Origin of the sequence: Streptomyces sp. BK239 (assembly GCF_004217285.1) — a bacterium.
Taxonomy (GTDB): domain Bacteria; phylum Actinomycetota; class Actinomycetes; order Streptomycetales; family Streptomycetaceae; genus Streptomyces.
The window spans coordinates 455,821-503,098 of sequence record NZ_SHKS01000001.1 but is presented as its reverse complement, the minus strand read 5'-3'; the positions used below and the strand labels follow the sequence as shown (position 1 = coordinate 503,098).

Sequence of the window (47,278 nt, the reverse complement as noted above, 5' to 3'; positions counted from 1 at the left end):
CGACCAGCACAGCCCCGCCCAGCCTCAGAAGCCCAGCTTGCGCAGCTGCTTGGGGTCGCGCTGCCAGTCCTTGGCGACCTTGACGTGCAGGTCCAGGAAGACGGGCGTTCCGAGCAGCGCCTCGATCTGCTTGCGGGACTTGATGCCCACGTCCTTCAGGCGGCGTCCCTTCGGGCCGATGATGATGCCCTTCTGGCTGGGCCGCTCGATGTAGATGTTCGCGTGGATGTCGAGGAGCGGCCGGTCGGCGGGCCGGTCCTCGCGCGGCAGCATCTCCTCGACGACGACGGCGATGGAGTGCGGAAGCTCGTCCCGCACGCCCTCCAGGGCGGCCTCGCGGATCAGCTCCGCCACCATCACCTGCTCGGGCTCGTCGGTGAGGTCGCCCTCCGGGTACAGCGGCGGGCTCTCCGGCAGCATCGGCACGAGCAGGTCCGCCAGCAGCTCGACCTGCTGGTCCCCGACCGCCGAGACCGGCACGATCTGGGCCCACTCGATGCCCAGCTCCTTGCCGAGCTGGTCGATCGCGATCAGCTGCTCGGCGAGCGTCTTGGAGTCGACGAGGTCGGTCTTCGTCACGACGGCGACCTTCGGCGTCCGCTTGATCCCGGCCAGCTCCTTGGCGATGAACCGGTCGCCGGGACCCAGCTTCTCGTTGGCCGGGAGGCAGAACCCGATCACGTCCACCTCGGCCCACGTCGTGCGCACGACGTCGTTCAGCCGCTCCCCCAGCAGCGTGCGCGGCTTGTGCAGCCCCGGGGTGTCGACCAGGATCAGCTGGGCCTCGGGGCGGTGCACGATGCCCCGGACCGTGTGCCGGGTGGTCTGCGGACGGTTGGAGGTGATCGCCACCTTCTTCCCGACCAGAGCGTTCGTGAGGGTGGACTTGCCGGCGTTGGGGCGGCCCACGAAGCAGGCGAAACCGGCCCGGTGCGCGGCCTCGGCCGACTGTTCGGATGACTGGGTGCGAACGCTCATGGCGACCATTGTCCCTGATCCACGCGGCCCCGCCGACACGTGAGCTTCCCGAAACCCGCACGCAACGAAACGTCACGGAAACACACCCGTACGCAACCGGTAACGCACTGCCGTGACCCTCTGACGAGCCCCCACACCGTTGGAGACGACCGTGATCCTTGCCGCCGCCGCGCAGGTGGACACCGGCGACACCGCCTGGCTGCTCGCCGCCACCGCACTGGTCCTGTTGATGACCCCGGGCCTGGCCCTCTTCTACGGCGGCATGGTCCGCACGAAGAGCGTCCTCAACATGCTGATGATGAGCTTCGTGTCCATCGCCCTGGTCACGGTGGTGTGGCTGGCCGCGGGCTACTCCCTCGCCTTCGGCGACGACGCAGGCGGCGGCCTGATCGGCGTCCTGGACCACGCCGGGATGTCCGGCGTCGGCCCCGACAGCGTCCACGGCACGGTCCCCACCGTCCTGTTCGCCACCTTCCAGCTCACCTTCGCGATCATCACGGCGGCCCTGGTGAGCGGCGCGATCGCGGACCGCGCGAAGTTCGCGGCGTGGCTGGTCTTCGTCCCCCTCTGGGCGCTCCTCGTATACGTTCCCGTCGCCCACTGGGTGTGGGGGCCCGGCGGCTGGATCCTGGACGGGCTCGGCGCGCTCGACTTCGCGGGCGGACTCCCGGTCGAGATCACCTCCGGCGCGTCCGGTCTGGCGCTCTGCCTGGTCCTCGGTCCGCGTCTGGGCTTCAAGAAGGACGCGATGCGTCCGCACAACCTCCCCATGGTCGTGCTGGGCGCCGGACTGCTGTGGTTCGGCTGGTTCGGCTTCAACGCGGGCTCCGCGCTCGGCGCGAACGGCCTCGCGGCCGCCGTCTTCCTCAACACCCTCGCCGCCGGCTGCACCGGCCTGCTCGGCTGGCTCTTCGTCGAGCAGAAGCGCGACGGCCACCCCACCACCCTGGGCGCGGCCTCCGGCGCGGTGGCCGGTCTGGTCGCGATCACCCCGTCCTGCGGCTCGGTCTCCCTGCTCGGCGCGCTGGTCGTCGGCCTCGCCGCCGGCGTCGTCTGCTCGTACGCGGTGAGCTGGAAGTTCAAGCTGAACTACGACGACTCGCTCGACGTCGTCGGCGTCCACCTGGTCGGCGGTGTCATCGGCACCCTCCTGATCGGCGTGTTCGCCGTCGAGTCTATGACCGGCGGCCCCGAGGGCCTCGCGCACGGCGGCGGCCTCGCCCTGCTGGGCAAGCAGCTGGTGGCCGTCGTCGCCGTCGGGGCGTACGCCTTCCTCGTGACGTACGGCATCGGCAAGCTGCTGGACCGCGCGATCGGCTTCCGCGCGGACGAGGAGCACGAGCAGACCGGCCTGGACCTTACGGTGCACGCCGAGAGCGCATACGATCACGGCGTCCTGGGCCATGGCGCCCCGGTCGGCTCCTCCTCCCTCTCCTCCGTCCAGAAGGCCACCCCCCAGGCATGAAGCTCATCACCGCGATCGTCAAGCCGTACCGCCTCGACGAGGTCAAGAACGCCCTGCAGGAGCTCGGCGTGCACGGCCTCACGGTCACCGAGGCCAGCGGCTACGGCCGGCAGCGCGGCCACACCGAGGTGTACCGCGGCGCCGAGTACCAGGTCGACCTGGTGCCCAAGGTCCGTATCGAGGTCGTCGTCGAGGACGCGGTGGCGGACGACGTCATCGACGCGATCGTGCGCGCCGCGCAGACCGGGAAGATCGGGGACGGGAAGGTGTGGGCCCTGCCGGTCGAGACGGTTGTGCGGGTGCGGACGGGCGAGCGGGGGCCGGACGCCCTTTAGGTCGCTGTAGGGGCTTTCGTCCGTGGGTCCGCTTCGGCTGGTCGCGCCCCGCGGCGGAGCCGCGTGATGTCGAAGCCCCGTGCCCCTCGAGGGTGTCGCGCCCGCCGTTTCCTGAGCAGCAGCACCAGTCCTGCGCCGATGGCCGCGCCCAGCACCAACGCCGCCGGCCACGGCACGGCGAAGAAACCCGCGCTCGCTGATTCCCGCGTCTGTCTCGCGCTCGCCGTCAGCGTGACCTTTCCCCAGTCGAGTTGGGGCGCTCCGTGCCAGGGTTCCGAGAGGTGGACGCGCTGGCCCGGGAGGAGTTCCGAGGGGATCCTCGTCAGGTCGCGGGAGAGCAGGGTGCGGCCGAACAGGCCCCGGGCCCGCAGTTCGACCTTCGGGTTCAGGGTGACGTTGCCGGTGTTGCGCAGCGTGTAGGAGATCGTCGCCTCGCTGTCGCCGAAGCCGGGGACCAGCGGCCGGCTCTGTTCGACGCGGACGTCCTCGACGGTGAGCGCGGGCAGGGTGGGGCCGCCGACCTGGAGGTAGACACGGGCGCCGACGGCGCGCCGCACGCCGAGCGCGACCCCCGCCCCGCCCTTCTCGACCCGCTCGTCGAGGGCGACGATCGCCCCGGGGTGGTCGCCGGGCTCGGCGCCCTCGGGGACGCGGATCGTGAACGGCACGGTGGCCGTGCCGCGTCCGGGCACGGTGACCCGGTCCTTCGCGGGCTTCGCCCACGCCCCCACGCCCCGCATCCGCTCCCCCGCCGTCCGCACGGCGAAACCGCCGTCGCGCTCGGTGTTGTAGGCGTCGGCGGCGTAGAGGCGGAAGGTGAGCGGCGTGTCCGTCTTGTTGGTGACGACGACCGTGTCCTCGATCGTCTGGCCGGGGTCTGCGGAGACGTAGAAGTAGGGCCGTTCGGCGACGGTCGTCGAGAGGGGGTTGACCGACCAGCTGCCGTTGTCGGCGGCCCGGGCGGGCGGCGCGAGCGGGCCGAGCAGGTCCAGTGGCAGGGGCAGCAGCGTGAGGAACGTCAGGAGGAGGGCGTACGGCTTGCGCATGGGTGCGGACCCCCGCGGGCGTCGGACACGGCGGGGTGGTCGGGCGGGTGCGGACCTGTGAGGAGGACGCCCGGCCACCGGTGGACGTGGGTCAGGTGAGCGTGAGGGTCAGGACGCCGGCGTACGTGCCCGGAGGCGTGAACGCCGGTACGTCGAGGGAGAGTCGGGCGGAGGCGGTGAACTCGCCGCCGGTGAGCGTGCCGTTCGCTGTGGACGCCAGGGTCGCCCCCGTGCCGCCCACCACTCCGGCCGAACCGGCCTGACAGGTGCTGGGGCTGCCCGCCTTGGTGCCGCACTCGGGCGTCCAGCTCAGCTTCCCCGCGCCGATCTTGCCGCCCGGTCCGCTGAAGTCGGTGACCTTGCCGGTCAGCGACCAGCCGGCCGGCCCGCCGCGGAAGTCCTTGACGGTCACCGCGTTGAGGTTGCCGGTCGAGGCGCCGCCGGTGCCGAAGTCGACCGCCGACAGCTGCACGGCGTCCCCGGCCTGGGACATCGACAGGGTGCCCGCCTTGACGGTGGTCGTCAGCTTCTGGCTCCCGGGGGGTACGGGCGTGTCGTCGACGACGACGTACGCGACGGGCCCGGCGCCCAGCTCCGCGCTCCACGCGCCGCCCTCGTACGCGACCACGCCGGTGGTGGTGCGGTCGTTGACGACGAGCGAGCCGGAGACGGCGCCCTGCGCGTTCGCGGTGACGGTCGCCTTGTCCGCGGTCTGGGCGGCCCCGGACCGTCCGGCCAGGGTGACGCTCGCGCCCGGGGTGAAGCCGCCGCCGGTGACGGTGACCGCGGCGCCCGGCGCACCGGAGGCCGAACCGAGCTGGATGGAGCGGGTGTTGGCCGGCGGGTTGTCCGTCGCGGTGACCGTCTCGGACACCGGGGCGGGCGGGTTCTTCACCGTGCAGGGGGTGTCGAGTTCGAGGATGTAGCTGGTGTGGATGTTGTAGTCGCCGGGCGAGAGGGTGATCGCGCCGGGCGAGGTGACGGTGAACGTGCCGGTCATGGAGAACGAGGGGAAGGCGCCCTTGCCGGGCACCGGGTCGTTCTTCTTCGGGCCGGTGACGGTCACGCTGCCGCTCTGCGCGCCGCCGAGGGTGACCTTGCCGGTCGGGGTCATGATGTCGGCCGGCAGGGCGAGGTCGGTGGGGTTGCTGGCGGCGGGCTTGACCACCGTGTAGGTCACGGTGACGGTGTCGCCGACCTTGGCGGACGTCTTGTCCGCGGTGATCCTCCCGGTGGTGGTGCCGTCGATGTCCGGGATGCCCGCGATGGGCGGCGGGACGCAGTGCGTGGGGTAGTCCACGTCGGTGGCGGCGCCGGCCGGGCACGCCAGCGCCCCGCTCGCGGTGACCGCGAGGGTGGTCGCCCCGAGCAGCGACGCCCAGCGCCGTCTCAGGGATCTTCGGGGTGTCGAACCCATGGTGCCCCCTCCTCAAGGGTGCGGGCGCAGCGGCTCTTTCTGCGCCGACAGGGGGCATTGAGGTGCGGATCGCGACAGAAGTCAATGGATGCGGAGAGATCGACTGATGGGCCGTCAGCTTCCTGCTGACGCGGGGAAACCGACGGCCCGTGGCGCCTCTTCGCACCGGTTCTCAGTCGAACACGAACGGTCCCGGCGACTGCGGCCCGGTCGCCGTACAGGTGACGGTGATCCCGAAGACGACCATCTTCAGGGAGCCCCGGTAGAAGTCCAGGCTGTCACCGGAGGCCACGGTCCCGCCCAGCGGGCCGACCTCGATCGGGGCGCCCGTCGGCATGGCCGGGTTCACCGTGCCGGTGAAGACCCTGGCCGAACCGGTCGAGTTCGCCATCGTGAGGGTGGAGTTGATGCTGTTGGCGCCGATCGGGATCGGAGCGGTGATCGCGGTCGACTTCAGGGTGAGGGTGGCCGAGGTGCCGCTCTGGGTGGCCGTGAGGGTGGCGGCTCCGCCGCCGAACAGACCGCAGTTCGCGGTGACGCTCGCCGTCGTCGGGGCGACGGCGAGTGCGGTGGGCGCGAAGGCCAGCCCGGTGACCGCGAGGGCCCCGGCCAGCAGTGCCGCACCTGATCCGATTCGCTTGCCTCTCATGGGGGTTCCGGCTCCTTCCCGGATGTGGGGAGACGGACGGCCGGAGCGGGACGGGTGGGTGCGGGCACCTTGTCCCGGTGGGGGGTAAATCTGACGGTCCGTCGGAAACTATGCCCATTGACCCGCGGGAGAGGGAGGACGGCAAGAGCCAAATCCGGACGACACGTTCCAGCCGCCCGGCCAGGGCGACGCGGGACCACTCTCGAAGCCCCCCCGGGGGTGCTCGGAAGGCCCGGGGCACTTTGCGGCCCCGGTGTCTCAGCCCGCGGTGACGGTCAGCCGGACGGTCCCGTCGGGGCCGGCCACCAGCACCGGCGTGCCCGCGCCGCCCAGATCGGCGACGGCGGCCCGGTCCGCCTCGGCGACGGACTCGGCGTCGGTGACCACGGCCGCCGCCTCCAGCGACTTCGCCCCGGACGCCACCGCCATCGCCACCGCCGTCCGCAGCGCGCTCAGCTCCAGCGACGGCAGCGCCACCGTCCCCGCCACGTACGTACGCCCCGTCTCGTCCCGTACGGCCGCCCCCTCGGGCACCCCGTTGCGGGCCCGGACTGAACGGGCCAGGGTGACGATCTTCCGGTCCTCGGCGTCGAGCGCGGTGCTGTCGGTCATGCCCCGAGCATACGGAGCGAGCCGCCCCCGCGAACTCTCAGGGGCGGTCCAGGCGCAGCCGCTCCGCGCGCGGCAGTCCCGCCACGACCAGGTCGTACGAGTCCTCGATCAGCTCACGGACGAGCTGACCGGGCAGCGCGCCGTCCACCGTCACCGTGTTCCAGTGCCGCTTGTTCATGTGGTAGCCGGGGGCGATCAGGCCCGGGTGGTCGGCGCGCAGACGGACCGCGTCCTCCGGGTCGCACTTGAGGTTGACCTTCAGGGGCCGCGCGTCGATCCAGCTGAGGGCGAACATCTTTCCGAGCACCTTGAAGACGGAGATCTCCGGCCGGAAGGGGAAGTCCTCCGTCGCCGCCTCGAAGGACAGGCAGAAGGCGCGCAACTCCTCGGGCGTCATACGGACGTCTCCTTCTCGGGCGTCACCCGGGCTCCCCCGGGCGTCACTCGGCCGTCTCCTCCTCCGGCTTGTCCACCGGCTCCGCCAGCACCGTGACGATCTTGTTCCGGCGCCCGGCCGCCGCCTCCGCCGTCAGCCGCAGGAGCCGGCCGTCGGGCAGGTCGACGACCGCGGAGGCCCCGGCGATCGGCACCCGGCCCAGCGCCTTGGCGAGCAGACCGCCGACGGTCTCCACGTCCTCGTCGTCGTACTCCTCCAGGCCGTACAGCTCGCCCAGGTCGGTGATGTCGAGACGGGCGGTCACCCGGTGGCGGTCCTCGCCGAGTTCCTCCACCGGCGGCAGTTCACGGTCGTACTCGTCGGTGATCTCGCCGACGATCTCCTCGAGGATGTCCTCGATGGTGACGATGCCGGCGGTGCCGCCGTACTCGTCGATGACGACGGCGACGTGGTTGCGCTGCTGCTGCATCTCCCGCAGCAGATCGCCGGCGTTCTTGGTGTCGGGTACGAACGCGGCGGGCCGCATCGCCGTCGACACCAGGTCCGACTCGGCGTCCCGGCTGATGTGGGTCTTGCGGACCAGGTCCTTCAGGTACACGATCCCGACGATGTCGTCCTCGCTCTCCCCGGTGACGGGGATCCGCGAGAACCCGGAGCGCAGCGCCAGCGTGAGGGCCTGCCGGATGGTCTTGTAGCGCTCGATGACGACGAGGTCGGTGCGCGGCACCATGACCTCCCGCACGAGGGTGTCGCCCAGCTCGAAGACGGAGTGCACCATGCGGCGCTCCTCGTCCTCGATCAGCGACTCCGCCTCGGCGAGGTCCACCATCGCCCGCAGCTCCGCCTCGGAGGCGAACGGGCCGCGGCGGAAGCCCTTGCCGGGGGTGAGCGCGTTGCCGATGAGGATCAGCAGCGACGGGACCGGGCCCATGATCCGCGCCAGCGGCAGCAGCACGTACGCGGCGGCCGTCGCCGTGTTCAGCGGGTGCTGGCGGCCGATGGTGCGCGGGGAGACCCCGACGGCGACGTACGACACGAGCACCATCACGCCGATCGCGGCGAGCAGCGCCCCGGCAGTGCCGTCGATCGTGTTCAGACAGGCGTAGGTGACGAGCGCGGCGGCGGCCATCTCGCAGGCGACGCGGACCAGCAGCGCCACGTTGAGGTAACGGGTGGGGTCGGCGGCGATCTGCGCCAGCCTGGCGCTGCCGCGCCGCCCGCTCCGTACGGCCTCCTCGGCGCGGAAGCTGGAGACGCGCGCGATGCCCGCCTCCGCGCAGGCGGCGAGCCACGCCACGACCACCAGGGCGACCGCGCCGGCGACGAGCGTCGGGCTCATGAGACGGTCGGCGCCGGCGACGGACCGGTCAGGCCCTTCTCGGCCCGCCAGCCGTCCACGATGGCCGCCTGGAGGCCGAACATCTCGGCCTTCTCGTCGGCCTCCTCGTGGTCGTAGCCCAGCAGGTGCAGCACGCCGTGGACGGTGAGCAGCTGGAGCTCCTCGTCCATGGAGTGCTGCGTCGGCGCCTCCTTGCCCTGCTTCTCGGCGACCTCGGGGCACAGCACGATGTCGCCGAGCAGCCCCTGCGGCGGCTCGTCGTCGTCCTTCGACGGCGGCCGCAGCTCGTCCATCGGGAAGGACATGACGTCCGTCGGGCCGGGCAGGTCCATCCACTGGATGTGGAGCTGCTCCATGGCGTCGGAGTCCACGACGATCACCGAGAGCTCGGAGAGCGGGTGGATGCGCATCCGCGCGAGCGCGTAGCGGGCGATGTCGAGGATCGCCTGCTCGTCGACCTCGGTTCCGGACTCGTTGTTGACGTCGATCGACATGGTGCTGGCTTGTCTACTTCCGCTTGTTGCGGCCGCCCTTGTGGGTGCCGTTCTCCGTGCCGTGGTGGCTGTCGTACTTCTCGTACGCGTCGACGATACGGCCCACCAGCTTGTGCCGTACGACGTCCTGGGACGACAGCCGCGAGAAGTGGACGTCCTGGACGCCCTCCAGGATCTCCTGCACCTGCCGCAGCCCCGACTTGGTGCCGGAGGGCAGGTCCACCTGCGTCACGTCACCCGTGATCACGATCTTCGAGTCGAAGCCGAGCCGGGTGAGGAACATCTTCATCTGCTCGGGGGAGGTGTTCTGGGCCTCGTCGAGGATGATGAAGGCGTCGTTCAGGGTCCGGCCCCTCATGTACGCCAGCGGCGCGACCTCGATCGTCCCCGCAGCCATCAGCCGGGGGATCGAGTCCGGGTCCAGCATGTCGTGCAGGGCGTCGTACAGCGGGCGCAGGTAGGGGTCGATCTTCTCGTAGAGGGTTCCGGGGAGGAAGCCGAGGCGTTCGCCGGCCTCCACCGCGGGGCGGGTCAGGATGATGCGGTTGACCTGCTTGGACTGCAGGGCCTGGACCGCCTTCGCCATCGCCAGGTACGTCTTGCCGGTGCCGGCGGGGCCGATGCCGAAGACGACGGTGTGCTTGTCGATCGCGTCGACGTAGCGCTTCTGGTTCAGGGTCTTGGGGCGGATGGTGCGGCCGCGCGAGGACAGGATGTTCTGCGTCAGTACCTCGGCCGGGGTCTCCTGGCCGTCGCTCGTCCCGTTCTCACTCGCCCGCAGCATGGCGATCGAGCGTTCCACTGCGTCCTCCGTCATCGGCTGCCCGGTGCGGAGCACCAGCATCATCTCGTCGAACAGGCGCTGGATGAGGACGACCTCGTGCGGGTCGCCGGTAGCGCTGATCTCATTGCCCCGGACGTGGATGTCGGCCGCCGGGAAGGCCGTCTCGATCACGCGCAGGAGGGAGTCTCCGGATCCCAGCACGGTCACCATGGGGTGCTGGGCGGGAACGGTGAACTGTGCTCTCGCCTTGCCCTGCGCGGGCGTCTGAGCTGTGGGTGTCTCAGTCATAGGCCGGCCCGAAGGCCTCTACGTCCTCCCGGATACGTCTCGCCTGCCACAAGGGCGGCCTGGCGTGTTCCAGGGTACGCCAGGGGGCTGACAACACCGCAGGGGTTTTCGAACAGTCGCGTCGGGAGCGGCGGGGGCGCGGCTCCCGTTCAGGCCGAGCGGCGGAAGCCGATCGTGGGGACGGCGCGGCGGCGCGGCCACGGGGTGGTCTCGCGGCCCGCCGGGAGGAGGCCGTCGAGGAACTCGTAGCGGCGCAGCGCCTCGGGGTCCTGGCCGTCGACGGACTGGACCCTGCGCCACCAGGCGGCGATCTCGGACCAGCCGGGGGCGGAGAGCGAGCCGCCGAACTCCTGGACGGAGAGGGCGGCGGTCAGTCCGGCGAAGGCGAGGCGGTCGGCGAGCGGCCAGCCGGCGAGGGCGCCGGTGACGAAGCCGGCCACGAAGACGTCCCCCGCGCCGGTGGGGTCGAGGGCCTCCACGGCGATGGCGGGGACCTCGGCGGTCTCGCCGGTGCGCCGGTCGACGGCGTACGCGCCGTCGGAGCCGAGGGTGACGACGGCGAGCGGGACGTGTTCGGTGAGGGCGTGGGCGGCGGCGCGGGGGCAGGAGGTGCCGGTGTAGCGCATCGCCTCCTCGGCGTTCGGCAGGAACGCCTCGCAGTGCTTCAGGTCGGTGAGGCCGGCCAGGTCCCAGGCGCCGGTGTCGTCCCAGCCGACGTCGGCGAAGACGCGGGTGCCGAGGCCGGCGGCGCGGGCGATCCAGGGCGCGCCGCGGCCGGGGGTGAGGGAGGCGACGGCGGCGCGGGCGTGCGGCGGGGCGGCGGGGGCGCCGTCCTGGAGGAGGACCTCCTCGGGGGGCGGTTCGTGGCCGTGGGAGACCATGGTGCGTTCGCCCTCGTAGGCCATGGAGACGGTGACCGGGGAGTGCCAGTGGGGGATGGTGCGGGAGGGGGTGAGGTCGATGCCCTCGCCCTGTTCCAGCGCGTCCCAGCAGTACTCGCCGTAGTGGTCGTCGCCGAAGGCTGCGGCCAGGGAGGTGCGCAGGCCGAGGCGGGCGAGGGCGGTGGCCATGTTGGCGACGCCGCCGGGGCTGGAGCCCATGCCGCGGGCCCAGGACTCGGTGCCGCGGACGGGCGCGGAGTCGAGGCCGGTGAAGATGATGTCCAGGAAGACGGTGCCGGTGAGGTAGACGTCCCAGGGCGGGTCGGCCGCGCCGCGCAGGCCGGCCAGCGGGTCGACCTGTGCCTCCCGGTGGTGCCGGTGGTGTCCCTCTCCGGTGGACGCGATGGACGCGGTCACTGTGCGCTCCCTGACGTGGTGCCGATCTGGCCAGTGTGCACCACGCCCCGGACGGGCGTCCGCAGCCCCGCGCGGGACCGCGGACGCGTCCGGGCTCACCAGCGGGGCACGCTCGGGGTGGTCCAGGCGGGGTCGGTGAGGCGCATCGCCGCCGCGTCGTCGCGGTCGCGCAGGGCGCCGGAGTCGTTCAGCCAGCGTTCGTGGAGGAACCTCAGTCGGTCGTGGTCGAGTTCGACGCCCAGTCCGGGCGCGTCGGACACGGTGACCTTGCCGTCGTCGAAGGTGAGGCGTTCGGTGAGGACGTCCTCGGACTGCCAGGGGTAGTGGGAGTCGCAGGCGTGGTGGAGGTCGGGGACGGTGGCCGCGACGTGGGTCATGGCGGCGAGACTGATCCCGAGGTGGGTGTTGGAGTGCATGGAGACCCCGACGCCGAACGTGCGGCAGACGGCGGCGAGTTGCTGGGTGTTGCGCAGTCCGCCCCAGTAGTGGTGGTCGGAGAGCACGACCTGCACGGCGCCCTTGGCGAACGCCTCTGCGATCTCCGCGAACGTGGTCACGCACATGTTGGTGGCGAGCGGGACGTCGGTCCGGGCGGCGACCTCGGCCATCGCGACTGTGCCGAGCGCGGGGTCCTCCAGGTACTCCAGCACGTCCCCGAGCTCCTCGGCGACCCGCAGTGAAGTCGCCACGCTCCAGGACCCGTTGGGGTCGAGCCGCAGGGGGTGCCCGGGGAACGCCTCGGCGAGGGCGCGCACGGCGGCGATCTCCTCGTCGGGGGGGAAGACGCCGCCCTTGAGCTTGAACGAGGTGAAGCCGTACCGCTCCTTGAAGCGGCGGGCCTGCTCGACCACGCCTGCCGGGTCGACGGCGGCCCCCCAGTCGTCCTTCTCGCAGGCCACGCCCTCGGGATGGCCGGCCCACTTGTAGAAGAGGTAGGCGCTGTACTCGACGGTGTCGCGCACCTTGCCGCCGAGGAGGGTGTGGACGGGCAGCCCGAGCGTCTTGCCGAGCGCGTCGAGGCAGGCGACCTCGAACGCGGAGACGACGGAGAGCCGCAGCTTGTCGGCGGTCTGCACCCCGCGCAGCCCGCCCACGTCGACCTGGCCGGAGACGCGGGAGTCGTCGACGGTCACCGCGCCCGCGAGGACGAACAGCCCGTTCAGATCACCGATCTGACGGCCGGTCAATCGCGCGGCGAGGGGGCGGGCCAGTTCCAGGTACTTGGTGTCGCCGTAGGTCTCCCCGACGCCCGTGACCCCGTCGGCGGTCGTGACCTCCACGATCAGCCGGGGGGTGTACGGCTGGTGGACGCCCTGCGTGTTCAGCAGCGGCGGGTCGGCGACGAGGATCGGGGTCAGCCGTACGTCCGTGATGGTGAGGTCCACGTCCCACTCCTGTCTACGTATGAAGACGAAGGATAGGTAGGTGAACGCACTCGCGTCAACGGCCGCGCGCCGCGCGGCGCCTCCGGACTACCATCGGCGCATGTCGGAGACGGGCGGCGTCCGCGAGGTGAAGTCCGCCGCGCGCACGGTGGAGCTGCTGGAACTGCTCGCGGCGCGCGGGGACCGTCCGGCACGCCTTCAGGAGCTGTCGGACGAGCTGGAAGTGCCGCGCAGTTCGATGTACGCGCTGCTCCAGACCCTGATCGGCCGCGGCTGGGTCCGCACCGACGTCACCGGCTCGCTCTACGGCATCGGCATCCACGCCCTGCTGACCGGCACGAGCTACCTCGACTCCGACCCCCGGGTCCGGCTGGTGCGCCCGTATCTCGACGAGGCGTCCGAGGCGCTGGGCGAGACGATCCACCTGGGCCGGCTGGACGGGCGGGACGTGGCCTATCTGGCGACCCGCGAGTCGCACGAGTACCTGCGCACGATCAGCAGGGTCGGCCGCCGGCTCCCCGCGCACGTGGGCGCGCTGGGCAAGGCGCTGCTGGCCGAACGCCCCGACGCGGAGCTGCCCGAGGGTCCGTACGAGGCGCTCACCCCGCGGTCGCACACGAGCCGCGCCACGCTCCTCGCCGACCTGATGGAAGTGCGGGCGCGCGGATACTCCGTGGACCGTGAGGAGGGCGTGAGCGGCATCGCCGGCTTCGGCTTCGCACTGCGCTACGACACGCCCGCGCAGGACGCGATCAGCTGCTCGGCGCCGGTGGCCCGGCTGACGCCGGCCCACGAGGCGCGGATCGTCGCGGTGATGCGGGAGACCAGGGCGCGGATCGAATCGACGGCGCCGAGGGCGACCGGGTCGGTCGACTGGCGTTAGCCGCCGACCCAAGGACCGCTAGGACGAAAGCTGTTACCCGGCCCTCGCCGCACCAAACCTGACGTGATCCACATCACCCGGCCCGGGCTACTGTTCGCAACCGCTTGCTTGATACAAATTGCCCGCGCGTTCCTGTCCGTCGACGGTCGGCGCCCCCTCCCCCTTTCGAGCCGCCCCTTTCGCACGCCCAGGAACGCCCGTGTTCGCCCCCCGCACCACTCCCTGGCCCCTCGTCGCCCTTTTCACGGCCGGGTACCTCGCCCCCTATCTGCTGCCCACCGTCGTCGGCCGGCTGGACGCGGGGCTTCCGCTGTCCGCCACCGAGGCCGGCGCCGTCGGCAGCGCCCTGCTGCTGAGTTCGGCGTCGGCCGGGTTCGCCCTCGCCTCCCGGGTGGAGCGGATCGGCGCCCGCACCCTGGCCCGGCTCGGGCTGGTGCTGGCCGTGCTCGGCTACGGCGGGGCCGCCCTCGCCGGCAGCGTGCCCGCGGTGGTCGCGGGCGCGGTCCTCGGCGGGTTCGGCTCCGGTACGGCCACGACGGTCGCCGCGACCCGGATCGCCGCCCAGCCCGACCCGCACCGGGCCTCCACGCTCGGCCTGCTCGGCGTCTCCGCCCTCGCGGGGGCCGTCTATCTGACGGTCCCGCACCTGGGCCCCGGGCACGGGCAGCCGCTGGCGGCGATCGCGCTGACCGCCCTCGCCGTGTGGCCGTCGACGAGCCGGCTCCCGGCCCGCACGGTCACCGCGCCGGCCCGGCAGGGCTCGACCGGCTCCCGGCTCCCCCATCTGCGGTCGGGGCTGGTGCTCGCCGTGGCGATGCCGTGCTGGTCGCTCGTGCAGAACTCCCTGTGGGGCGTCAGCGGGCGGATCGGCCTGACGCAGGCGCACCTCACCGAGGCCACCGTCGGCGGGGTGTTCGCGGTGGCCCTGGGGGCCGGGCTGCTGGGGGTGCTGGGTGCCGGGGCACTCGGCCCGCGGCTCGGCCGGGCCGCGCCGATCGGCGGCGGGACCGTGCTGATCGCCGGGTGCGTCGCGCTGAGCGCGTCCGCGACCGGACTGGGCAGCTTCGCGGCCGGCGAGATCGCCTGGAACGTGCTCTACCCGATCGTGCTGTCGTACCTGATCGGGCTGGCCGCCTCGCTCGACCCGCGCGGCCGCTGGGCGGTGCTCGTCGGGTCGGCGTCCTCGCTGGGGACGGCGGCCGGCCCGCTGACCGGGAGTCTGCTGTCGGCGCAGGCCGGGTTCCCCGCGATGGGGCTGGTCCTGGGCGCCGGTCTGCTGGTCGTCGCCGTCCCGCTGACCGCCGTCGCCCTGCACACGGGCGGACGCCCGCTGCTGGCGGGCGCGGTGCGCCGGCGCGGCGGCACCCCGGCGGCCGTGGTCGCCGCGGCCACCGGCGCGCCGAACGGCTCGGTGCCGCAGGTCGGCGCTCCCGAGCAGCCGGTCGTGGACATCGTGCTGGACACCCCGGTCGCGCCCGTGCGGGGCGCGTACGACACGGCCGGTCCCCGGCGGGCGGGCGCCGGGGACTGACCGGGGCCGGTCAGAAGGCGTACGCCTCCACCTCGGCCAGGTACCGGGCCCGCAGTTCCTCGTCGTCCTCCAGGAAGGAGGCGACGAAGGAGTTGCGGGCCAGCTCGCGCAGCCGCTCCTCGTCCAGGCCCAGCGTCCGCCGTACGGCGTCGAAGTTGTCGCCGGCGTAGCCGCCGAAGTAGGCCGGGTCGTCGGAGTTGACCGTGCACAGCAGCCCGGCGTCGAGCATCGCGGGCAGCGGGTGGTCGGCGAGGGTGTCGACGGCGCGCAGCCGGACGTTGGACAGCGGGCACAGCGTCAGCGGGATCCGCTCGCGCACCAGCCGCGCCACCAGGTCCGGGTCCTCCATGCAGCGCAGCCCGTGGTCGACGCGTTCGACGCCGAGCACGTCCAGCGCCTCGGTGATGTACTCGGGCGGCCCCTCCTCGCCGGCGTGCGCGACCCGGCGCAGCCCCAGCGCGGCGGCGGCCTCGTACACCTCGCGGAACTTCACCGGCGGGTGCCCCACCTCGGCCGAGTCGAGCCCGACTCCGGTGATCCGGTCCAGGTACGGCTTCGCCGCGTCCAGGGTGGCGAGGGCCGACTCGGCGGACTCGTCGCGCAGGAAGCACAGGATCAGCCGGGTGGAGACGCCGTGCCGCTCCCGGCTGCGGCCGAGGGCCCGCCACAGCCCCTCGACGACCGTGCCCATCGACACCCCCCGGTCGAGGTGCGCCTGCGGGTCGAAGAAGATCTCCGCGTGGCGCACGCCCTGCGCGGCCGCCCGCGCGAGGTAGGCGTCGGCGAGGTCCTCGAAGTCCCGCTCGGTGCGCAGAACCGCCATCAGCTCGTAGTACAGGTTCAGGAAGGACTGGAGGTCCTCGAACCGGTACGCCTCACGCAGTTCCTCGGTGTCCTTGTACGGCAGCGACACCCCGTTGCGGGCGGCCAGCTCGAAAGCCAGCTCGGGCTCCAGGGTGCCTTCGATGTGCAGGTGCAGTTCAGCTTTGGGGAGGGACATCAAAGCATCGTACGGCCGCTTCACCGCCGTTTCGGAACCGGCACTCGCAGCAGGTCGTGGGCGACGGTCAGCTCGCCGTCGAACCCGGCGGCCCTCGCCTGCCGCTCGAACTCCCCGGGGTCGGAGTAGCGCTGACTGAAGTGGGTGAGGACGAGATGCCGCACCCCGGCGTCCCGGGCGACCCGCGCCGCCTGACCTGCCGTCAGGTGACCGTGCTCGATGGCGAGTTCGACGTCGTCGTCGAGGAACGTGGACTCGATCACCAGCATGTCGCAGCCCTCGGCGAGCGCGTGCACGCCGTCGCACAGCCGGGTGTCCATGACGAACGCGAACCGCTGCCCGCGCCGCGCCTCGCTGACGTCCTCCAGGGTGACGCCGCCGATCGCGCCCTCCCGCTGGATCCGCCCCACGTCGGGCCCCCTCAGCCCGTGTGCGGCGAGCCGGTCGGGCAGCATGCGGCGGCCGTCCGGCTCGACGAGGCGGTAGCCGTAGGACTCCACCGGGTGGGACAGCCGGCGCGCCTCAAGGGTGTACGAGCCGGTCGTCACCAGCGGCCCGTCCGCGTCGACCGGGGCCTCGGTGACGCCGACGGTCTCGCGGTAGGCGGTGGCGTAGCGGAGCCGGTCGAAGAAGCGCTGCCCGGAGCGCGGGTAGTGGGCGGTGACCGGATGCGGCACCTTGTCGAGGTTGACGCGCTGGATGACCCCGGCGAGACCGAGGGAGTGGTCGCCGTGGAAGTGGGTGACGCAGATCCGGTTCAGGTCGTGGGCGGCGACGCCGGCGCGCACCATCTGGCGCTGGGTGCCCTCGCCGGGGTCGAAGAGGAGGCCCTCGCCGTCCCAGCGCAGGAAGTAGCCGTTGTGGTTGCGATGCCGGGTCGGGACCTGGCTGGCGGTGCCGAGGACGACCAACTCGCGTACGGACACGGCGGGTTATCCGGGGGGCCAGTGCAGGCCGCGGCCGCCGAGGAGGTGCGCGTGGGCGTGCCAGACGGTCTGGCCGGCGCCGCTGCCGGTGTTGAAGACGGTGCGGTAGCTGTCCAGCTTCTCCAGGTCGGCGACGGTCTGCGTCTCGCGGAGGACGTCGGCGGCGAGCTGCGGCGCTTCGGCGGCGAGGGCGGCGGCGTCCTGGTGGTGCGCCTTGGGGATCACCAGGATGTGGGTGGGGGCCTGGGGGTTGATGTCCCGGAAGGCGAGGGTGGTCTCCGTCTCGCGGACGATGGTCGCGGGGACGTGGCCCTCGACGATCTTGCAGAACAGGCAGTCGTCCTGCGGTTCCCCTGCCATACGGGTCTCCTCTTCTCGCCGGTGATCTCTGTGGGGGCATGGTATCGACCGCCGTCGGCTTGCGGGCGGAGGCGGATTTCCGCTCACCCTTCTCCCGAGCGAGTCGGGTGGTGGGTGGGCACAGGCCGGGGTCAGTCCAGTGCGGGCGGGGTCTTCGCCGGCGTCGACTCCAGTGCGGCCAGCGCCAGCGACACCGCCTCGTCCAGCTGGACGTCCCGGCCCGCCGCGTGGTCCTGGGGGCGGACGACGACCTCGACGTCGGGGTCGACGCCGTGGTTCTCCACCCCCCACCCGAAGCCCTCCAGCCAGATCGCGTACTTCGGCTGGGTGATCAGCGTCCCGTCGACCAGGCGGTACCGGCTGTCGATGCCGATCGTCCCGCCCCATGTGCGCGTGCCCACCACGGGACCGATCCCGAGCGCCTTGACCGCGGCGTTCACGATGTCCCCGTCGGAGCCGGAGAACTCGTTGGCGACGGCGACGACGGGCCCGCGCGGCGCGTCCTCCGGGTAGCTGGTGGGCCGCATCCCGCGCGGCACGTCCCAGCCGACGATGCGCCGCGCCAGCTTCTCCACCACCAGCTGGGAGGTGTGCCCGCCCCGGTTCTCCCGCACGTCGACGACGAGCCCCTCGCGGGCCACCTCGATGCGCAGGTCCCGGTGGAGCTGCGCCCAGCCGGAGCCGACCATGTCGGGGACGTGCAGATAGCCGAGCCGCCCGCCGGACTTCTCGTGCACGTAGGCCCGCCGGTCCGCGACCCACGCGTGGTAGCGCAGCGCCTCCTCGTCGTCGGTCGGCACGACCACGGCGTGCCGCGGCTCACCCCCGCCGGCCGGCGAGATCGTCAGCTCGACCGCCTTGCCGGCGGTGCCGACGAGCAGCGGTCCGGGCCCGGTGACCGGGTCGACGGGATGCCCGGCGACGGCGGCGATCGCGTCGCCGGGGCGCACGGCGACGCCGGGCGCGGCGAGCGGGGAGCGGGCGTCGGGGTCGGAGGTCTCCGCCGGCAGGATCCGGTCGATGCGCCAGCTGCCGTCCTCGTGACGGGAGATGTCGGCGCCCAGCAGGCCCTGCCGGGCGCCGCCGCCGTAGCCGCCGCGGGGCATGACGTAGGCGTGCGAGGTGCCGAGTTCGCCGTGCACCTCCCACAGCAGGTCGATCAGGTCGTCCTTGGTCGCCACCCGCTCCAGGATCGGGCGGTAGCGGTCGAGGACGCCGTCCCAGTCGACGCCGCCGAGGTCGGGCCGCCAGAAGTTGTCCCGCATGACGCGGCCGGTCTCGTCGTACATCTGCCGCCACTCGGCGGCCGGGTCGACCGTCTGGCGTACGCGGCCGAGGTCGACGGTGATGTTGGAGTCGCTGTCCTCGTCGCCGGAGGCGCGCCGGTCGCTGGGGACGACCTTGAGCTTGTGGTCGGTCCACAGCAGCAGCCGTTTGCCGTCGCCGCTGACGTCGAAGTCGTCGACGTCGGAGGCGAGATGGTCCAGGCGGCGGTGGGCGAGGTCGTAGCGCTCCAGCTCGGTGTGCGGGTCGGGGTCGTCGGGGGTGGCGCGGGAGGCGCCGAGGACGCCGCGCACCGGGTGGCGCAGCCAGAGCACGCCGTCCTTGGCGGCGCGCAGCGTGGAGTAGCGGGCGGCCTCGACGGGGAAGGGGATGATCCGGTCGGCGAGGCCTTCGAGGTCGATGCGGGTGGCCGGCGTGCCCTCGCTGTCGGGGGTCTCGTCCTTGTCGGGGGCCTCGAAGGGCCGACCGTGCCGCTGCGGGCCGAACGGGGAGGGGGTGGTGGCGGCCAGTGTGACGAGGTGCGGGCGGGCGCCGGCGACGAAGGACAGGTCGAAGGCGTGCTCGTCGTAGACGGGGTCGAAGGCGCGGGTCGACAGGAACGCGAGGTGCTTGCCGTCGAGGGTGAAGGCGGGCGCGAAGTCCCGGAAGCGCAGCGGGGTCGCCTCGGTGACCGACAGGTCGGTGGTGTTGGCGAGCTTGAGCTGGCTGAGCGGGCGCGGGCCGGGGTGCGACCAGGCGAGCCAGCCGGAGTCGGGGGAGAAGACCAGGTCGCCGACCTCGCCGTCGGCGCTGCGGTCGACCTCGCGGACCTCGCCGGTCTCCCGTTCGACGAGCAGCAGCCGCCCGTCGTGCGCGGCGACGGCGGCCCGGCTGCCGTCGGGGGACATGGCCAATTCCAGGACCCGGCCGAGGCGCCCGGCGGCGAGCCGGCGCGGGGCCGCGCCGGGGGCCGCCCCGGTGGCGGGGGCGAACTCCAAGGCGTCCTCGCCCTCGGCGTCCGTCACCCACACCACCCACTCCTCGCCCTCCACGCGGAAGGTGTGCGGCAGCCGGGCCCGCACGCCCGGCTCGGCGGCCAGCGCGCGGGCGGGCCCGTGGCGGTGGGTGACCCAGTGGATCGCGCCGCGGATCTCCACGGCGCTGCCGCGCGCGGTGTGGTCGGGCATCGCGGAGCCCATCCAGCGGGCGGCGGCGACCGGGAACGGCCGCCGGTCGGTGCGCTGTCCGCCGAGGCGGACGTCGAGCCGGCGCGGCTCGGCCCCGTCGAGGTCGTCGAGGATCCACAGCTCGCCCGCACTGACGTACACGATCCGGCTGCCGTCACCGGCGGCCTGGCGGGCGTAAAAACCGTCGAGCGGGGTGTGCCGGCGCAGGTCGGAGCCGTCGGCGAGGGAGGAGTAGAGCGCGCCGACGCCCTCGTGGTCGGAGAGGAAGGCGATCCGGTCGCCCGCCCACACGGGGTACTCGATGTTGCCGTCGAGATCCTCGTGCAGCCGGGTGAACTCCCCGGCGCCTTCTCCGTCGCCGACGGAGCGGTCGATCCACAGCTTGCCCGCGGTGCCGCCCCGGTAGCGCTTCCAGTGGGCGGCCTCGCGGCTCATGGTCGCGGACAGCAGCACGGTGTGCGGGCCGTGGGCGACGCCGCCGACGGGGCCGTACGGCAGGACCGTCGAGGGTCCGCCGTCGAGCGGGACGGCGTGCGCCCAGCTGCGGCGAAGGCTGGCCTGGCCGTGTGCGGTGAGCGCCAGGACCTGGCCCTCGGGGGTCCAGCCGTGCACCTGGGTGCGCCAACACCCCCAATACGTGAGCCTGGTGGACGGTCCGCCGTCGACGGGGGCGATGTGCGCCTCGGGGGCGCCGTCGCGGGTGGAGGTCCAGGCGACGGTCGTGCCGTCGGGCGAGACGCGCGGTGTGGAGACGGGCACGTTGTCGGCGCTGACCCGCCAGGCGCGGCCGCCGTCGAGGGGGGCGAGCCACACGTCGTCCTCGGCGGTGAAGGCCACCAGTTCGCCGTGCAGATGCGGGTATCGGATGTACGCAGCAGGCGTCGCGGACTGTGTCACCCGATCACTCTAGGCAAGGGCGCGGGCCGTGAACAGGGGCTCAGGGGTGCTCGCACTCCGAGCGTCCGATCAGGGCCACTACTTGCCCTCGACCGGTCCGCAACGGGTGTCCGACGGACACCAGATGGTCCGGGTGACGGTCACGGTGACCGTGGGCCGCGCCGGTTGGGCCGGATGCGCGGAGGGCGGCGGTTGCAGCGGTGAGGGCGTCGCGGACGCGCAGTCGCCGAGTCCGCTGACCCGGAAGACCTGTCTGCCGCCCACCTGCGCGCGGAGGTCGCCGCGTACGCAGGAGCCGTCGACGGCGCGGGTGACCGTGCCGTCGACCTCGATGTCCCGGCCGTCGTCGGTCCGGCCCCGGCACTTGACCGAGGCGACGGTCTCCTCACCCGCCGAGGCGCGGCCCTTGCCGTAGTCGGCGGTGCAGGTCAGCCACCGTACGTCCGTTTTACGGCGGGCCAGTTCGGCCGTGGCGGCCTCGTCGGTGGTGTACGCCACGGACGCGGCGCTCAGCCCGCCCGGATCGCACGCCGCGAGCCCGCCCACGGCCACGAGCGCCAGCCCCGCCACCGCGGCCGTGCGTGTCCCCGGCCGTCCTGCCCGCATGCGTCGTGAAGCCCCCATGCGGGCAGACTGCCACCGCCGCGGCGGTCGCGGTAGAGCGCGTGCCGCCCCTCACGCGCCCCGGACAGCGCCCGTCCGGGCGTCTTTCAGGACCAGCGGCCGGTGCGGCCGAGGAGCAGGGCGGTGGCGGCGGTGCCGGCGGTCGAGGTGCGCAGGACGGTGCGGCCGAGGATGTACGGCTTCGCGCCCGCCTCCCTGAACAGCGCCAACTCGTCGGAGGACACGCCCCCTTCAGGTCCGACGACCAGCACGATGTCTCCCCGGTCGGGGAGTTCGGCGGTGGCGAGGCGCTCGCTGCCCTGCTCGAAGTCCGAGTGGAGCACGGCGGCGAAGTCCGCGCCGGCGAGAAGTGCCGCCACCTGCTTGGTCGTCGCCGCCTCCGCGACCTCGGGGAAGCGCACCCGTCGGGACTGCTTGCCGGCCTCGCGGGCGGTGGCCCGCCACTTCGCCAGCGCCTTGGCGCCCCGCTCGCCCTTCCACTGCGTGATGCAGCGTGCGGCGGACCACGGGACGATGCGGTCGACGCCGGTCTCGGTCATCGTCTCGACGGCCAGCTCCCCCCGGTCGCCCTTGGGCAGCGCCTGCACGACGGTGATGCGGGGCTGTTCCTCGGGCTCCTCGTTGATGCTCTCCAGGTCCATGACGACCAGCCGGTCCTTGCCCTCGGCGGCCCTTACGACGCCCTCGGCCCAGCGCCCGCGCCCGTCGGTGAGGACGACGCCCTCGCCGGGCCGCAGCCGCTTCACGGAGACGGCGTGCCGCCCCTCCGGGCCGTCGAGGACGACCTCGCCGCCGCTGCGGTCGGGGACCTCCAGCGGATCGAGCACGAACACCGGAGCCGTCATCGCTCCGCACCTCCTTCTGCGCCGGCCGCCGACGCGGCCCACACCGCGTCCGTCTCGGCCGCCAGTACCTCCACCAGCTCACCGGCCGGCATGTCCCGGGCCATCCGGTGCCCCTGCCCTGCCCACAGAGCCATGCCCTGCGCGTCGCCCGCCGCGGCGGCCGCCTTGCGCAGCGGCGCGGTGAGGTGGTGCACCTCGGGGTAGGCGGCGGGCGCGTAGCGTCCGTGCTCGCGCAGGAAGCGGTTGACCAGGCCGCGGGCCGGCCGGCCGGTGAACGCGCGGGTCAGCCCGGTGCCCACGAACAACGGGTTCGTCAGCGCCTCCTTGTGCGCGGCGGCCGCGCCGGACTCGGGCGTGGGGACGAACGCGGTGCCGAGCTGGACGGCGCTCGCGCCCGCCGCGAGGGCGGCGGCGATCTGGCTGCCGCGCATGATGCCGCCGGCGGCGACGAGGGGCAGCGCGACCGCCTCACGGACCTGGGCGATCAGCGACAGCAGTCCGATGCCGGAGCCGTCGTTCTCGGGGACGTCCCGGTGGGTGCCCTGGTGGCCGCCGGCCTCCACGCCCTGCACGATCACCGCGTCCGCGCCGGCCCGTTCCACGGCGAGCGCCTCCTCGACGGTCGTGGCCGTGACCAGCGTGACCGTCCCGGCCCTGCGCAGCGAGGCCAGCGCCTCGGGGCTCGGCACACCGAAGTGGAAGGACACCGCCGCCACCGGGTCGTCGAGGAGCACGGCGAGCTTGGCGTCGTAGCCGTCGTCCCGCCCGCTGTCCGGGTCGCCGAGTTCCGTGCCGTACCAGGCGGCCTCGCCGGCCAGCTGGTGGGCGTACACCTCGACGGCGCCGGTCTCGGCATGCTCGGGCTGCGGCATGAAGAGGTTCACGCCGAAGGGCCGGGAGGTGAGCCCGCGCAACTGCTTGATCTCCCGGTACATCCCGTCGGCGGTCTTGTACCCGCCGGCGAGGAAACCGAGCCCGCCGGCCTCTGACACGGCGGCGGCGAGCCGGGGGACGGAGACGCCGCCCGCCATGGGGGCCTGCACGATCGGATGGCGGAGAAGACCGGCCAGCGCGAAGGACATGACCGCATGGTGTCACGTCCCGGCGCCCTGTCCCGCCGGGGGCTCCGCCCCCGCCTCACCGCCCGTTGAAGGCGTCCTTCAGCCGGGAGAACAGCCCCTGCTGGCCGGGCTGGAACTGCCCCTGGGGGCGCTCCTCCCCGCGCAGCTTCGCCAGTTCGCGCAGCAGCCGCTCCTGCTCCGGGTCCAGCTTGGTGGGCGTCTGGACCTCCACGTGCACGATGAGGTCGCCGCGACCGCCGCCGCGCAGGTGCGTCACTCCGCGCTGGTGCAGCGGAATGGACTGCCCCGACTGCGTGCCGGGCCGGATGTCGACCTCCTCCGGCCCGTCCAGCGTCTCCAGCGGCACCTTCGTGCCGAGCGCCGCCGCGGTCATCGGGAGGGTGACCGTGCAGTGCAGGTCGTCGCCGCGCCGCTGGAACATCGCGTGCGGCAGCTCGTGGATCTCGACGTAGAGGTCGCCGGCCGGGCCGCCGCCCGGTCCGACCTCGCCCTCGCCGGCGAGCTGGATGCGGGTGCCGTTGTCGACGCCGGCCGGGATCTTCACCGTCAGCGTGCGCCGCGACCGGACCCGTCCGTCGCCCGCGCACTCGGGGCACGGGGTGGGCACCACGGTGCCGAAGCCCTGGCACTGGGGGCAGGGACGCGAGGTCATGACCTGGCCCAGGAAGGACCGCGTCACCTGCGACACCTCACCGCGGCCGCGGCACATGTCGCAGGTCTGGGCGGTGGTGCCGGGCGCCGCGCCCTCGCCGCTGCACGTGGTGCAGACGATCGCGGTGTCGACCTGGATGTCCTTGGTGGTGCCGAACGCGGCCTCCTCCAGGTCCACCTCCAGCCGGATCATCGCGTCCTGACCGCGCCGCGTGCGCGACCTCGGGCCCCGCTGGGACGCCGTGCCGAAGAACGCGTCCATGATGTCGGAGAAGTTGCCGAAGCCACCGGCGCCGAAGCCGCCCGCGCCTGAGCCGCCGGCCTGCGAGAGCGGGTCGCCGCCGAGGTCGTAGACCTGCTTCTTCTGCGGGTCCGACAGCACCTCGTAAGCGGCGTTGATCTCCTTGAACCGCTCCTGGGTCTTCGGATCGGGGTTGACGTCCGGGTGCAGCTCGCGGGCGAGCCGCCGGAAGGCCTTCTTGATCTCTTCCTGCGACGCGTCGCGGCGCACGCCGAGAACGGCGTAGTAGTCCGTGGCCACTTACGACTCCGCCAGGATCTGTCCGACGTACCGTGCCACTGCGCGTACCGCTCCCATCGTTCCCGGGTAATCCATGCGGGTCGGTCCGACCACGCCGAGCTTGGCGACTGCCTCGCCGCCCGAACCGTAGCCGACCGACACCACGGAAGTGGAGTTGAGTCCCTCGTAGGCGTTCTCGTGCCCGATACGCACGATCATGCCCGAATCCCCCGCCTCGCCCAGGAGTTTGAGGAGCACGACCTGCTCCTCGAGGGCCTCCAGGACGGGCCGGATGGTGAGGGGAAAGTCATGTCCGAAGCGGGTGAGATTGGCGGTGCCGCCGATCATCAGCCGCTCCTCGTTCTCCTCGACGAGCGTCTCCAGCAGGGTGGAGAGCACCGTCGAGACCGTGCCGCGGTCCTCCGCCTCGAAGGCCTCCGGCAGATCCTCCACCAGAGGGGGCACATCGGTGAACCGGCGGCCCGCGACCCGGCTGTTGAGCCGGGCGCGCAGGTCCGCGAGCGAGGCCTCGCCGAACGGGGCGGGGCAGTCCACCAGCCGCTGCTCGACCCGCCCGGTGTCCGTGATCAGCACGAGCATGAGGCGGGCCGGGGCGAGCGAGAGCAGTTCCACGTGCCGCACCGTGGACCGGGTCAGCGACGGGTACTGCACGACGGCGACCTGGCGGGTGAGCTGCGCGAGCAGCCGGACCGTCCGCGCCACGACGTCGTCGAGGTCGACGGCGCCGTCGAGGAAGTTCTGGATGGCGCGCCGCTCGGGCGCGGTCATCGGCTTGACGCCGGCGAGCTTGTCGACGAAGAGCCGGTAGCCCTTGTCGGTGGGGATGCGTCCGGCGCTGGTGTGCGGCTGGGCGATGTAGCCCTCGTCCTCCAGGGCGGCCATGTCGTTGCGGACCGTCGCCGGGGACACGCCGAGGCTGTGGCGCTCGGTGAGCGCCTTGGAGCCGACCGGCTCCTCGGTGCCGACGTAGTCCTGGACGATGGCGCGCAGCACCTTCAGCCGTCGTTCACTCAGCATCCGCGCACACCTCCAGTGCTTCGTCCCCTTGGCGCCTTCCCTGGCACTCGTCACATCCGAGTGCCAGCGTTCCCCGGTCAGTGTACGGCCGTGGGGTGCGCGGGGGGCAAGGTCGGTCCGGTCGCATGCCGGCCGACGGGTTCGTCACGGTTAGCGTCGCGGTATGACGGTCACTTGGGAAGAGCTGGGTTGGGAGCAGGTCGCGGCGGGCGTCGGGCGGCGGCGGCTGCCGGGCTGGGACTGCACGGCGGGGCTGGTCGTGGGGACCGGGGCGGTGCTGCTGATCGACGCGGGTTCGAGCCTCGCGGAGGGCACACGGCTGCGGGCGGAGGCGGAGCGGCTCGCCGGACGCCGTGTGACTCATCTCGCGCTCACCCACCCCCATTTCGACCACGTGTTCGGGGCGGCGGCGTTCGCGGGCGCGGAGGTGTTCGCGGCGGTGGGCGCCGAGTCGGTGTTCGCGCGGGAGCGGGCCGAGCTGCACGCGGACGCGGTGCGCAACGGGCTGGACGAGGCGGCGGCGACGGAGGCCGTGGACGCCCTGGTGCGGCCCCGCCACCTGGTCTCCGGGGAGTGGACCCTGGACATGGGCGGCGGGCGTCAGGTCCTGCTGGCGAACGTGGGCCCCGGCCACACGGCGCACGACCTGGCGGTGCTGGTGCCGGGGTCGCCGGAGGCGGTGTTCTGCGGCGACCTGGTGGAGGAGTCAGGCGAGCCGCAGGCCGGGCCGGACGCCGTGCCCTCGCGGTGGCCGGCCGCCCTCGACCGCCTGCTCGCCCTCGGCGGCGCGGACGCACGGTACGTGCCCGGTCACGGGGCGGTCGTGGACGCGGCGTTCGTGCGGGCGCAGCAGGACGCCCTGGCCGCCCGTTTCGGCGTGTCGCCGTGACAGCGCCCCGGCTTCTCCTATCGTCGTCCGAATGCGCCAGTACTCCGCCGATCTGACCCCGTCCTGGAAGAAGCCGCAGCCGGTCCCCGAGGTCGCGGCGGAGCCCGGCCTGGTGGTGGAGGAGCCGGGCAGCGGATTCTGCGGCGCGGTGATCCGCTGCGAGGCGGGCACGGTCACCCTGGAGGACCGATTCGGCAAGCACCGGGTGTTCCCGCTGGAGCCGCGCGGGTTCCTGCTGGAGGGCCGCCCGGTGACCCTCGTACGACCCGCGTCGGGCGGCCCGGCGCGCCCCGCCCGCACGGCCTCGGGTTCGGTGGCCGTGCCCGGCGCACGCGCGCGTGTGGCCCGCGCCGGCCGGATCTACGTCGAGGGGCGGCACGACGCCGAGCTGGTCGAGAAGGTGTGGGGCGACGACCTGCGCGTCGAGGGCGTGGTGGTGGAGTACCTGGAGGGCGTCGACGATCTCCCGTCGGTCGTCGAGGAGTTCGCGCCGGGACCGGACGCGCGGCTGGGCGTCCTGGTGGACCATCTGGTCCCCGGCACGAAGGAGTGGCGGATCGCACAGTCGGTGACCAGCGAGCACGCGCTCGTGGTAGGCCACCCGTACATCGACGTCTGGGAGGCGGTGAAGCCGTCGGCCCTGGGCATCGAGGCATGGCCGCGCGTGCCGCACGGCCAGGACTGGAAGACGGGGGTGTGCCGGGCGCTGGGCTGGCCGTCGGACAACACCGGCGCCGTGTGGCAGGCGATCCTGGCCCGGGTGGGCTCCTACAAGGACCTGGAGCCGGAGCTGCTCGGCCGGGTGGAGGAACTGATCGACTTCGTCACCGGCTGACGGGCCGGGCGGGCGTTCAGTCCACGAGGTCCCTGACCACGGCGTCCGCAAGCAGCCGCCCGCGCAGGGTGAGGACGGCGCGGCCCTCGTCGTAGGGCCCCGGCTGCAGCAGCTCCTCCGTGAGCGCCCGGCGCGCGGCAGCGAGCCCCTTCTCCCGCAGCACGTCCAGCGGTACGCCCTCGCGCAGTCGTAGCTCCAGCAGGATGCGCTCGACCCGGCGGTCCTCGTCCGTGAGGAGTTCGCGGCCGGCGCCCGGGGAGCGGCCCGCGGCCAGCGCCGCCGCGTACGCCCCCGGGTGCTTGACGTTCCACCAGCGGACCCCGCCGACGTGGCTGTGGGCGCCCGGCCCGGCGCCCCACCAGTCGGCGCCGCGCCAGTACAGCTCGTTGTGCAGACAGCGGGCCTCCGGCGAGGTGGCCCAGTTGGACACCTCGTACCAGTGGTAGCCGGCCGCCGTGAGGGTCTCCTCGGCGATGAGGTAGCGGTCGGCGTGCGCGTCGTCATCGGTCATCGGGATCTCGCCCCGGCGGATGCGGCGGGCGAGCTGGGTGCCCTCCTCGACGATCAGGGCGTATGCGCTGACGTGGTCCGGGCCGGCGTCGAGCACGGCGTCCAGGGAGGCCCGCCAGTCGTCGTCCGACTCGCCCGGCGTGCCGTAGATCAGGTCCAGGTTCACGTGCTCGAAGCCCGCCGCCCGCGCTTCCGCCACGCAGGCCTCGGGCCGGCCGGGGGTGTGGGTGCGGTCGAGGATCCGCAGCACGTGCCGCCGGGCGCTCTGCATGCCGAGGGAGACCCGGTTGAACCCGCCCTCGCGCAGGGCCGCGAGGTACGCCGGGTCGACGGACTCCGGGTTCGCCTCCGTGGTCACCTCCGCGTCGGCCGCGAGTCCGAACTCCTCGCGGACCGCGCCCAGCATCCGCACGAGGTCGCCCGCGGCCAGCAGCGTGGGCGTGCCGCCGCCGACGAACACCGTCCGCACCTCGCGCGGATCGTCGCCCAGCACCTTGCGGGCGAGCCGGATCTCGTCGATCAGGGTGTCGGCGTAGTTGTCGCGGGAGGCGAGCACACCGCCGGTGCCGCGCAGCTCGGTGGCGGTGTAGGTGTTGAAGTCGCAGTACCCGCAACGGGTCGCGCAGTACGGCACGTGCAGGTAGAAGCCGAGGGGCCGGTCGGCCGCCCCGGCGAGCGCGGACGAGGGCAGCGCACCGTCGTCGGGAACGGGCTCACCGTCGGGGAGTGCGGAAGGCATGTGCTCCATTGTCCCGCACCCGGCGGCCCTCCCTCCCCGCCCCGGCCGCCGCTACTCGGTCTGGAGCACCAGGAGGGCCAGGTCGTCCTCCGGGGGGTCGTCGCCGAAGGCGTGGACGAGGTCGCGGACGCGTTCGGCGATCAGGTCGGCGTCGAGGCCGGCGCATCCGGCCAGCGCGACGGCCAGGCCGTCGCCGTCGTCGAACTGGCGCGGTCCCGAGCGGCGCTCGGTGACGCCGTCGGTCACGCACAGCAGGGTGTCGCCGGGCCGCAGCTCCAGGGTCTCGCTGGTGTACGTGGCGTCCTCGACGACCCCGAGGAGGGTCTGCGGGTGGGCCGCCGTGGTGACCGTCCCGTCGGGTCCGAGCAGCAGCGGCAGCGGGTGTCCGGCGGAGGCGAGGGTGCAGCGGACCCCGCCGTCGAAGGGGACGAGCTCGCCGTAGAGGAGCGAGAGGAAGCGGGTCTGCGGCCCGTCCGCCGGTCCGGCCGGGCCGACGAAGGCACGGGCCGCGGCGTCGGCGGCCTCGGTGGCGTCGTCGAGGAGCAGTTGGTTGAGGCGGTCGAGGACGTCCGGGACGCCGTACCCCTCCCGGGCCAGCAGCCGCAGCCAGGGCCGGGCGAGGCCGATGACGACGGCCGCCTCCGGACCCTTGCCCTGCACGTCGCCCACGGCGAAGCACCAGCGGCCGTGGCCCGCCGGGAACAGGTCGTAGAAGTCGCCGCTCGGGCCGCCCTGCTCGCGCGGCTCGTACACGAGGGCGCTGCGCAGTCCGGGTATCTCGGCGACCGCGCCGGGCAGCAGACCGCGCTGGAGGACGGCGCTGATGGTGACCTGGCGGGCGTACTGGCGGGCCGCGCCGACGGCGAGCGCCACACGGCGGCCGAGGTCCTCGACCAGCCCGGTGACCTCGTCGGGGAACCGCAGCAGCCCGGCCCGGCCGATGACGAGCGTGCCGAGCGGGCGGCCGCCGGCGATCAGCCGGTAGGCGAGGGCGGAGCCGCCCGGGCCGAGCGCCTCGGCGGGCCAGGGGAAGGGGGTGGGCCCGGAGCCCGCCGTGTCGGGCGGGTGCGAGGGGTGCGGCGGGTCCTTCTCCAGGGTGCGGCGCAGTTCCTCGATGTGGTGCTCGCCGCCGTGGCAGACGCGGGCCAGCCGCGGTCCGGGCCCGCCGGTGCCGTCGCCCCAGCCGCGCGCGCTGAGTTCGTCCTCCAGCCACACCGCGCACCAGTCCGCCAGCCGAGGCACGAGCAACTGGCCGGTGAGCGCCGCGACCAGGTCCTCGTCCAGCTGCCCGGCGAGCAGGTCGGAGGCCTCGGCGAGGAAGGAGAGCGCACCCCGGCCGAGCCAGTCCCGGGCGTGGGGGGTGGAGGCGGGCAAGCGGGCGGGGGCGCTCGTGCCGGCGGCGGCGTCGGGGGCGGAGTCGGTCGGGGTGCTGGTGGTACGGGCGGCAGGGGCGGCGTCGGGGCGGGCCGTGCCGGTGCCGGCGGTCGGGGCGGCTTCGGCGGGGACGGTGGCGTACGCGGTCATGGGCGCGTCGTCGCCGTACGCCTGCCCGGCGTTCGCGGTGTTCTGCGCGATCGGCCCCAGCCGGGCCCACACCGTTTTCGTGCCCCGGCGGTACGTCACGCCCCACGCCTCCGCCAGCGTCGCGACCAGTTGCAGCCCGCGGCCGTACTCCGGGGTGTCGTGGGGCGGTTCGGGCGTGCCGTCGCGCGGGGCGCGGGAAGGGTGGTGGTCGGAGACCTCCACGACGACGGCGTACGCCTCGGGCTCGTCGTCCTCCGCGAGGCACAGCCGGCACACCAGGTCGATGTCGGTGCCGGTGTGCACGACCGCGTTGGTGACCAGCTCGCTGACGACGAGCACGGCGTCCTCCGCGAGCCGCCCGGCGAGGTGCTCCCCACCGGGCAGGCCGAGGCCGCTCCACTCCGTCAGCGCGGCCTGCACGAGGTCGCGGGCGGCGCCGGGCGCGTGGGAGCCGCCGGCCAGGGTCGCGCGCGTGCGCGCCGGGAGCCCGCCCGGGCGGGCGGACGCGCCGCCGGGCCGGTACACGGTCTCCCGTTGCGTAGGAATGACCCCCATGCGCAGCTCCTCGGACGGTCGACGTTTCGAGCCTCGACCTGACGACCGGCCCTCGGTCTTCGGACGATTAAGCCTCTCCGGACGCCGTCAGAGTGACAGACTGACCACGCCCATAAGCGCCGAGTTACCGAAGTGGGCCGTCATGAGTGAGAACAGTGCTCCGCATGTGCTCGAAGACGGACGTATTGAGGGCGGGATTCGAGCATCCGAGCTGCGCCCGCTGCTCGCGGCGATGACCGCCGCCCGCGACGGCGACTTCACGAAGCTGCCGGAGACGGGCGACGGGATCACGGCCGAACTGACGTCCGTCTTCAACCAGATCCTGGACCGCAGCACGCATTTCAACGCCGAGGTCCGCCGGGTGAAGCGGGAGGTGGTGCGCCACGGCCGTCTGGACGAGCGCCTGTCGGCCAGTCCCGGCCAAGGCGGCTGGGCCACGCGGGTGGACGACGTCAACCAGTTGCTGGACGCCCTGGTCGCCCCCGCGGCCAACGCGACGCGCGTCCTGGACGCGGTGGCCGGCGGGGATCTGACCCAGCGGGTCGATCTGCACGACGGGACCAGGGAGTTGCGCGGCGATCTGCGCCGGCTGGGCCGGACCGTGAACAGGACGGTGGACCAACTGTCCCTGTTCACCGGCGAGGTGACCCGGGTCGCCCGGGAGGTCGGCACCGAGGGCCGGCTCGGCGGCCGGGCCAAGGTGCAAGGGCTGTCGGGCAGTTGGCGGGACGTGACCGAGGCGGTCAACACCATGGCGTCCCGGCTGACGGCGCAGGTGCGGGACATCGCCCTGGTGACGACGGCGGTGGCCCGCGGCGACCTGACCCGGACGGTGACGGTCGAGGCGACCGGCGAGCTGCTGGAGCTGAAGCTGACCGTCAACACGATGGTCGACCAGCTCTCCGCGTTCGCCGACGAGGTGACCCGCGTCGCCCGTGAGGTCGGCACCGAGGGTCAGTTGGGCGGCCGGGCTCAGGTGCGGGGCGTGTCGGGCGTCTGGAAGGACCTCACCGACAACGTCAACTTCATGGCGTCGAACCTGACCTCGCAGGTGCGCAACATCGCCCAGGTGACCACCGCCGTCGCCAACGGCGACCTCAGTCAGAAGATCACCGTGGACGCGCAGGGGGAGATCCTGGAGCTGAAGTCGACGATCAACACCATGGTCGACCAGCTCTCCGCCTTCGCCGACGAGGTCACCCGCGTCGCCCGCGAGGTCGGCACCGAGGGCAACCTCGGCGGCCGGGCCCAGGTGCGGGGCGTCTCCGGCGTCTGGAAGGACCTCACCGACAACGTCAACTTCATGGCGGACAACCTCACCTCGCAGGTCCGCAACATCGCGCTCGTCTCCACGGCCGTCGCGCAGGGAGATCTGGGCAAGAAGATCACGGTGGAGGCGAAGGGGGAGATCCTGGAGCTGAAGTCGACGATCAACACCATGGTCGACCAGCTCTCCGCCTTCGCCGACGAGGTCACCCGCGTCGCCCGCGAGGTCGGCACCGAGGGCAACCTCGGCGGCCAGGCGCAGGTGCGGGGCGTCTCCGGCGTCTGGAAGGACCTCACCGACAACGTCAACTTCATGGCGCTGAACCTGACCTCGCAGGTCCGCAACATCGCCCAGGTGACGACGGCGGTGGCCAACGGCGACCTGTCGAAGAAGATCACGGTGGACGCCCGGGGCGAGATCCTGGAGCTGAAGGACACCGTCAACACGATGGTGGAGCAGCTGCGGGCCTTCGCCGACGAGGTGACCAGGGTGGCCCGCGAGGTCGGCACCGACGGCCGGCTCGGCGGGCGCGCCCAGGTGCTGGGCGTCTCGGGCGTGTGGCGGGACCTGACCGACAACGTCAACTACATGGCGGACAACCTCACTTCGCAGGTCCGCAACATCGCGCAGGTGGCCACGGCGGTCGCCCAGGGCGATCTGTCGCGGAAGATCGACGTGGACGCGCGCGGTGAGATCCTGGAGCTGAAGACCACCATCAACACGATGGTCGACACCCTGTCCTCCTTCGCCTCCGAGGTCACCCGGGTGGCCCGCGAGGTGGGCTCCGAGGGCCAACTCGGCGGCCAGGCACGGGTGGAGGGCGTGTACGGCACCTGGAAGCGCCTGACGACCAACGTGAACGAGCTCGCGCTGAATCTCACCACCCAGGTCCGCGCGATCGCCGAGGTCGCCTCGGCGGTCGCCCAGGGCGACATGTCCCGCTCGATCTCCGTGGAGACGCGCGGCGAGGTGGCCGAGCTGAAGGACAACATCAACCTGATGGTGGCCAACCTGCGCGAGACGACCCGGGCGAAGGACTGGCTGGAGTCCAACCTGGCCCGGCTGGCCGCCCTGATGCAGGGGCACCGGGATCTGATGGAGGTCGCCGACCTGATCCTGCGGGAGCTGACGCCGCTGGTGAACGCGCAGTACGGGGCGTTCTACCTGGCCGACCCGGAGGGCGAGGCGGCCGTCAGGACGACCGTGCCGGCCAAGGGGCTGGCGTTCATCGCCGGTTACGGCTCGGCGGAGGGCGCGACCGTGGAGACGGGCGGGCTGCCGGTGCACGGTCTGGTGCACCAGGCGGCCCGGGAGAAGAAGCGGATCCTGGTCGAGGGAGCCCCACCGCACTACATCAAGATCAACAGTGGGCTGGGCGAGGCCTCCCCGACCACGATCGTCATCATCCCGATCCTCTTCGAGGACACGCTCCTCGGGGTGATCGAGCTGGCCTCGTTCTCCCGGTTCTCCGATGTGCACCTGGCGTTCTTCGACCAGTTCGTGAACACCATCGGCGTCGCCATCAACACCATCATCGCCAACTCCCGCACGGAGTCGCTGCTCGGCGAGTCCCAGCGCCTGGCCATGCAGCTCCAGGAGCGCTCCGACGAACTCCAGAAGCAGCAGGCCGAGTTGCAGCGCTCCAACGCGGAACTGGAGGAGAAGGCGGCCCTGCTGGCGACCAGCTCCCAGTACAAGTCGGAGTTCCTGGCCAACATGTCGCACGAGCTGCGCACGCCCCTGAACTCGCTGCTGATCCTGGCCCGGCTGCTGTCGGACAACCCCGACGGCCGTCTCTCAGAGCAGGAGGTGCAGTTCGCGACGACGATCCACCGCTCGGGCTCCGACCTCCTGCAACTGATCAACGACATCCTGGACCTGTCGAAGATCGAGGCCGGCCGGATGGACGTACGGCCCAAACGGCTCCCGCTCATCAAGCTGCTGGACTACGTCCACGCCACCTTCCGCCCGCTCACCCTGGACCGGGGGCTCGCCTTCGAGGTGGCGGTCGGGGAGGACGTGCCGCGCGAGATGTACTCGGACGAGCAGCGGCTCCAGCAGATCCTGCGCAACCTGCTCTCCAACGCGATCAAGTTCACCGCGTCGGGCCGGGTGGAGCTGCGGGTGAAGCGGGTCGTGGACCCCGACTACCGGTATGTGAAGAGCAGCGACGAGGTGATCGCCTTCACGGTCTCCGACACCGGCATCGGCATCGCGCCCGAGAAACTCCCGGTGATCTTCGAGGCGTTCCAGCAGGCCGACGGCACCACCAACCGCAAGTACGGCGGCACGGGCCTCGGGCTGTCCATCAGCCGGGAGATCGCGGGGCTGCTCGGCGGGCGGATCGTCGCCGAGAGCGAGCCCGGCCGGGGCTCCACGTTCACCCTGTACGTCCCGGTCGTCAGCCCCGGCCACACGGTCACGGAGGACCGCGGCGCGTCCGTCCTGGCCGCCGATCCCTCCTCCGGGGCGCACGAGAGCGACGACTCCTGGCCGGCCCTCACCAAGCTGGAGGCCTGGCAGGCGGGGCGGGCGGGGCAGGTCCTGCCCGGACGGCGGGTGCTGATCGTGGACGACGACATCCGCAACGTCTTCGCGCTCACCCATGTGCTGGGCCGGGTCGGCATGCCCGTGCTGTACGCGGAGAACGGCCGCGAGGGCATCGAGACGCTGGAGCGCAACCCGGACGTCGAACTCGTCCTGATGGACATCATGATGCCGGAGATGGACGGTTACGAGACCATCGCCGCCATCCGCCGCACCCCGCGCTGGGCAGGTCTGCCCATCGTCGCCCTGACCGCCAAGGCGATGCCCGGCGACCGGGAGAAGTCCATCGCACGCGGAGCCAACGACTACGTCCCCAAGCCGGTGGACGTCGACCGCCTGCTGACGGTCGTCTGCGCCCTGCTGGATCCCCGGACCCCGGCCGGGGCCGTGCCCCCCGGCGAGACCGACACAGGGGACAACGGAACCACGGAGGAGGCCGGGCTCACGGAGTGAGGTACGGGGACGCGGGGTGAGCGTGCACGTGAAGTGAGCGTGCACGCGGAGTGAGCGTGCGGCACGCGGGGCCGCGGCGCGGCACGCGGAGGCCGGACGCGGGTGCGCGGGGTGAGAGCGCGGCACGCGGAGCCGGAGCACGGCACCCGGAGTGACGGCGCGGCACCCGGGGCCGGACCGCGGAGCGCGGAGTCCTGGCGCGCGTGCGCGAGGTGGGAGCGCAGCACCCGGACCGGGAGCACGACACCCGGACTGAGGGCGCGGGACACGGGGCCGGATCGCAACACGCGGAGCCCGAGCGCGGGCGCGTGGAGTCCGGGAGCTGGTGCGTGGAGTCCGGGGGCTGGTGCGTGGGGTGGGGCGCGGGGTTGGGTCCGCGCCCCTTGCCGGCTATGCCTCGCGCGTGCCCGAGTACATCTCGTCGATCAGGTGCTTGTACTCGCGCTCCACGACCGGCCGCTTCAGCTTCAGGCTCGGCGTGATCTCCCCGTGCTCCACGTCGAGGTCCCGCGGCAGCAGCCGGAACTTCTTGATCGTCTGCCACTTCTGCAGCCCCTGGTTGAGCTGCTCGACGTACCCCTGGACCAGGGACACGGTGGCCGGCGCGGCGACGACCTCGGCGTACGACTTGCCGGCCAGCCCGTTCTCCTCGGCCCAGCCGAGGATGGACGGCTCGTCGAGGGCGATGAGGGCGGTGCAGAAGTTCCGGTCGGCCCCGTGCACGAGGATGTTCGACACGTACGGGCAGACCGCCTTGAACTGGCCCTCGACCTCGGCCGGCGCGATGTACTTGCCGCCCGACGTCTTGATCAGGTCCTTCTTGCGGTCGGTGATCCGCAGGTACCCGTCGGCCGACAGTTCGCCGATGTCGCCGGTGTGGAACCAGCCGTCCGCCTCCAGCACCTCGGCGGTCTTGTCGGGGAGACCGTGGTAGCCCTCCATGATGCCGGGGCCGCGCAGCAGGATCTCGCCGTCCTCGGCGATCCGCACCTCCGTGCCGGGCAGCGGCTTGCCGACGGTGCCGGTGCGGTAGGCCTCGCCCGGGTTCACGAAGGACGCCGCGGAGGATTCCGTGAGGCCGTACCCCTCCAGGATGTGGACCCCGGCGCCGGAGAAGAAGTAGCCGATCTCGGGCGACAGGGCCGCGCTGCCGGAGACGCAGGCGCGCAGGTTCCCGCCGAACGCCTCGCGGATCTTGGCGTAGACGAGCGCGTCGGCGACCTTGTGCTTCGCGCCGAGCCCGAAGGGCACGGAGGCCGTTCCGGTGCGGCGGAAGTTGTCCTGGGCGACCTTGGCGTACTCGCGGGCGACCTCGGCGGCCCACTGGAAGATCTTGTACTTGGCGCCGCCGCCGGCCCGGGCCTTCGTGGCGATGCCGTTGTAGACCTTCTCGAAGATGCGCGGCACGGCCGCCATGTAGGTCGGCTGCACGACCGGCAGGTTCTCGATGATCTTGTCGACGCGGCCGTCCACGGCGGTGACGTGCCCGACCTCGATCTGCCCGGAGGTCAGCACCTTGCCGAACACGTGGGCGAGCGGCAGCCACAGGTACTGCACGTCCTCGCCGCTGACCAGCCCGGTCGCGGCGATCGCCTTGGCCATGTACGACCAGTTGTCGTGCGGCAGGCGCACGCCCTTGGGGCGGCCGGTGGTGCCCGAGGTGTAGATGAGGGTGGCGAGCTGGTCCTTGGCGATCGAGCCGACCCGCTCCTTGATCAGCTCCGGCTCCTGCTCCAGCCGGGCGGCGCCGCGCTTCTCCAGCTCGTCGAGGGTGAGGATCCAGTCGCCGGTGTCCACGCTCTCCAGGCCCGCCGCGTCGACGACGACCACATGGGTGAGCTCGGGCAGCTCTGAGCGCTTCTCCACCGCCTTGGCGAGCTGGGCCGCGTCCTCGGCGATCAGCACCCGGCTCTCGGAGTCGAAGAGGATGAACGCCGACTCCTCGGCGTTGGTCTGCGGGTAGATCGTCGTGGTCGCCGCGCCGGCGCACATGATGCCGAGGTCGGCGAGGATCCACTCGATCCGGGTGGAGGAGGCGAGCGCGACGCGCTGCTCCGGCTGCACGCCCAGCTCGATCAGCCCGGCCGCGATGGCGTACACCCGCTCGGCGGTCCGCGCCCAGCTCAGCGACTTCCAGTCGTCCGGGCCCTGGCCGGACGCGGCCGGCACCGGATACCGGTAGGCCTCCGCGTCGGGCGTGGCGGACACGCGCTCCAGGAAGAGGCCCGCGACGGACGGCGGACGGTTCTCGATCAGGGTCTGTGTGTCGCTCACGACATCCTCCGGGGCCCGCGACGATGCGGCTGGCTCAGTGCGGCTGTTGTTTAACTCGCGAGTAACCATCGAGCAGGCTTCAGCGTAGAGGTCGACCGCCCGGCACGTAAGGGGTCACGTACTGTCACTTTTCACAGACCACAGGCACGGGGCCCGTCGCGCAACCGCACGACGGGCCCCTCGACAGCCGCAGCGGGCCCCTACTTCTTGCCCTTTGCCGACCCCGCGCTGTCATCACTGCTGAGCACGGCGATGAAGGCCTCTTGCGGAACCTCCACGGAACCCACCATCTTCATCCGCTTCTTGCCTTCCTTCTGCTTCTCCAGCAGCTTGCGCTTACGGGAGATGTCGCCGCCGTAGCACTTGGCGAGGACGTCCTTGCGGATGGCGCGGATGGTCTCGCGGGCGATGACCCGGGAGCCGATGGCGGCCTGCACCGGCACCTCGAAGGCCTGCCGCGGGATGAGCTCCTTGAGCTTGGCGACGAGCCGTACGCCGTACGCGTACGCCTGGTCCTTGTGGGTGATCGCGGAGAACGCGTCCACCTTGTCGCCGTGCAACAGGATGTCGACCTTCACGAGCGAGCTGGTCTGCTCGCCGGTGGGCTCGTAGTCCAGCGACGCGTACCCGCGCGTCTTCGACTTCAGCTGGTCGAAGAAGTCGAAGACGATCTCCGCGAGCGGGAGCGTGTAGCGGATCTCGACCCGGTCCTCGGAGAGGTAGTCCATGCCGAGCAGGGTGCCGCGCCGGGTCTGGCACAGCTCCATGATCGAGCCGATGAACTCGGTCGGCGCCAGGATGGTGGCGCGCACGACCGGCTCGTACACCTCGCTGATCTTGCCTTCCGGGAACTCGCTCGGGTTGGTGACGGTGTGCTCGGCGCCGTCCTCCATGACCACGCGGTAGACCACGTTCGGAGCGGTCGCGATGAGGTCGAGCCCGAACTCGCGCTCCAGCCGCTCCCGGATCACGTCCAGGTGGAGCAGGCCGAGGAAGCCGACGCGGAAGCCGAAGCCGAGGGCGGCGGAGGTCTCCGGCTCGTAGACGAGCGCGGCGTCGTTGAGCTGGAGCTTGTCCAGAGCCTCGCGCAGCTCGGGGTAGTCGGAGCCGTCCAGCGGATACAGACCCGAGAACACCATGGGCTTGGGGTCCTTGTACCCGCCGAGCGCCTCCGTCGCTCCCTTGGTCTGGCTGGTGACGGTGTCGCCGACCTTGGACTGGCGGACGTCCTTCACACCGGTGATCAGATAGCCCACCTCGCCGACGCCGAGGCCGTCGGCCGCAAGCATCTCCGGCGAGTTGGTCCCGATCTCCAGCAGCTCGTGCGTGGCGCCCGTGGACATCATCCGGATCCGCTCGCGCTTGTTGAGCTGGCCGTCGATGACACGGACGTAGGTGACCACGCCCCGGTAGGAGTCGTAGACGGAGTCGAAGATCATGGCGCGGGCGGGCGCGTCCTTGACGCCGACCGGGGCCGGCACCTCGGCGACGACCTTGTCGAGCAGCAGGTCGACGCCGACGCCGGTCTTGGCGGAGACCTTGAGCACGTCCTCCGGGTCGCAGCCGATGAGGTTGGCGAGCTCCTCGGAGAACTTCTCCGGCTGGGCGGCCGGCAGGTCGATCTTGTTCAGAACGGGGATGATCTTGAGGTCGTTCTCCATCGCCAGGTACAGGTTGGCGAGGGTCTGGGCCTCGATGCCCTGGGCGGCGTCCACGAGGAGGACGGTCCCCTCGCAGGCGGCGAGCGACCGCGAGACCTCGTAGGTGAAGTCGACGTGCCCGGGGGTGTCGATCATGTTGAGGATGTGCGTGTTGTCCTTGTCGTGGCTCGGAGCCCACGGCAGACGCACCGCCTGCGACTTGATCGTGATACCGCGCTCGCGCTCGATGTCCATGCGGTCGAGGTACTGGGCACGCATCTGCCGCTGCTCGACCACACCGGTCAGCTGGAGCATCCGGTCGGCGAGCGTGGACTTGCCGTGGTCGATGTGGGCGATGATGCAGAAGTTGCGGATCAGCGCCGGGGCGGTACGGCTCGGCTCGGGCACATTGTTAGGGATCGCGGGCACGCAGGGTCCTGTCTCTTGAGGCGCCTTATGCCTCGGTCGGATCGATACGTAGGTTCCATGGTCCCACGCGTGGGGACCTGGGAGCGGTTTGGGCCGCCCTCGGGGCCACTGGTACTCTGGGCAGCTGTGTCTCATGCCCTCTCAGCGCGAGGCACGTCATCAAGAAATCACCTGGTGCGGGATCCGCGCGACATCCGTGCGGGCCGGCGCCTGAACCTGTAAAGGCTCATTCGTGGCGAACATCAAGTCCCAGATCAAGCGGATCAAGACCAACGAGAAGGCTCGGCTGCGCAACAAGGCCGTCAAGTCCTCCCTCAAGACCGCGATCCGCAAGGCCCGCGAGGCCGCTGCCGCGGGTGACGTCGAGAAGGCCACCGAGTACCAGCGCGCTGCCGCGCGTCAGCTCGACAAGGCCGTCTCCAAGGGCGTCATCCACAAGAACCAGGCCGCCAACAAGAAGTCGGCGCTCGCTTCCAAGGTCGCGACCCTCAAGGGCTGAACCCTTCTGATCTGACCGCCGGAAGGACCCAGAGCGGGCCCTCTCTCATCCGCTCCCGTCCGGCCCCCGGAACCGCGCGCGGCCTGCGTTCGCCACGCGGGCGCGGTTCCACACAGCGTGACCCGAAGCCCCCGCACCCGCCCTTCCCCAGGACGGCGTACGGGGGCTTCCGGCTGCGAGCACGGCGCCGCCGTGGGGGGGTGGTGGCCCGACGGCGCCTCGGAATCACCGGTCGGGGCAGCGCTCTGCTCTCTGAAGGGGCGCGGGGAACTGCGCGACCAGCCACGACCCACGCGCAGCCGACCGACACACCCGCACCCCGACCCACCCGCACCGCGGCACGCGAGCGCCACCCGCAGCCCCGGCACAACACACCCCCGGGGCACCACCAGCGGAGCGCTCAGCGACCCCGCGACCGCGCAGCGAGGGCGATCGTCACCACGGCCTTCTCCAGCGCGTACTCCGGGTCGTCCCCGCCGCCCTTCACCCCGGCGTCCGCCTCGGCGACGGCCCGCAGCGCGGCGGCGACCCCGTCCGGCGTCCAGCCCCGCATCTGCTGCCGCACCCGGTCGATCTTCCACGGCGGCATGCCCAACTCCCGCGCCAGATCGGCCGGACGGCCCCCGCGCGCCGAGGACAGCTTGCCGATCGCCCGCACGCCCTGCGCGAGCGCGCTGGTGATCATCACGGGCGCGACGCCGGTCGCCAGCGACCACCGCAGCGCCTCCAGCGCCTCCGCCGCCCGCCCTTCGACGGCCCGGTCCGCGACGGTGAAGCTCGACGCCTCCGCCCGCCCGGTGTAGTACCGCCCGACGACGGCCTCGTCGACGGTGCCCTCCACATCGGCGACGAGCTGGGACACCGCGGACGCCAACTCCCGCAGATCGCTGCCGATCGCGTCCACGAGCGCCTGGCACGCCTCGGGCGTGGCCGAGCGCCCGGTCGCCCGGAACTCCTGCCGCACGAAGGCCAGCCGGTCCGCCGGCTTGGTCATCTTCGGGCAGGCCACCTCCCGCGCCCCCGCCTTGCGCGCGGCGTCCAGCAGCCCCTTGCCCTTGGCCCCGCCCGCGTGCAGCAGCACGAGCGTGATCTCCTCGGCGGGGGCCTGGAGATACGCCTTGACGTCCTTCACCGTGTCCGCCGACAGGTCCTGGGCGTTGCGTACGACCACGACCTTGCGCTCCGCGAAGAGCGAGGGACTGGTCAGCTCGGCCAGCGTGCCGGGCTGCACCTGGTCGGGGGTGAGGTCGCGCACATCGGTGTCGGCGTCGGCGGCCCGGGCGGCGGCCACCACCTCCTGCACGGCGCGGTCGAGCAGCAGGTCCTCCTGCCCCACGGCGAGCGTCACCGGGGCGAGAAGGTCTTCGTTCGCGGTCTTCCTGGCCATCCCCCACAGCATCCCACGGCCCACTGACAACCGGGCCCGGCCCGACGGCCCCTGAGCGCGGCCGCGAGGTCCGGAAGCGTCACGGCTCCTCGCGCCACCCCTCCCACTCCCCCGCGAACGCGTCCAGCCCGGCCGCGTCGAGCCGCTCCTCCTCGTCGCGCAGCACCACCAGCCACTGCGCGTCCTCCGCGTCGTCCTCACCGGCCAGGGCGTCGCGGACGACCTGCGGCTCCTCACGCACCCCGAACCGCTCCCGCAGCGCCTCGACCACCTCCTCCGCGGCGTCACGGTCGGGCAGCACCAGCACATGTCTCACGTCACTCACGCCCCCATCCTGCCCGCACCCGCGGCACCCGCTCCAACCGGATCCCGAACCGCTCCCGGTACACCGCCAGCACCTCCTCGTCCCGCGTCAACTCCCGCTCCTCGGACGCCCCGTCGGCCGTCGTCGTCTTCAACCGGCGCCCGCTCAGCGTGACCCTCCCGCCGTCCTCCGTGACCCGCGAGCAGACGAGCGACCGGGTGAAGTGCGACTCGGGGGACGTCCGGTGCCACCACGCGCCGGCCGCGAAGTCGCCCAACGCCCGCGGCCGCACCTCCAGCCGGTACTGGCGCGAGCCGTCGCGGACGACGTCCAGGTCATCGGCCGAGCGGTCCGCCCAGCCCTTCACAGCGGCCGCGTCCGCCCTGGCCTCCACGATCCTGAACACGCCCGCGGGATCCTCCTGTTCACCCCGGTGCTCCCAGCGCAGCGGAAAGTGGCTGTGCGCCCCGAAGCCCACGTCGACCAGCCACTCCCCCGCGTCCACCGTCCGCACCCGCAACGCGAGATGGTCGTACGGGATCCCGGGCCGCCCCTCCTCCCCGTACACCCGCCCGGCCAGCAGCGTCACATCGAAGCCGAGCCCCGCCAGCAGCGCCCCGAACGCGCCGTTCAGCTCGTAACAGAACCCTCCCCTGCCGCCCTCCACCACCTTCTCCACCAGCCGTCTCTCCTCCAGGACGATCTCCTCCCCGAGATGGACCGACAGGTTCTCGAAGGGCACGGTCTGCAGATGCCGCACATGCAGCTCCCGCAGCACGTCGGCGGTGGGCCACGCCGGGTACGCGACGCCGAGGCGGCGCAGATAGGCGTCCAGCAGAGGGGAGTCGAGCGGCGCGGAGGCGATCTGTGCGGAGTCCATGCCCCTCAGTCTCCCGCCACCCGCAACCCGGCGCCCGTACCCGCGACCGCGAGTGCCCCGTCCCGGTCCGTGCGCAGCACCACCGCGCCCGACGCCCGCAACGCCGCGACCGTACCGGGAGCCGGGTGACCGTACCGGTTGTCCGCCCCGCAGCTGATCAGCGCGATCCTCGGCGCCGCAGTGCGTATCAGGTCGGGGTCCTGGTAGGCCGACCCGTGGTGGGCCACCTTGAGCACGTCCACCCCGCCGGCCAGTGTCGCGCCCGCCGGCGAGCGCAGCAGCGCCCGCTGGGCCGGGGGTTCGAGGTCCCCGAGGAGCAGCATCCGCAGCCCCGCCGTGCGCACCAGCAGGGTCACGCTCGCGTCGTTCGGCCCCTCCGGCTCAGCGGCGGCGGTTGTGGCCGGCGGCCACAGCACCTCCCAGTCGAGCGCGCCGACCCGCCTGCGCTCCCCCGCCGCCGCCCGCACCAAGGGAACTCCCCGCTCCCGCGCCTCCCTCCGCACGAACTCCGCCTGGTCGGCGGGCTCCTCGAACCCCGTCGTCCCGATCGCCCCCACCGCCCGGCCCCGCAACACCCCCGGCAGCCCCGCCACATGGTCGGCGTGGAAGTGGGTCAGCACCACGAACGGCACCCGGGTGACGCCCAAGGTGCGCAGACACCGGTCGACCAGGACCGGATCGGGCCCGGCGTCCACCACCACCCCGGTGCCCGCGCCCGCCGCGAGCACCATCGCGTCGCCCTGCCCCACATCGCACATCGCCAGCCGCCAGCCCGGCGGCGGCCAGCCCGTGAGCACCCGGGTCAGCGGCGGCGGCTGCACGACCACGAGCAACAGCAACGCTCCGCAGATCCCGCACAGCCACGGACGCCTCGTCAGTCGCCGCCCGAGCGGCACCAGCGCGACCGTGACGACGGCGAGCAGCAGGGCCCCGGCCCAGCCGCCCGGCCAGTCCAGCCCCGCGCCGGGCAGTGCCGCCCCGGTCCGCGCGACCCCCGCGATCCATCCGGCCGGCCAGCCCGCGCACCACGCGAGCGCCTCGGCCACCGGCATCGCCAGCGGAGCGGTCGCCAGCGCCGCGAATCCCAGCACCGTCGCCGGGGCCACCGCGAACTCCACCAGCAGGTTGCACGGCACCGCCACCAGGCTCACCCGCGCCGACAGCACGGTCACCACCGGCGCGCACACCGCCTGCGCGGCCCCCGCCGCCGCCAACGCCTCCGCCAGCCGCGGCGGCACCCCGCGCCGGCGCAATGCCGCGCTCCAGCGCGGGGCCAGCGTCAACAACGCCCCCGTGGCCAGCACCGACAGCAGGAACCCATGACTGAGCGCCAGCCACGGGTCGTACAGCACCAGCAGCAGGACCGCCGTCGCCAGCGCCGGGATCAGCGACCGCCGGCGACCGGTCGCCAGCGCGAGCAGGACCACGGCGCCGCAGGCCGCCGCCCGCAGCACGCTCGGGTCGGGCCGGCACACCACGACGAACCCGAGGGTCAGCGCCCCGCCCAGCAGCGCCGTCGCCCGCAGGGGGATGCCGAGCCTCGGCGCCAGCCCGCGACGCTCCACGTGCTGGGCCAGGCCGGGCGGTCCGAGGAGCAGGGCCAGCATGATCGTGAGATTGCTGCCCGACACGGCGAGCGTGTGAGCGAGGTCCGTCTCCTTGAAGGCCTCGTCCAGTTCGGGCGTGATCCGCGAGGTGTCCCCCACGACCAGCCCCGGCAGCAGCGCCCGCGCGTCCGCGGGGAGCTTGTCGGTGGCCTCCCGCAGCCCCGCCCGCAGCCGCCCCGCCACACGCTGCGCCGCCGACGGCCCCCGCACCACCACCGGCCCCGCCCGGTCCCGCACCCGCAGCACCGCCGCCGTCCGGTCCCCGCCGCTCGACGCCGGCGCCAGCCGACCCGTCACCCGCACCCGCGACGAGGGCAGCAACCCGAGCCACTCCACCCTCGCCGTCCGCCCCCGGGCTCCCGGTCCCCCGGCACCCGCGACGTCGACCACCAGCAACACCGGAGTGCGTACCACCACCGCCCTGACCCGCCCACCCCACGCTCCAGCCCCCGGCTGCTCCTTCACCCAGGCCCGCCCCGTACTCGTCTCGACCCTGCGGACCTCCGCGTCGATCAGCACCGCGTCCGGGGTGCGGCGGTCTCCCGTGAAGCGGGGGCGGGCGAGCCGGGGGTCCGAGGTGAGCTCCGCCTCGGCGGTGACCGTGGCGTACTCCCCGGCCAGGGCGGGCACCGGCCCGCGTCGCAGGTCGGCCCCGTGCAGTCCGGCGGACGCGCCGGCCGCGGCCACGCAGAGCAGCACCGCGGCGACGGTCGCCCGCGACCGGCCGGCGCTCGCGTCCGAGGCGGACCGCCGCCGCCCCCGCCGTCCCGCGCCGAGGAGGACACCGGCCGCGGTCAGGCAGACGAGCACGACGGCGGTCACCAGCCCCGGCGACGCGTCCAGTGCCACCGCCGCCGTCGCCCAGGCCGCCAGCGCCGGCGGCACGAGCCGCAGATCCACCGGGCCTTCCTGCCGCGGATGCGCGTCCCCCAGCCGCCTCCCCGAGGCCGCGTGCACGGCCCGGCGCGGCCGTGCACCGGGCTGGGGCTCGGCATCGGCTGCCGTCATCGCCGGCGAGAGGTCGTCGTGGATCATGGCCGTACGAGATCCCGTAGGTCGGCGAAGCGCCGCTGACCGATGCCGTTGACCTCGCGCAGCTCGTCCACGGAGCGGAAACCGCCTTGCTGCGCGCGGTAGTCGACGATGTGCCGCGCCAGGACCGGCCCCACTCCGGGCAGCGCGTCGAGCTGCTCCACGGTGGCTGTGTTGAGCGAGACGGGAACCCCCGCCCCCGTCCCGACACCCGGCCCCGCCGCCCCGCCCGCCGCCGGGCCGCTCGCGGCACCGCCGCCGACCGCGCCACCACCGCCCACCCCCGCGCCGCCCACGACGACCTGTTCCCCGTCGATGAGGAACCGCGCCCGGTTCAGGCCGTCGGTGTTCGTGCCCGGCCGCACCCCGCCGGCCGCGTTCAGCGCGTCGACGACCCGCGAGCCCGCCGGCAGTCGATGGATCCCGGGCTCGCGCACCTTCCCGCTGACGTCCACCACGATCTCGGCCGTGCCCGCTCCCACGCCGGCGCCCGCGACACCCGCTTTGCCCCGCGCCCCCACCACGCCCGCCGCGCCACCCGCTCCAGTGGTCTCCCGCCCGCCGCCCGGCCCGCTCCGTTCGCCTTCCTCGTACGAGGCCGCCCGCACGACCTCCGGCGCCTGCACGGTCCGCGCCCCGCCGGACCAGAAGTGCTGCACGGCGAAGGCCGCGACGGCGACGACGACCACGGAGAGCGCGATCACGCTCCTCGCCTCCAGCCCGCAGCGCGCCTGCACCCATAGCGGCATCCGCTCCCGCAGAGCGAGCCCCGCCCGCGTCCGCCAGTCCGCCCCGTCCACGACTGCGGTTGCGGTTGCGGCGGCCCGCGTCTCTTCGTCCTCAGGCCGCAGCGGACGCGACCGGCCCGCGAACCCGTCGACGACCACCGCCTCCGGCTCGTCCACCGCAAGGAGCACACCGCCGGACCGCTGTGCCGGCTCCCCCGACACGCCCCCGGCCGCACGCCCACCGCCCACCGCGCCGCCGTGCCCCGGCGGCCCGCTTCCCGACGCGCCGCGCCCGCCCCGCTCAGCGGGCTCTCCTCCCGGTCCGCCGAACAACAGCTCCGCCCGTCGGCGCAGTTCCTCCGCCGGGGCAGGACCGCCGCCCACCCGGCCGCGAGCGGGGGTGCGCCGGTGTCGCAGACGCCCGTCGGAGCCGGGCCGCCGGCCGGGCCCACTGGTCGGGTTGGTCCCATGTGAACGTGATCGAAGTGCCATGCGACGAGGATCGGACACTTCGCCACATCGCGATGATCTTGCTCAATTCCCGTGGACAGCGCCCCGGTTGTGGACAACTTCGTCACCCACACGAGTGGGTCTCATCGGGAAGATCGGAGAGAAGACCGAGAGAGAGGACCGAAGGGCCGCCGATTTCCCCGCCACGTCCGTGACGCGGAGGTCACCGGTGCGAGACCACGACTCCCAGCAGTCCCGGCCCGGTGTGCGCACCGATCACCGCGCCCACCTCGCTCACATGCAGCTCCGCGAGGGCGGGCACACGGGCCCGCAGCCGGTCCGCGAGGGCCGACGCCCGCTCGGGGGCGGAGAGATGGTGCACGGCGATGTCGACCGGGGCGCCGCCCGCCCGCTCGGCCACCAGCTCCTCCAGGCGGGCGATCGCCCTCGACGCCGTCCGCACCTTCTCCAGGGGTTCGATCCGCCCTCCGTCGAGCTGGAGCAGCGGCTTCACCGCGAGCGCGGAGCCCAACAGCGCCTGGGCGGCGCCGATCCGGCCGCCGCGGCGCAGATAGTCGAGGGTGTCGACGTAGAAGTAGGCGGAGGTGGCGGCGGCCCGCTTCTCGGCGGCGGTGACCGCCTCGTCGACGCTGCCGCCGGCCTCGGCCGTCTCGGCGGCCGTGAGCGCGCAGAAGCCGAGCGCCATCGCGATCATCCCGGTGTCCACCACCCGCACCGGCACCGGCGCCTCCCGCGCCGCGACCACGGCCGCGTCGTACGTGCCGGACAGCTCGGCGGAGAGATGAAGGGAGACGATGCCGGTGGCGCCGGCCTCGGCGGCCTTGCGGTAGGTCTCGGCGAAGAGCTGGGGGCTGGGGCGCGAGGTGGTGACGGAGCGTCGTTTCTGCAGCGCCACGGCGAGGGAACGGGTGGAGATCTCGGTGCCCTCTTCGAGGGCCTGGCCGCCGACGACGACGGTCAGGGGCACCGCGGTGATGCCGTGGCGCTCCATCGTCCGCTGCGGCAGGTAGGCCGTTGAATCGGTGACGATCGCGACATGGCGGGACATGAGCTGGAGGTTACCTGCCGTAGCCCCCGGACGTCAGCCCGACCCCGTCCGGCCGGCCGTCGCCCGAGGGGCCCCGGCGCCGGGTCCATAGCCCTGCCGGACACCGCGCCGGACGCCGCGTCACGTCGTGCTCTCGGGGCGCGGCTTCTTCTGCCACGGGTACGTGGGCCGGGGTCCCGGCGGGGTGATGGCGGGCCGGGCCGGCTCCCGGGCGGTGCGCACACCGGACGTGCTCGGCCGTCCCTCCTCCGCCGGGGCGGCGGCCGGCGTCTCGGGCCACGGGGCCGAAGCGGGGCCGCCTTCCGCGGTGGTCCAGTGGCGCAGCGCGCCCGCCTCCACGTCGATCTCGGCGCTGAGGGTGTCCAG

Annotated in this window: 39 protein-coding genes (1 of these 39 cut by a window edge); 8 read left to right on the top strand and 31 right to left on the bottom strand. The window is 72.9% G+C overall.

What is annotated here, in order from left to right; all coding sequences use genetic code 11:
* Positions 1–24 precede the first annotated feature (24 nt).
* Positions 25–978 carry a GTPase Era gene (gene era, locus EV567_RS02205; protein ID WP_165430289.1) on the bottom strand — a complete coding sequence of 318 codons (954 nt, stop codon included), beginning with the start codon at positions 976–978 and terminating at the stop codon, positions 25–27.
* 154 nt (positions 979–1,132) lie between these two features.
* Here era and EV567_RS02200 point away from each other — a divergent pair, with 154 nt between their 5' ends.
* Both EV567_RS02200 and EV567_RS02195 read left to right on the top strand, forming a co-directional pair.
* Positions 1,133–2,443 carry an ammonium transporter gene (locus EV567_RS02200; protein ID WP_130437539.1) on the top strand — a complete coding sequence of 437 codons (1,311 nt, stop codon included), beginning with the start codon at positions 1,133–1,135 and terminating at the stop codon, positions 2,441–2,443.
* On the top strand, positions 2,440–2,778 hold the full coding sequence (locus EV567_RS02195; protein ID WP_130436845.1) for a P-II family nitrogen regulator: 339 nt from the start codon (positions 2,440–2,442) through the stop codon (positions 2,776–2,778). The genes EV567_RS02200 and EV567_RS02195 overlap by 4 nt, the downstream gene beginning before the upstream one ends.
* On the opposite strand, the gene EV567_RS02190 is transcribed toward EV567_RS02195, so the two are convergent.
* The 10 genes from EV567_RS02190 to EV567_RS02145 form a co-directional block, all read right to left on the bottom strand.
* Positions 2,775–3,824: a WxL protein peptidoglycan domain-containing protein gene (locus tag EV567_RS02190; RefSeq protein WP_130436844.1), complete on the bottom strand. Its 1,050-nt coding sequence runs from the start codon at positions 3,822–3,824 to the stop codon at positions 2,775–2,777. The genes EV567_RS02195 and EV567_RS02190 overlap by 4 nt on opposite strands.
* Before the next feature lie 91 nt (positions 3,825–3,915).
* Positions 3,916–5,241 (bottom strand): beta-xylosidase, encoded by a 1,326-nt coding sequence (locus EV567_RS02185; RefSeq protein ID WP_130436843.1) that lies wholly within the window; start codon positions 5,239–5,241, stop codon positions 3,916–3,918.
* A 172-nt stretch (positions 5,242–5,413) separates the two neighbouring features.
* A complete protein-coding gene (locus EV567_RS02180; RefSeq protein ID WP_130436842.1) occupies positions 5,414–5,890 on the bottom strand; it encodes a hypothetical protein in 477 nt (158 codons plus the stop codon).
* Positions 5,891–6,148: 258 nt separating this feature from the next.
* Complete coding sequence (locus EV567_RS02175) at positions 6,149–6,502, bottom strand: cytidine deaminase (RefSeq protein WP_130436841.1); 354 nt, start codon at positions 6,500–6,502, stop codon at positions 6,149–6,151.
* Positions 6,503–6,539: 37 nt separating this feature from the next.
* Positions 6,540–6,899: an MmcQ/YjbR family DNA-binding protein gene (locus EV567_RS02170; RefSeq protein WP_130436840.1), complete on the bottom strand. Its 360-nt coding sequence runs from the start codon at positions 6,897–6,899 to the stop codon at positions 6,540–6,542.
* A gap of 43 nt (positions 6,900–6,942) precedes the next feature.
* Positions 6,943–8,238 carry a hemolysin family protein gene (locus EV567_RS02165; RefSeq protein ID WP_130436839.1) on the bottom strand — a complete coding sequence of 432 codons (1,296 nt, stop codon included), beginning with the start codon at positions 8,236–8,238 and terminating at the stop codon, positions 6,943–6,945.
* Complete coding sequence (gene ybeY / locus EV567_RS02160; RefSeq protein WP_130436838.1) at positions 8,235–8,732, bottom strand: rRNA maturation RNase YbeY; 498 nt, start codon at positions 8,730–8,732, stop codon at positions 8,235–8,237. The genes EV567_RS02165 and ybeY overlap by 4 nt, the downstream gene beginning before the upstream one ends.
* A 13-nt stretch (positions 8,733–8,745) precedes the next feature.
* Positions 8,746–9,804, bottom strand: a complete 1,059-nt coding sequence (locus EV567_RS02155; protein ID WP_130436837.1) for a PhoH family protein — start codon at positions 9,802–9,804, stop codon at positions 8,746–8,748.
* A 149-nt stretch (positions 9,805–9,953) separates the two neighbouring features.
* A complete protein-coding gene (locus EV567_RS02150; protein WP_130436836.1) occupies positions 9,954–11,102 on the bottom strand; it encodes a carbohydrate kinase family protein in 1,149 nt (382 codons plus the stop codon).
* Positions 11,103–11,197: 95 nt separating this feature from the next.
* Complete coding sequence (locus EV567_RS02145; protein WP_130436835.1) at positions 11,198–12,487, bottom strand: glucarate dehydratase family protein; 1,290 nt, start codon at positions 12,485–12,487, stop codon at positions 11,198–11,200.
* 100 nt (positions 12,488–12,587) lie between these two features.
* On the opposite strand from EV567_RS02145, the gene EV567_RS02140 reads away from it, so the two are divergent.
* Together EV567_RS02140 and EV567_RS02135 are read left to right on the top strand one after the other, a co-directional pair.
* The gene (locus EV567_RS02140; RefSeq protein WP_130436834.1) at positions 12,588–13,370 is read left to right on the top strand and encodes an IclR family transcriptional regulator; all 783 of its coding nucleotides are present in this window, start codon (positions 12,588–12,590) and stop codon (positions 13,368–13,370) included.
* A gap of 199 nt (positions 13,371–13,569) precedes the next feature.
* Positions 13,570–14,901: an MFS transporter gene (locus EV567_RS02135; RefSeq protein ID WP_130436833.1), complete on the top strand. Its 1,332-nt coding sequence runs from the start codon at positions 13,570–13,572 to the stop codon at positions 14,899–14,901.
* A 10-nt stretch (positions 14,902–14,911) separates the two neighbouring features.
* Here EV567_RS02135 and EV567_RS02130 read toward each other — a convergent pair whose 3' ends face one another.
* From EV567_RS02130 to hrcA, 9 genes are all read right to left on the bottom strand, one after another.
* Complete coding sequence (locus EV567_RS02130) at positions 14,912–15,901, bottom strand: adenosine deaminase (protein ID WP_165430288.1); 990 nt, start codon at positions 15,899–15,901, stop codon at positions 14,912–14,914.
* Between the two features lie 20 nt (positions 15,902–15,921).
* Positions 15,922–16,827, bottom strand: a complete 906-nt coding sequence (locus tag EV567_RS02125) for a ribonuclease Z (RefSeq protein WP_130436831.1) — start codon at positions 16,825–16,827, stop codon at positions 15,922–15,924.
* Positions 16,828–16,833: 6 nt separating this feature from the next.
* The gene (locus EV567_RS02120; protein ID WP_130436830.1) at positions 16,834–17,187 is read right to left on the bottom strand and encodes a histidine triad nucleotide-binding protein; all 354 of its coding nucleotides are present in this window, start codon (positions 17,185–17,187) and stop codon (positions 16,834–16,836) included.
* Positions 17,188–17,318: 131 nt separating this feature from the next.
* On the bottom strand, positions 17,319–20,534 hold the full coding sequence (locus EV567_RS02115) for a S41 family peptidase (RefSeq protein ID WP_130436829.1): 3,216 nt from the start codon (positions 20,532–20,534) through the stop codon (positions 17,319–17,321).
* A 78-nt stretch (positions 20,535–20,612) separates the two neighbouring features.
* Positions 20,613–21,158, bottom strand: a complete 546-nt coding sequence (locus EV567_RS02110) for a hypothetical protein (protein WP_207228652.1) — start codon at positions 21,156–21,158, stop codon at positions 20,613–20,615.
* An 86-nt stretch (positions 21,159–21,244) separates the two neighbouring features.
* Positions 21,245–22,003 (bottom strand): 16S rRNA (uracil(1498)-N(3))-methyltransferase, encoded by a 759-nt coding sequence (locus EV567_RS02105; RefSeq protein ID WP_130436828.1) that lies wholly within the window; start codon positions 22,001–22,003, stop codon positions 21,245–21,247.
* Positions 22,000–23,085 carry a nitronate monooxygenase gene (locus tag EV567_RS02100; protein WP_130436827.1) on the bottom strand — a complete coding sequence of 362 codons (1,086 nt, stop codon included), beginning with the start codon at positions 23,083–23,085 and terminating at the stop codon, positions 22,000–22,002. Before EV567_RS02100 ends, EV567_RS02105 begins: the two co-directional genes overlap by 4 nt.
* 55 nt (positions 23,086–23,140) lie before the next feature.
* On the bottom strand, positions 23,141–24,277 hold the full coding sequence (gene dnaJ, locus EV567_RS02095; protein WP_130436826.1) for a molecular chaperone DnaJ: 1,137 nt from the start codon (positions 24,275–24,277) through the stop codon (positions 23,141–23,143).
* Positions 24,278–25,294: a heat-inducible transcriptional repressor HrcA gene (hrcA, locus tag EV567_RS02090; protein ID WP_130436825.1), complete on the bottom strand. Its 1,017-nt coding sequence runs from the start codon at positions 25,292–25,294 to the stop codon at positions 24,278–24,280.
* 163 nt (positions 25,295–25,457) lie between these two features.
* Here hrcA and EV567_RS02085 point away from each other — a divergent pair, with 163 nt between their 5' ends.
* Together EV567_RS02085 and EV567_RS02080 are read left to right on the top strand one after the other, a co-directional pair.
* Positions 25,458–26,183 (top strand): MBL fold metallo-hydrolase, encoded by a 726-nt coding sequence (locus EV567_RS02085; protein ID WP_130436824.1) that lies wholly within the window; start codon positions 25,458–25,460, stop codon positions 26,181–26,183.
* Positions 26,184–26,214: 31 nt separating this feature from the next.
* A complete protein-coding gene (locus tag EV567_RS02080; RefSeq protein WP_130436823.1) occupies positions 26,215–27,018 on the top strand; it encodes a DUF3097 domain-containing protein in 804 nt (267 codons plus the stop codon).
* Between the two features lie 16 nt (positions 27,019–27,034).
* On the opposite strand, the gene hemW is transcribed toward EV567_RS02080, so the two are convergent.
* Entirely contained in the window at positions 27,035–28,267 is a 1,233-nt protein-coding gene (gene hemW / locus EV567_RS02075; RefSeq protein WP_130436822.1) for a radical SAM family heme chaperone HemW, read from the bottom strand.
* Between the two features lie 51 nt (positions 28,268–28,318).
* The gene (locus EV567_RS02070; protein ID WP_130436821.1) at positions 28,319–30,346 is read right to left on the bottom strand and encodes a SpoIIE family protein phosphatase; all 2,028 of its coding nucleotides are present in this window, start codon (positions 30,344–30,346) and stop codon (positions 28,319–28,321) included.
* A 142-nt stretch (positions 30,347–30,488) separates the two neighbouring features.
* On the opposite strand from EV567_RS02070, the gene EV567_RS02065 reads away from it, so the two are divergent.
* The gene (locus EV567_RS02065) at positions 30,489–34,613 is read left to right on the top strand and encodes a HAMP domain-containing protein (RefSeq protein WP_242620644.1); all 4,125 of its coding nucleotides are present in this window, start codon (positions 30,489–30,491) and stop codon (positions 34,611–34,613) included.
* A gap of 390 nt (positions 34,614–35,003) precedes the next feature.
* Here EV567_RS02065 and EV567_RS02060 read toward each other — a convergent pair whose 3' ends face one another.
* A complete protein-coding gene (locus EV567_RS02060) occupies positions 35,004–36,887 on the bottom strand; it encodes a long-chain fatty acid--CoA ligase (RefSeq protein WP_130436820.1) in 1,884 nt (627 codons plus the stop codon).
* Positions 36,888–37,087: 200 nt separating this feature from the next.
* A complete protein-coding gene (lepA, locus tag EV567_RS02055; RefSeq protein WP_130436819.1) occupies positions 37,088–38,956 on the bottom strand; it encodes a translation elongation factor 4 in 1,869 nt (622 codons plus the stop codon).
* Positions 38,957–39,188: 232 nt separating this feature from the next.
* Here lepA and rpsT point away from each other — a divergent pair, with 232 nt between their 5' ends.
* Positions 39,189–39,455, top strand: coding sequence for a 30S ribosomal protein S20 (rpsT, locus tag EV567_RS02050; RefSeq protein ID WP_053750780.1), 267 nt, complete (start codon positions 39,189–39,191; stop codon positions 39,453–39,455).
* Positions 39,456–39,855: 400 nt separating this feature from the next.
* Here the strand turns inward: rpsT and holA are convergent, their stop codons facing one another.
* From holA to EV567_RS02015, 7 genes are all read right to left on the bottom strand, one after another.
* Entirely contained in the window at positions 39,856–40,842 is a 987-nt protein-coding gene (gene holA / locus EV567_RS02045) for a DNA polymerase III subunit delta (protein WP_207228651.1), read from the bottom strand.
* Positions 40,843–40,921: 79 nt separating this feature from the next.
* The gene (locus EV567_RS02040) at positions 40,922–41,167 is read right to left on the bottom strand and encodes a hypothetical protein (RefSeq protein ID WP_130436817.1); all 246 of its coding nucleotides are present in this window, start codon (positions 41,165–41,167) and stop codon (positions 40,922–40,924) included.
* Positions 41,160–42,026 carry an arylamine N-acetyltransferase gene (locus tag EV567_RS02035; RefSeq protein ID WP_130436816.1) on the bottom strand — a complete coding sequence of 289 codons (867 nt, stop codon included), beginning with the start codon at positions 42,024–42,026 and terminating at the stop codon, positions 41,160–41,162. Before EV567_RS02035 ends, EV567_RS02040 begins: the two co-directional genes overlap by 8 nt.
* Positions 42,027–42,031: 5 nt before the next feature.
* Entirely contained in the window at positions 42,032–44,641 is a 2,610-nt protein-coding gene (locus EV567_RS02030) for a ComEC/Rec2 family competence protein (RefSeq protein ID WP_165430309.1), read from the bottom strand.
* A gap of 23 nt (positions 44,642–44,664) precedes the next feature.
* On the bottom strand, positions 44,665–45,885 hold the full coding sequence (locus EV567_RS02025) for a helix-hairpin-helix domain-containing protein (protein ID WP_130436814.1): 1,221 nt from the start codon (positions 45,883–45,885) through the stop codon (positions 44,665–44,667).
* A gap of 181 nt (positions 45,886–46,066) precedes the next feature.
* Positions 46,067–46,912: a DegV family protein gene (locus EV567_RS02020; protein WP_130436813.1), complete on the bottom strand. Its 846-nt coding sequence runs from the start codon at positions 46,910–46,912 to the stop codon at positions 46,067–46,069.
* Between the two features lie 120 nt (positions 46,913–47,032).
* On the bottom strand, positions 47,033–47,278 hold the final stretch of the coding sequence (locus tag EV567_RS02015) for a hypothetical protein (RefSeq protein ID WP_130436812.1). Its footprint extends 483 nt past the window's final position; 246 of the gene's 729 nt are visible here — the last part of the coding sequence; its start codon lies beyond the right edge, outside the window; it ends in the stop codon at positions 47,033–47,035.

What these genes read in the sequence shown, in the direction of transcription:
- EV567_RS02065 (WP_242620644.1), top strand. Translation starts at nt 30,489, where the DNA reads ATGAGTGAGAACAGTGCTCCGCATGTGCTCGAAGACGGACGTATTGAG.
- EV567_RS02120 (WP_130436830.1), bottom strand. Translation starts at nt 17,187, where the DNA reads ATGGCAGGGGAACCGCAGGACGACTGCCTGTTCTGCAAGATCGTCGAG.
- EV567_RS02130 (WP_165430288.1), bottom strand. Translation starts at nt 15,901, where the DNA reads ATGTCCCTCCCCAAAGCTGAACTGCACCTGCACATCGAAGGCACCCTG.
- EV567_RS02180 (WP_130436842.1), bottom strand. Translation starts at nt 5,890, where the DNA reads ATGAGAGGCAAGCGAATCGGATCAGGTGCGGCACTGCTGGCCGGGGCC.
- hemW (WP_130436822.1), bottom strand. Translation starts at nt 28,267, where the DNA reads ATGCCTTCCGCACTCCCCGACGGTGAGCCCGTTCCCGACGACGGTGCG.
- EV567_RS02170 (WP_130436840.1), bottom strand. Translation starts at nt 6,899, where the DNA reads ATGACGCCCGAGGAGTTGCGCGCCTTCTGCCTGTCCTTCGAGGCGGCG.
- EV567_RS02155 (WP_130436837.1), bottom strand. Translation starts at nt 9,804, where the DNA reads ATGACTGAGACACCCACAGCTCAGACGCCCGCGCAGGGCAAGGCGAGA.
- EV567_RS02100 (WP_130436827.1), bottom strand. Translation starts at nt 23,085, where the DNA reads ATGTCCTTCGCGCTGGCCGGTCTTCTCCGCCATCCGATCGTGCAGGCC.
- EV567_RS02085 (WP_130436824.1), top strand. Translation starts at nt 25,458, where the DNA reads ATGACGGTCACTTGGGAAGAGCTGGGTTGGGAGCAGGTCGCGGCGGGC.
- EV567_RS02185 (WP_130436843.1), bottom strand. Translation starts at nt 5,241, where the DNA reads ATGGGTTCGACACCCCGAAGATCCCTGAGACGGCGCTGGGCGTCGCTG.
- EV567_RS02080 (WP_130436823.1), top strand. Translation starts at nt 26,215, where the DNA reads ATGCGCCAGTACTCCGCCGATCTGACCCCGTCCTGGAAGAAGCCGCAG.
- EV567_RS02070 (WP_130436821.1), bottom strand. Translation starts at nt 30,346, where the DNA reads ATGGGGGTCATTCCTACGCAACGGGAGACCGTGTACCGGCCCGGCGGC.
- EV567_RS02025 (WP_130436814.1), bottom strand. Translation starts at nt 45,885, where the DNA reads ATGGCACTTCGATCACGTTCACATGGGACCAACCCGACCAGTGGGCCC.
- EV567_RS02195 (WP_130436845.1), top strand. Translation starts at nt 2,440, where the DNA reads ATGAAGCTCATCACCGCGATCGTCAAGCCGTACCGCCTCGACGAGGTC.
- hrcA (WP_130436825.1), bottom strand. Translation starts at nt 25,294, where the DNA reads ATGCTGAGTGAACGACGGCTGAAGGTGCTGCGCGCCATCGTCCAGGAC.
- holA (WP_207228651.1), bottom strand. Translation starts at nt 40,842, where the DNA reads ATGGCCAGGAAGACCGCGAACGAAGACCTTCTCGCCCCGGTGACGCTC.
- EV567_RS02105 (WP_130436828.1), bottom strand. Translation starts at nt 22,003, where the DNA reads ATGACGGCTCCGGTGTTCGTGCTCGATCCGCTGGAGGTCCCCGACCGC.
- EV567_RS02190 (WP_130436844.1), bottom strand. Translation starts at nt 3,824, where the DNA reads ATGCGCAAGCCGTACGCCCTCCTCCTGACGTTCCTCACGCTGCTGCCC.
- EV567_RS02020 (WP_130436813.1), bottom strand. Translation starts at nt 46,912, where the DNA reads ATGTCCCGCCATGTCGCGATCGTCACCGATTCAACGGCCTACCTGCCG.
- EV567_RS02030 (WP_165430309.1), bottom strand. Translation starts at nt 44,641, where the DNA reads ATGACGGCAGCCGATGCCGAGCCCCAGCCCGGTGCACGGCCGCGCCGG.
- EV567_RS02110 (WP_207228652.1), bottom strand. Translation starts at nt 21,158, where the DNA reads ATGGGGGCTTCACGACGCATGCGGGCAGGACGGCCGGGGACACGCACG.
- era (WP_165430289.1), bottom strand. Translation starts at nt 978, where the DNA reads ATGAGCGTTCGCACCCAGTCATCCGAACAGTCGGCCGAGGCCGCGCAC.
- EV567_RS02140 (WP_130436834.1), top strand. Translation starts at nt 12,588, where the DNA reads ATGTCGGAGACGGGCGGCGTCCGCGAGGTGAAGTCCGCCGCGCGCACG.
- ybeY (WP_130436838.1), bottom strand. Translation starts at nt 8,732, where the DNA reads ATGTCGATCGACGTCAACAACGAGTCCGGAACCGAGGTCGACGAGCAG.
- EV567_RS02175 (WP_130436841.1), bottom strand. Translation starts at nt 6,502, where the DNA reads ATGACCGACAGCACCGCGCTCGACGCCGAGGACCGGAAGATCGTCACC.
- EV567_RS02035 (WP_130436816.1), bottom strand. Translation starts at nt 42,026, where the DNA reads ATGGACTCCGCACAGATCGCCTCCGCGCCGCTCGACTCCCCTCTGCTG.
- EV567_RS02165 (WP_130436839.1), bottom strand. Translation starts at nt 8,238, where the DNA reads ATGAGCCCGACGCTCGTCGCCGGCGCGGTCGCCCTGGTGGTCGTGGCG.